We start from the raw sequence: 57,671 nt of genomic DNA, 5'->3' as shown, positions 1-57,671 counted from the left end.
GTGGCCGGGCTGGTGGTGAACAAGCGTTCTCCGGCCGATGCCGGGGCGTTTCTCGCCGAACGCCATGCCCAGGAGGAGCGCTATCTGGATCAGCTGCGCCAGGCGCTGCCCGAACTGCCCATCGAGCAGTTGCCGCTGCTCGCCGAGGACATCCAGGGCGAAGCCGCGCTGGACGCTTTCGCGCGGCGGCTGGGCACTGCAAGACAAATCACGTAAAAGACTTGGCGAGCCAGCGCTCGCCTTGCGTTGGATAATCCCGCGGGACAGCCCAGGAACCCAAGCATGATTGCCAAGCTGCGCATCATCCTGACCTTTGCCCTGGCCGTGGCCTTCGCCACGGCAATCGGCTCGATCACCCAGACCCAGTTCAACCTGGCGGCGCTGCAGACGCTCGGCGCCCAGATCAGCCTGCCGGTGCGGATGCGCGCCACCGGCAACGACCTGCTCGGCTTCTCGCCGGCCTATGCCGCCATCGTCGGTGTGACCCTGCTGTGCGCATTGCCGATCGCCGCGCTCGTCTCGCGCTTCCTGCCGGTCTGGCGCCTGCCGGTGTACTTCCTCGCCGGCGGCGTCGGCCTGCTCGTGGCGTTTCAGATCGCCGACGCCTTCGCCCCGATGCCGACCCTGATCGCCGCCACCCGCACGCCGTCCGGCACCGCCGCGATGATGCTCAGCGGTGCCTTCGGTGGCCTGCTGTTCGCGACCCTGCTGCGACCCCGACCATGAGAGTTTCCATGCCGATGTTCCGCTCGCGCCGCCTGGCCTCGCTGCTCTGCGCCACCGCCCTGCTCGCCGGCGGATCGGCCCACGCCGCCGACTACCGGATCGAAACCCTGACCGAGGGGCTGCAGTACCCCTGGTCCCTGGCCTTCCTGCCGGACGGCCAGATGCTGGTCACCGAGCGCGTCGGCCGGCTGCGGCTGATCGAGGCGGACGGCACCCTGCAGGCCGAACCGGTTCCCGGCGCGCCCAGCGGCTACCAGGATGTCCAGGCCGGGCTGATGGACGTCGCGCTGGACCCGGAATTCGACAGGACCTCCTGGGTCTACCTGACCTACGCCTATGGCCGCGAACAGGCCAACAACACCCGCCTGGCCCGCGGCACGCTGGTGGATGGTCGCCTGGAGGACGTGCAGACGCTGTTCAGCGCCCATCCGGCCAAGGCCGGCGGTTCCCACTTCGGCGGACGCATCGCCTTCCTGCCGGACAAGACGCTGGTCCTGACCCTGGGCGACGGTTTCGACTACCGCGAAGAAGCGCAGAACCTGGACAACCACCTGGGCAAGCTGGTGCGCCTGACCCGCGAAGGAACCGCCCCCGAGGACAACCCCTTCTACGGCCGCACCGGCATGGCCAACGAGGTCTACAGCTACGGGCACCGCAACGTCCAGGGCATCGCCTACGACCGCCAGAACCAGCGCCTGTACATCAACGAGCACGGCCCCCGCGGCGGCGACGAGATCAACCTGATCCAGGCCGGGCGCAACTATGGCTGGCCACTGGTGAGCTTCGGCGTCGACTACACCGGCGCCCAGATCACCCCCTACCAGAACCTGCCGGACACCGAACCGCCCCTGCTGCACTGGACGCCGTCCATCGCGCCGAGCGCCCTGGCGATCTACGACGGCACGCTGTTCCCCGAGTGGCAGGGCGACCTGTTCAGCGCCGCGCTGGCGGCCAAGCAGGTGCGCCGGGTACGCCTGGCCGACGGCGAGGTGGTGGAGCAGGAAGCGTTGTTCGAGGAACTCGGCGAGCGCATCCGCGACGTCCGCGTAGGCCCGGACGGCGCGCTCTACCTGCTCACCGACAGCGCCGAAGGCCGCCTGCTGAAGGTCACCCCCGCCGAGCAGCCCGAGAGCGAGTGAGGCCGGTCGTACCAAACCGGTGCGAACGGCTCTTTCCAGTGCAGCGATTATCCGTATAGTGCGTCGACGTTTTCGCCGATGCGCCGACCTTGCGGGGTCTGGCGTGGTCTGACGGAGACGGAACGATCCTTGCGTGACATTGACCGCAGCCCACCACCCCGGCGCTGCGTGATGCCGAACGTCCTACCCGGACCACCGGCCAGATGCCCTGGAGATACACGATGTCTACCGAACCCGTCACCCTCATGGTGGCTCGTCGCGTACGCGACGGCCGATACCACGACTTCCTCGCCTGGCTGCACGAAGGCGAACAGCTGGCCGCCGACTTTCCCGGCTACCTCGGCTCGGGCGTGCTGGCGCCGCCGCCCGGCGACGACGAATTCCAGATGGTGTTTCGCTTCAGCGACGAGCGGACCATGGACGCCTGGGAGCATTCGGCCTCCCGCCGCGCCTGGCTGCAACGCGGCGATGGCCTGTTCGCCCAACCCCACGAGCACCGCGCCCGCGGCCTCGACGCCTGGTTCGGCTCGGGCGACGTACGGCCGCCGCGCTGGAAGCAGAGCGTGGCGATCTGGCTGGCGTTCTTTCCCGTCTCGCTGCTGTTCAACCTGCTGTTCGGCGGTGCGCTGAGCGATCTGTCGCTGGTGGCGCGCATCCTGGTCACCACGCTGGCGCTGACCCCGCTGATGACCTACCTCTTCATCCCCCTGTCCACCCGCCTGCTCGCGCCCTGGCTGCAGGCGCAACCGAGACCCCGGGAGCGCAGCCATCCGGCGCCGCTCCGCTGATCGGCCAGGCGCCTGCGCGGCGAGAAAAACATTGCTGCCGTCCCGTTGGCGCCACTAAAGTGCCATCGCTGCGCCATACCCCTCACCCGCCCGGGTGACGCACGGTATTCAAGCGCAGTGATGGCCGGCCGATAGGAATCTCGCGCCCATATTCACTGGCATCAACGGTAGCCGCACTCCCGGATCGATCCACCACCGGATCGCGACGGCGGCGCCGCCCCGCTCGGACTTTCGATGACTCCCATACGCTTCTCGCCCCGCGCGCTGGGCCATGCCTGCGCGGCCGTGCTTCTGACAGGCGCGCCGTTGTCGATGGCCGCGCCCCAGCACCTGACTCTGCTCACCTGGGAGGACTACCTCAGCCCGGAGGTGATCGAGCGCTGGCATGCCAGGACCGGCGTCGCGATCGAGCAGATCTACTTCGACACCGGCGACAAGCGCGACGAGATCCTCGCCAGGCCCGACCACGACATCGACCTGGTGCTCACCGAGCGGGTCAGCTCCGAGCGCTTCGGCGCGCGCGGCGTGCTCGACCCCATCAGCGAGAAGAACCTCCCCAACCTCGACCACATCGGGGCGAGCTGGCGCGAACGATGCGGCCCCTACAGCGTTTCCTACCTGTGGGGCACCCTGGGGATCGCCTATCGCGCCGACCGCATCGCCGTCGCGCCCGACTCCTGGGCCGATCTGCTACGGCCGACGCTGGCCACGCCCCACGTGATCATGATCGCGGACCACGAAGACATCCTCGCAGCGCCCCTGATCTACCTGGGCCACTCCATCAACACCACCGACAACGACGCCCTCAAGGCGGCCTTCGAGATGCTCCGGGCGCAGGCACCGGCGGTGCTCAGCTACGAATACGCCATCACCTCGCTCAAGGCGCAGCGGTATCTGGAGCACGCCGACATGGCCCTGGCCTTCAGTGGCGACCAGCATGCGCTCAACGAGGTGGAAGGCGTCGAAGGCACGCCCTGGCAGTACGTCGTCCCGAAGGAAGGCACGCTGCTGTGGACCGACTGCTTCTCGGTCCCATCGCGCACGCCCAACAAGGAACTGGCCTACCGCTTCCTGGCCTTTCTCGGCGAGCCGGACATCGCGGCCCTCAATGCCGAGGCCCTGGGTGTCGCGACGCCCAACGACGCGGCGCTCCCGCTACTGCCCGCATCGGTGCGCGAGGACCGTTCCATCTATCCGCCCGCATCGGTGCTGCAACGCAGCCAGGTCTACGAAGCGCGTCCGCTGGAATCCACCCAGACACGCCGCCGTATCATCAGCGCCCTGATCAATGCCCATGACACTCGGTAAACGCGCCCTGCTGGTGATCTTCCCGGTCATCCTGATCGTCCAGCTGCTGGCGGCCAGTGCCGCCTACCTGACCCAGCGCGCCTCACTGGTGGGCCTGGAGCAGGCGCGCCTGGACCAGCAGCTGTCGGCGCTCAAGTCGGCGTTTTCCGACTACCAGGCGTTCAACCGCAGCATGCTGTACGCCATCAGCAACAGCGAATCCCTGCTGCTGTTCCTGCGCGAATCCGATACCGGCTACCGCAACGAGACCCTGGGGCTGCGCATCCAGCAGAGCATCCGCTCGCTGTCCAACACCACGCTGTCGTTCGTGTCGTTCGCCATCGTGCAGCCCGACGGCCAACCGGCCTACTACTTCGAAAGCAGCCTCTCGCCGTTCGCCACCCTCGACGCCGCCCAGCAGCGGGTGATCGCCGAGGCACGCCGGTCACCCGTCAACGGCGAGCTGATCTACCTGGACGAGGCACACGGCGGTCCGCTGGTCCTGCACACCGACTTCATCCTGCCGGCCTCCTCCAGCAGGCCCCTGCCGAGCCAGCGCCGGGAGGCCTTCGCCCTGCAGCTGGCGGTGCGCCCGGACCGTTTCGTGACCCTCAAGCAACGCCTCGAAGCGGAGTATGGCGCGGCCCTGGAGATCGCCAACCGCTTCGAGTCGCGCCGCGCCGAACTCAGCGCCGAGGTCGGGCTGACGCGCTCGCTGCAGGCGCGTCTGGTGCCCAGCCCCGACTACCTCGCCGAGCGCCTGCAACGGCTGCGCCTGGCCTTCCTGTTCGGCAGCGCGCTGGTGTGCCTGGCCTCGATCGGCCTGCTGCTGTGGCTGATCCGCCGCTACGTCACCGCGCCGATCTCTCGCCTGGACAGCCAGCTCACCGACCTGCTGCTGCACCGTCGAGACGGGCTCGACGAGCCGAGCGAAGGCGGCGAGATCGGCCGCCTGACCGTCAACATGAAGACCCTGCACGACCGCAACGCCGCGGCGCTGCAACGCATCCAGGAGATCTCCTGGACCGACACCCTCACGCGCATCAGCAACCGCGCCCACTTCGGCGTGCTCGCCACCGCGATGTTCGAGCAGTGCAGCCTCCACGGCGGGCAGCTGGCACTGCTGTTCATGGACCTGGACAACTTCAAGCAGGTCAACGACCAGCACGGCCACGAGGCCGGCGACGCCCTGCTCAAGGCCTTCGCCGCGCGGGTGGGCGATGTGCTGCGGCTGCACCAGCGCCAGCATCCGGGCACCGAAACCAGCTTCGCGCGGCTGTCGGGGGACGAGTTCGCCATCCTGCTCAAGGCGCCGGTCCAGGACGACGACACGCTGCCGGAGTTGACCGGTGCGCTGCTCGGCCTCTCGCGCGGCGGATTCAGGCTCGACGGGCGTACCTACCCGGTGAGCGTGAGCATCGGTACCGCGCGCTATCCGGAAGACGCCGGCTCGATCACCCAGTTGCTGACCCGTGCCGACACCGCCATGTACCAGGCCAAGGCCGAAGGCAAGAACGTCGCGGTGCCCTTCTCCGCCCAGCTGGAGCTGCGTGACGAGCGCATCCGCGCGATCGAGGAACAACTGCGCCAGCTCGACGGCGACCGTGAGCTGGCGCTGGCCTTCATGCCGGCGGTCGACGGCCAGGGGCGCGTGTCGGCCTGCGAGGCCCTTCTGCGCTGGCACTCGCCGGTGCTGGGCGTCGTGTCGCCCGCCGAGTTCATCCCGATCGCCGAGCGCGCCGGCCTGTTCGCCAAGATCGACGACTGGGTGGTGGACCGCGCCATGGGCAGCTACGCCGAGCTGGCCAGGCTGTTCGGCGAAGACGTGGTGCTGGCGATCAACGTGTCGTCGGCGCAGCTCAGCGACCGGCGCATCTGCGATTGCCTGATCGAGCGCGCCCGTCATCACGGCATCGCGCCGGAGCGCATCGAGATCGAACTGACCGAGACCTACGCCGCCGAGCTCAGCAGCTGCACCATGGACGTGGTGCTGGCGATTCGCGCCGCCGGCTTCCGGGTGGCCATCGACGACTTCGGCGTCGGCTACACCTCGATCCAGCAGATGCTCGAATACCCCGCCGACACCATCAAGCTGGACATGGCGATCGTCCGGCGTCTGGCCCAGCCGCAACTGCACGAAGGCCTGGCAGCGATCGTCGCCTTCTGCAAGGCCCAGGGCAAGCGGGTCACCGCCGAGGGCGTGGACAGCCTGTCCACACAGGCGGCGCTGCTCGGTGCCGGCTGCGACCTGCTGCAGGGCTACCTGATTTCACCGCCCCGGCCGCTGGACGAGCTGGCCGAATGGTCCGCACGCCCATACCGGGAGCGCCCCGCGGCGCAGCGCGCCGGGGGTTAGCGGGCGGGTCAGGCGTCGTCCTGCTCCTGCTCCCCGAGCCGCCGGTAGAGGGTGCGACGGCCGATGCCGAGCAGGGCCGCCGCGCGGCGCTTGTTGCCCTCCGCCAGGGCCAGGACATGGCGGATGTAGCGCATCTCCAGCTCCTCCAGGGTCGGCAGCAGGGGGCCGTCGATCAACTGCCCCAGCCGTTCCTCGGCGGCGCCCGAGGCCGCTTCTTCCTTGTAGCCGGCGATCCGCGCGGGCAGGTGTTCGAGTTCCAGGGTGCGGCCATGGCAGAAGGTCACCGCCCGCTCCATGGCGTTCTGCAGCTCGCGCACGTTGCCGGGAAACGGATAGCGCTGCAGCTGTTCGAGCGCCGCGCGGGACAGCCCGCGTACCGGCCGGCCGTCACGCGCGGCGAAATGCGCGACGAAGCCGGCGGCCAGCAGCTCGCGGTCGTCTTCGCGCTCGCGCAGCGGCGGCACCTGCAGCAGGAAGGTCTCCAGGCGGAAGAACAGGTCCTCGCGGAAGGATTCGCGCCCGGCCTCGGTTTCCAGCGCACGGTTGCTGGCGGCGATGATCCGCACGTCCACGCTGAGTTCGCGCTCGGCGCCCACCGGGCGGATGGTGCCTTCCTGCAGCACCCGCAACAGCTTGGCCTGCAGGGGCATGGGCATCTCGCCGATCTCGTCGAGGAACAGGGTGCCGCCGTCGGCCTGCTGGAACAGGCCCTTGTGGGCGCGGCTGGCACCGGTGAAGGCACCGGCGACATGGCCGAAGAACTCGCTTTCGAGCAGCTCGGCCGGCAGCCCCGCGCAGTTGATCGCCAGGAACGGCCGCTGCGCCCGGTCGCTTTCGGCATGGATGGCGCGCGCCACCAGCTCCTTGCCGGTGCCGCTCTCGCCGATCACCAGCACCGGCCCTGCGGCCCGCGCCAGCTGGCGGATCTGGTCGAACAGGCTGCGCATCACCCGGCTGCGCCCGAGCATGCCGTGGAAGCGGTCGTCGCTGAGCAGCTGCCGGAAGCGCCGCACCTCGCCGCGCAGCCGGCGCGTTTCCAGCGCACGCGCAACCGCAAGGCCCAGGTGGTCGAGATCCAGCGGCTTGGTGAGGAACTCGTCGGCGCCCTCCTTCAGCGCGGCCACCGCCTGCTGGATGCTGCCGAAGGCGGTCACCACCAGGAACGCCGGCGCCGCCTGCATCCCGCGCACCCGCCTGAGCAGGGCCATGCCGTCGGCACCGGGGAGGCGCAGGTCGCTGACCACCAGGTCCGGCTCCCAGCTTTCGAGCAACGGCAACGCCTGCTCGGCGCTGGCCACCGGGCGCACCTGCAGGCCACGGTCTTCCAGCTCCTCGACCAGCAGCTGGCGCAGGTCCTGGTCGTCCTCGACCACCAGCACCCGCTCGGGCGTCGTCTCATCCTTCTGCATCGTCAAGCTCCTCTGCGGCCAGCGCCAGGGTTATCCGAAAGGCCGCGCCGGGCAGCTGGCCGGTGACCAGTTCGATGCGCCCGCCGCTTTCGGCAACCACCCCATGGGCGACGGCCAGCCCCAGGCCACTGCCCTCGCCGACCGGCTTGGTGGTGAAAAAGGGTTCGAACAGGGTGCCGCGGTGCGCCTCGTCCACACCCGGCCCGTCGTCCTCGACCTGCAGCACCAGCTGCTCGCCGTCGCGCCACCAGCGCAGCAGGACCTGCCCGCCGGGGCTCGCCTGGGCGGCGTTGCGCAACAGGTTGGTCAGCGCCTGCTCGAAGCGCGGCGGATCGACCCGGCACTGCAGCGACTCGCCCGGCCCCTGCAGCGCCAGCGTCACCTGCAGCGCCGCCAGCTCGTCGGCGACCGCCGCGGCCGCCGAATGCACCAGCACCTCGGCCGGCATGCGCCGCAGCGGACGGCCGGCGGCGCGGCCGAAATCCAGCAGCTGCCGCACGATGTCGCTCAACCGCTGCACCTGGGCGCGTATCTGCAGCAGACCACGGCGCTGGGGCTCGCCCAGGCGCTCGTCGCGCAGGACGCGCTGCGCCTTGCCGTCGATCACGCTCAAGGGGCTGCCCAGCTCGTGCGCAACGCCGGCGGCCAGCCGGCCGACCGCCGCCAGCTGCTGGCTGCGTTGCAGCTGCGCTTCCAGCTCCAGCTCGCGGGTCTTCTGCTCGTCCATCCGCCGTTCGGCCTCGGCGATGCCGTCGAGCATGCCGTTCAGGGCCCGGCCGAGCACCACCAGCTCCGCAGGCCCGGCCGGCGGCACACGGTGGGAGCGCTCGCCACGCCCCACCCGGGCCATGCTCAGGGTCAGCTGCTGCAGGTGCCTGCCGATCGCCGCCCAGTGGCCGAGCAGGATCACCGCGACCACCACCCCGGCGAACAGGCCGGTCAGGCCCGCCGCCCCCAGGCGCAACCGGCGGATGTCGCGCTCGAAGTCGCCCCAGCGGCGGGTGACCTGGAGCATGCCGTTGATCTGCCCGCCGCTCTGCTCGAGCGGTACGAAATAGGAATAGACCTCGTGCCCGCGAATCCGCTGGTAGCTGCCGGTGCGCTTGCCGTCGGCCGTCAGCTCCTGGATGGCGGCCTCGTCCGTGTCGGGCTCCACCGCCCCGGCGGAAGCGACCAGCTTGCCGTCACGGTCGTAGACGTAGGCGCCGTATACGCGGCCGACGCCCAGCACCGACTCGAGCACCTGCTGCAGGCTGCCGTCGTGGTCGTTCTCCAGGCTCGCGGCCAGCGGCAGCCGCACCGCCCGAGCCACCAGTTCCACTTCCGCCTGGAGGCGTCGCTCGCTGTTGCGCTCGACCGTCCACAACAGCAGCGAGCTGAAGCCGATCATGATCGCCACCAGGGGCAGGACCACCTTGAGAACGAGGGCGCCGCGCAGGCCCGAAAGACCTTGCCAGATTGCTACATGTGCCATATTGGCACCATACGGCATTACCCGGACGGGGTCCACGGCGCTTGTCGCCTTGAACACAAACCCTTTAATTTCAATGAGTTAACTGAATAGAGCGAAACTGGCACGGCAGCTGCTTCGGTCCCGTCGTCACTTCACTAACCGAAGGAATCCAGATGACCATGCTCCCCACCCGTATCGCATCGGCCAGCCTGCTCGCCCTGTTCATGGCCGTGGGCGCCTCCCAGGTCTCGGCCCAGACCAGCGGCGCCCAGCCGCCGGCCGCCCAGCCAGCCCCCGCCATGCAGGCCGCCAACATCAGCGAGGACAAGCTGGAGAGCTTTGCCGACTCGCTCGGCGAGATCATGCAGATCCGCGAGGACTTCACCGCCCGCCTGGAAAAGACCGGTGACCCGGCCGAAGCCCAGCGGCTGCAGCAGGAGGCCAACGAGAAGATGATGGAGACCGTCGAGAGCAATGACCTGAGCGTCGACGAGTACAACGCCATCAACGCGGCCATCCAGAACGACCCGGAGCTGCGCAACCGCGTCATCGCGATGCTGCAGTAAAAGCGGCGGCGTATCACCGAAAGCCCCGGCGAACCTCGCCGGGGCTTTTTCGTGCGGGTCAGTCGGGCAGCTCGACGGTCACCTTGATCGCCGAATACCAGGCCGCCAGGTCGGCGATGTCCTCGTCGCTCAGTCCCTTGGCGATGATGCTCATCTGCGGATGCTGCCGCTCGCCGGCGCGGTAGGCGGTCAACTGGGTACGCAGGTAGAGCTCGGAGTTGCCAGCCAGGTTCGGCGCATCGGGCATCCTGCTCAACCCGTCCACGCCGTGGCAGGCGACGCATACGCGCGCCTTGCCCTTGCCGGCCGAGCGGTCGCCGGCCAGCACCTGGCCGCCGACGACCGTCAGCATCAGCACCAGCACCAGCACGCCGAGTCGGCGCAGCCCGCGACCTCCCGCCCCCGGAGCGGTGGAAGCGCCCATCAGTTCGGCGCCGAGTAGGAGATGCGGTAGATGGCGCCGGCGGTGTCGTCGCTGACCAGCAGTGAGCCATCCTTGAGCTGCGCCACATCGACGATGCGCCCGAAATACTCGCCCGTGTCCTCGTCCAGCCAGCCCTCGGCGAAGGGGATGGTCTCGCCGCTGGGCCCGCTGCCGTCGGCGGCGAACGGCGTGAACATCACCCGCGCGCCCGCGGGCACGGTGCGGTTCCAGCTGCCCCGCTGGGCGCTGAACAGCCCGCCCCGGTACTGCTCGGGAAACGCCTTGCCGGTGTAGAAGGTCAGGCCCATGTCGGCCGCATGGGCCACGGTTTCCACCACCGGCGGGGTCAGGCCCTCGGGCGGCGTTTCGTCGGCGTATTCGGTGGTGCGTGTCGAGCCGCCGCCGAACCAGGGCATGCCGAAGCGCATGCCGGCGCGTGGCGCGTGGTTGATTTCGCCGGGCGGGATGTCGTCGCCCATGCCGTCGACCTGGTTGTCGGTGAACCAGAGTTCCTTGCTCGTCGGGTGATAGGCGATGCCCACCGAGTTGCGCACGCCGGTGGCGTACACCTCGCGCTCGCTGCCGTCGCGCTCCATGCGCACGATGCCGCCGATGCCGTGCTGCTCGTAGAGTTCGCGCTTGTCCTTCGGCTGCACGTTGTGCGGCTGGCCGAGGGAGACGGTGAGCTTGTTGTCCGGCCCCACGGCACACACCCGCGCGCCGTGGTTGTAGCTTTCCTCCTCGCGCGGGATCAGCTCGCCGGTCGGCACCACGATGTCGGCCGCCACGTCCGGCCCCTCGTAGAAGAATTCGGCGGCGGGAAACACCAGCACGCGGTTGTGCTCGGCGACGAAGAGAAAGCCATCCGGACTGAAGCAGGGGCCGGGCTGGGTGAAGGTGATCGCCGGGGCGAAGCGCTTGACCTCATCGGCGGTGCGGTTCTTGGTGCGGTCGGTCACCGCCCACAGGTCGGTCTTGCGGGTACCGACGAAGACCACCCCGCTGGATGGCCCGACCGCCATGTGGCGGGCGCCGGGCACCACCGCATAGAGGTCGATGCGGAAGCCTTCGGGCAGGCGGACGCGCGCGAGATTGGCGCGGATCGCATCGGCGGTCGGCCCGGTCTGCGGCACGGTTTCCATGTCGAGCGATTGTCCGGTGGTCTTCATCGCACGCATGCGTTCGAGCGCTTCGTCGCTGGTGGGCTGCTGGGCGACGACGAGGCCGGCGGCCAACGCCAGCGCGGCGCCAAGAGACAGGGATACGGAGTTCATAGGGCACTCACCTCGGCGGGTGGCCACCTCGCGGATGGCCGTTTGTTGTTGTTGTTTTCGAAGCGCCTCCCGAGCGGCGGCCACGGGCGCCGTCAGCCCTCGGGTAATACGGGTTCGTATTGCTGAGCGTAGCGGCTGCCTGCCGCTTTGCCAGAAGCGGCCGTGCCGGCTGAGCGAACGGCGTTTACCGCGCCGGTGACATCGCGCCGGCGACCACGCCCTCGGCCTGCAGCTGCTCGAAGGCCGCGCGGGTGCGCAGCACCACGTCTTCGCCGGTCTGCCGGCTGTAGGCCATGTACAGGCCCGTCGTGGCGTCGAGGGTCAGGACGCGCTCGAGGCAGTCACCGGCGAGCCCGGCCTCCTCGCAGTACAGCTCCACCGCCTGTTCCGACAGCGGCACCAGGTCGACCTGGCCGTTGAGCAGGAGCCTGATGCTGTCCGCGCTGGAGGCGCTCACCACCAGCTTGGCGAACCCCCTGTCGTGCAGGTAGCGGTAGCGGACGTCTTCACGCGGCACGCCGATGCGGTAAGGCTTGGCCTGGGCCAGCTCGTCCACCTCGATATCGTCGCGCGCGGGCAGGCGGTACAGGTGGTAGTCGAGCCGCAGGATTTCCCCGACCCAGTGGAACAGCGCCTCGCGCTCGGCGGTGCGGGCGATCAGGTAGATCAGCACGTTGGGCTCGCGCAGCGCCCTGTCGTAGGCCCGCGCCCAGGGGTAGAGGCCGATGCGGTAGTCGTCCAGCCCGGCACGCGCGAGGGTCGCCTCGACCACGGCGGTCGCGGGGCCTGTCACCTTGCCCTGGCGCAGGTAGACGAAGGAGCCGTCTTCGGTGACCACCTGGATACGCTCGGCCCAGGCGCAGGGCGCCAGGCAGAGCAGCAACAGGACGAGAGGCAGGCGCTTCGGCGATCGGGTCATGAGGGTGGTCATCCTAGTCGGCGACCCGGTTGCGGCCCTGCGCCTTGGCCCGGTAGAGGGCCTCGTCGGCGCGGTGCAGCAAAAGGTCGAAACGGTCCATTGTTTCGGCATCGAACCCGGCCAGCCCGATGCTCAACGTCACATGCGGCGCCACCGGCGAGTCGCCATGGGGCAGCGCCCGCTCGGCCAGCCGCTGCTGGACGCGTTCGGCCGCCCGCCTGGCGCAGTCCTGATCGGAGCCCGGCAGGAGCACCACGAACTCCTCGCCCCCCAGGCGCGCGACCAGCTCGCCCGCGCGGCCGAAGGTGGACGACAGCGTTTCGGCCACGACCTGCAGGCAGCGATCGCCGGCGGCGTGGCCGTGGCTGTCGTTGTAGCGCTTGAAGTGATCGACGTCGCACATCAGCACCGTCAGGGGCTGGTTCAGCCGCTGGGCACGGCGAAACTCCACGTCCTTGAGTTCGTCGAACTGCCGCCGGTTGGCCAGCCCGGTCAGGGGGTCGCTGCGGCTGAGTTCCTCGAGCCGGGCATTGGCGGCGCTGAGCTCCGCGGTGCGCGCCTGCACCAGCTCGGCGAGGCGGTCGCGGTGCGCGGCGAGGTCCTGTTCGTCCTGGCGCTGGCGCTCCAGGTAGGTCGAGAGCTTGGTCTGCAACCGGTTGACGCCGGCCTCCAGCAGGCTCAGTTCGTCCTGGCGACGGGCCGAGCGCTCCAGCCGCAGATGCTTGCCGAGGTTCGCCGGCGAGAGCTGCGCCAGGTGCCGGGCGATGACCCGCACATGCAGGGTCACGGTCTGGTAGAACATCCACATGATCAGCCCGGCCAGCAGCAACGACTGGATCAGCTGGGTCACGACGATATCGATCAGCTGGCCGTAGAGCCGCTCCCAGAGAACGCTTTCGCTGCCCTCCAGGATGAGCTGCCCCACGACTTCCTGCGCCCCCGGATAAGGCTCGTAGACGAGCGTGCGCGAGAACGTCGGCGCCCGCTGCGTCGCCGGGCTCTGGCCGCGCGAACGCATCAGGATCTCGTTCGTGCGGCCGGCGCGCGGCAGTTGCAGCTCCACCCGGCCGACCGGCGCGGCCCTGGACACGCTGTCGAGCTGTTCCGACAGGGCCTCGCTGTCCATCTCCCAGATCGCCTTGGCCAGGGTCCGGCTGAACACCTGGTCGATCAGCGCGAGTTCCGACTCCATCGCATGCCGCTCGTTTTGCCAGGCGAACCAGCTGCGCACGCCCACGGCCACCAGGGTGAACAGCAGGCAGAACCCCAGCGTGGCGACCACCAGGCGGCGACCCAGCGACTGCTTGATCGGAGCTGCGGAGGTCACGACGCCGTCCAGCGGCGCGGGGCGTCCCATCTAGAGCCACCTGCGCGCGATGGCGTCGTAGCGGCCGTCGGCACGGACCCGCTCCAGGGCCTGGCGGACACGCTCGACCAGCTCGTCGGGTGTGTCGCGGCTGAACGCCAGGTTCAGGCCGTCGGCACCGCCCAGGTCGTCGATCGCCAGCTGGGCCACGGCGGTCTCGTCCGGGTTGCCGGTCGCCTGGCGCACCAGGTAGTGGGCGTTCAGCTCGTTGGAGATCCACAGATCGACGCGGCCGGCCTTGAGCTTCTCGTAGTTGTGCTCGTAGCGGTTGCTCGACTGCAGGTTGCGGCCGATGAGAAACCCCCTGGAAATCAGGTACTGCTCGCCGACGTCCTGCTTGACCGTGGCGATCTGATAGCCGCGCGCGTCCTCGAGGCTCTTGAGGTCGAACTGCCGACCCGGCAGGGAGAACAGGTACCAGTCGCTCGCGGCCAGGCTGCCGACCCATTTGAACAGCGCCTCGCGCCTGGGCGTGCGGGCGATCGAGTAGATCAGCACGTTGGGGGAATTGAGCGCGATGTCGTAGGCGCGCGCCCAGGGCATCGACTGGAAATGGCCTTCCAGACCCGCCTCCTCCAGCACCGCGCGGACCACCTCGGTGGACATGCCGGTGAGCTGGCCATCCACCGTCATGTTGTAGGGCGGCAGCTCCTCGGTGACCACCGTGATCGCCGGCTCGGCAAGCACCTCACAGCCCCACCCGAGCCACAACAGGACGGGCAGCAGCCACGCACGGCAGCGGGGCGGTATGTTCACAAGCGACTCCCTGGGCGGTCGGCCCGGACTACGGAGAAATCAGAAGGCATAGTGCCATCATTGTCAGATCGATCAAGTCAACGTTCTGTCGGCGGCGCGGGGAGGAACTTCAGCGCCCGGCGCGGCGGTGGCGTTTGCCGAAGCCCGCCAGCCGACAGGCGGTCATGTCCGCCGACCGCGAAGGCGGACGACCGGAGCGCTCCCGCCGGAACCTGCCGGGCCGGACGGCGTCCATGCTTCATGGACACGAACGACCAGACCCGCTTTCCCCCCGCCCCCTGGCACCTGACCGGCACCGCCTGCGTGTCGGCCTGGCGAGTGCCGACCCGGGACCTGCCTCCGGCGCCGAAAGGGCTGGACTACGCCACCCTGGGCGACGCCGCGCTGGTGCTGACGATCTGGGCGACCTATCTGCCGGGCGGCACGCTGGCCTACAACGAACTGGCCGTCGCGGCAGTGGTTCGCGGCCATGGCATGCTGGCACCCGCCGCCACCGTGACCCACATCTGGGTCGACGACGAGCGTTCGGTCGCCGGCGGACGCGAGCTGTGGTCCATTCCCAAGCAACCGGGCGACTTCGTCGGCGAGCCGCATGCCGACGCGAAGGGCTTCGCCGCCCGGCTGAGCACCGATGGCCAGCCGGTGGCCTCGGTCAGCTTCGCCCCGAACGTGAGCCTGCCGGGGCAGCCGAGCGCCAGCGGCTTCGTGATCCAGCAGAACGATTGCGGCCTGTTGCGCACCCGCTGCCGTGGTCGTGGGCGCCTGGTCACCGGCCGCGCCAGCTGGGACTTCGCCGCCGCCGGCCCGCTGGCCTTCCTGCACGGCAGAACGCCGATGTTCAGCCTGCGGGTGCGCGACCTGCAGGCCTCGTTCGGTATCTAGCCCCGCTTCAGAAATCTTCGCCCGGCTGACCGGAGCGCAACCAGCGGGCCAGGCCGCCCGGTCTCGGCGGCGGCAGCGCCAGACGGCGCCGCACGCCCCGTTCGGAGAGCACGCCCTCGGCCGCCAGCGCGCCGGCGCGCGTCGCGCTCTCCATGCAAAACGGCAACGCCGTGTCCACCCAGTCGCCGGCCAGCCACAGGCCCCGCTCCACCCGCGTCTGCGGTCGCGCCGTCTCGGTGCCGGGAAACGCGGCGGGGATGGCCATCGGAATGCGATGCACCGAGGCCGAGAGCAGCTGCGCGCGCTGCGCCCGGGGCGCGAACTCGGCGATCTCGCGGCGGGTGGCCTCGACGATGGCCTCGTCGGAAAGCGCCTCGACCCGCCCGCTCCAGATGATGTTGCTGGCGATCAGCGCGCCGCCCCGGGTCGTCGGACGGATGTTGCTCAGGTCGTAGAAGTCGGTATTGAACCCCTGCGGGCACCAGGGCCGTGCCCAGAACCGCGTGTCGGTGATCGGCCGGTCGAACCACAGGTAGCAGCTGATGTAAGGGCTGGGCTGGAACGACCGGGCCGTCCGCGCCAGCGCGTGGTCGGCCGGCAGCAACGGGGCGATGGCGGTCGGCGGCACCGCCAGCACCACGGCCGGCGTCTCGACGCCGGTGCCATCGGCCAGGCGAACGCCGGTCACCCGCCCCGGCCCGCGCAGCAGCCCCTCCACGCCGCAGCCGAGGCGCACCTCGCCGCCCCGGCGCCGGATGAACTCGATCGCCGGCCAGGCATAGAGGTCGCTGAGGCCGACCTTCGGCAGGCCGAAGGCGATGTCGTCGTGGCCGAGGGCCTGGCCCAGCAGGCGCATCAGCGAGGCGGCCGAGCAGCGCTCGACCGGCACCGCGAGAATGGCGATGGCCGCCGAGGCCCAGAACCAGTCGATGAAGAACTCGCTCACCCCGCAGCGCCTCAGGTGCTCACGGCCGCTGAGCGCGTCCAGCTTCATCAGCTCAGGTCCCGTGCTGCGCAGCGTCCGCCAGGCCAGCCGCGTGTTGCTGAGCAGGTCGGGCAGCGGCACGCTGGGCAGGACGCGCGGCAGGTTGCGCGCGAAATGCAGCGGCGCGGGCAGCCCGCCGACCTTGAAGTGCATCGAGCGGCCCCGGTCGAACACGGTCAGCAGCTCCTCGGTCTGCCACAGCACCTGGTCCGCCGTGCCCAGGCGTTCGAGCAGGGCGCGCATGTTGGCGTACTGGTTGAGCAGGATGTGCGGGCCGATGTCGACGCTGTCGCCCATCACCGGATCGCTCCAGCTGCGCGCCCGCCCGCCGGGCACCTCGGAGGACTCGACGACGGTGACCGCGAGCCCGGCGTCCGCCAGCCGCACCGCGCAGGACAAGCCGGCGATCCCGGCCCCGACGACCACCACGTCGGGCGTGGTCACAGGCAGGCCGACGCGCGTGCGACAGCCACCCGCCCACCGCTGCGATCGCCCGCCTTCCGGCAGGAGCGGCCGGGCAGGAACGGGGCATGGCGCGACAGGGGCAGCCGGATCGTGGACATGGGCGGCATCCGCGGTGGGGTTGAAGCTTCGACAGACCCCGCACCGGGGACGTTCAGCGGCCGGGCGATCCTGTCGCAGCCTTCGGCCAACACGCCGGGCCCGGGCGCAGGTACCATTCCGGTTGAAGCCCGACTGAAAAACGCGCCGCCCTGCGCCGGACGCGTCGCCGAACAAGGAAATACCCCATGACCGACACCACCCAGCAATTTGCCAGCGACAACTATGCGGGCATCTGCCCGGAAGCCTGGGCTGCCATGGCCGAAGCCAACCAGGGCCACCAGCGTGCCTACGGCGAGGACAGCTGGACGGCGCGGGCCGCCGATCACTTCCGCCGGCTGTTCGAAACCGACTGCGAGGTGTTCTTCGCCTTCAACGGCACGGCGGCCAACTCCCTGGCGCTGGCGGCCCTGTGCCAGAGCTACCACAGCGTCATCTGTGGCGACACCGCCCACGTCGAGACCGACGAATGCGGCGCGCCGGAATTCTTCTCCAACGGCTCCAAGCTGCTGCTGGCCCGCACCGAACAGGGCAAGCTGACCCCGGAGGCCATCCGCGAGATCGCCCTCAAGCGCCAGGACATCCACTTTCCCAAGCCGCGCGTGGTCAGCCTCACCCAGGCCACCGAAGTCGGCACCGTCTACCGTCCGGCCGAACTGCAGGCCATCAGCCAGACCTGCCGCGAACTCGGCCTGCACCTGCACATGGACGGCGCGCGCTTCGCCAACGCCTGCGAATCGCTCGGCTGCAGCCCGGCCGAGCTGACCTGGAAGGCCGGCGTCGACGTGCTCTGCTTCGGCGGCACCAAGAACGGCATGGCCGTCGGCGAGGCGATCCTGTTCTTCGACCGCAAACTGGCCGAGGACTTCGACTACCGCTGCAAGCAGGCCGGCCAGCTGGCGTCCAAGATGCGCTACCTCTCCGCGCCCTGGGTCGGCGTGCTGCAGAACGACGCCTGGCTGCGCCACGCCCGCAACGCCAACCAATGCGCCCGCCGCCTGGCCGAACTCGTGGCCGACGTGCCGGGCATCGAGCTGATGTTCCCGGTGGAGGCCAACGGCGTGTTCCTGCAACTGTCGGAGCAGGCCGCCGAAGCCCTGCGCGCCCGCGGCTGGCGCTTCTACACCTTCATCGGTGCCGGCGGCGCGCGCTTCATGTGCTCCTGGGACACCGAACTCGAGCGTGTCGAAGCGCTGGCACGCGACATCCGCGACGTGATGGGGGCCTGACGCAGCGCCAGCTCACAGGCCAGCCCTGAGCGTCGATCACCGCCGCGCGGGGAACGGTGCCGCCGCCGAGGGCTCGTCGGCCAGGGCCGGCGCGGACTGCGGTGGCAGCGAGGCGTAGTAGTCGGCCAGCGCCTGGATCTGCCCCGGAGTCAAGCGCCGGGCGGCGCTGTGCATCACCTGCGCGTATTCGCTGCCGCCACGCTGGCCGGCGGTGAACAGCTCCAGCTGCTGCTTGAGGTAGCGGGCGTACTGCCCGGCGATACGGGGGTACATCGGGTTGCGCGGGCCGGCCTTCGGGCCATGGCACTGCGCGCAGGACGGCACGCCGCGCTCCGGCACGCCGCGTTCGGCCAGTGCCTGGCCCTCGGCGAGCGTGGCCGGCGCGGGCGCGTCCGTTCGGGCGACGGCGGGCAGCCCGGCGTAGTGGCTCGCCAGGGCCTGCATCATCTCCGGTTCGAGCCCCGCGGCGATCGGCTGCATGATGCCGCTATGGCGCTGGCCCCTGGCGTAGGCCTGCAGCGTACCCAGCAGATAAGCCTCGCTCTGCCCGGCCAGGCGCGGGAAGGCGCCTTCGCCACGCCCCCCGCCGTCGGCGGCATGACAGCGGTTGCAGTTGGCCAATACAGGCTCCAGCGGGTCCTGCAGGGGGCGCAGGTGATCGGGCGTCACCGGCCTGGCGGTCTCGCCGGCGCGCTCGCCCAGCGCGAGTTGCCGGTAGCGCTCAGTCGACATCGTCGGCATCGCCTGGAGAAAGGCCACCAACGCCCAGACCTCGTCCTCGCGCTGGCGCGCCGGCCAGGCCGGCATGGCGGTGAACTTGACGCCGTTGCGCACGATCCAGAACAGCTCCCGCGCCTCCCAATGCGCGATCCGCGGCGCCAGCAAGGGCGGCTCGGGCGTCATCTGCCGGACGATCAGCGATTGCTGCTGCCCCGGCCCGCCATGACAGGCGACACAACCGGTGTGGTAATGCCCGGCGCCCTTGAGCACCAGCGCCGGATCGTCCAGCGGCGGCGCCTCGATGCCCATCGACTGGGTATGCACGGCGCGGCGCATCGCGTAGTGCAGGAGCCAGGCGGTGGCGGGCCAGTGCCCGGAGCTGGCGCTTATCGACACCAGGCCCAGGGAAACCAGGGCGAAACCGCCCAGCCCGGCGAGCGCGCCCAGCAGCGCGACGGTCGCGAGCACGGGCTTCCAGGCGCCGGTCAGCCAGCGGAGCCAGCGACGCAGCAGGCGCCTAGCCGAGGGAAACGGCATTGCGCTTGTCCTGCAGCAGGCCGGCGAGCAGATACAGCCCGCCGATCAGGTAAGAGGTGCCGCCGAACGCCAGCATGATGATGCCTCCCATTTGCTGGTCCTCGAGTGGGCTCAGGGTCGACAGCGCCGATCCGCTGTGTTCGAACAGCGGTCGGCTCGCCATCGTCAGCAAAACGCCCAGCAGCGTCATGTGCATCGAGGTCAGCAGCAGGCCGGCGATACCGGCCAGCGCGCGGCGGTTGCGGTCGCCGCCGAACGCCGCGAGCCACACCAGCAGGCCGACGAACAGGTAGCTGCCCTGCTCGAGCGACTGCGTCGCCTGCGAGGCGCGCGCCGCGTGGTGAAGGGCCGGGACGTGCCAGGCCCAGACCACGAACAGCTCGATCACCGAGGCCAGGATCGGCGAGAACAGCACGGGCATCCGGCTCGACGGGTCGAACCGGCTGCCGGCGATCCCGATCGCCAGCAAGGGCGCGGCGACCGCAACCACCATCACGTGCATCAGCATGTGCCCGACGAACAGCTGATCGGCCATGGCGGGCAGCGGGCCGAGCCACACCGCGACCAGCGTACCCAGGCCGAGCACCAGCGACAGCGGACGCCAGATCATGCGCAGCTCCTGATGAAGACGACGCACAGCGCCACGAAGATCGTCGCGACGAAGCTCAGCCCGCTGAGCAGCAGGGTCGAGAAGCCGAGGAAGCGGTGGCGATCGCCCGGCGTGTCGAAATCGTGCGGCGCCGTCGCATGGCCGAAGCTGTGCTGGCGCCAGCCGCGCCAGCCGGTCAGGGCGATGCCGACCAGGGCGAACAGGGTCAGCACGCCGATGGCGAGGCGGATATCGCCCAGTTCGCCGCCACGGCCCGCCACCTTGGCGCACCACACGGCGGTCGCCACATAGGACAGCACGAAGTGCACCGCCCAGATGGCCGGGCCGAAGGTGATCAGCCAGAGCGTATCGCGCTCCTGCGGCGGCGCTTCGGGCGCCTGCTGCTCGATCGGACGTGACGGCTCGCTCATGCGACCTCCGGGAAGCCGGCGATGACCGCGACGGTCACCGCGACGGTGATGAACATGAAATGCCAGTACAGCGCGACATTGCGGATGTCGATGTCGTACACGGCAGTCATCCGCCCGGCGGCACGGCGCGCCAGGCAGTAGAGCTGCATGATCAGGCCGACCGCCAGGTGCAGCAGGCACCAGAGCACCAGCACCCAGACCGTGGCGGGGTAGACGTTGCTGGTCGGGTCGAGGCCGCTGAAATGCGGGCCGGCCCAGAGCGACCAGGCACCGGCCAGGGTGCAGACCGCCGCCAGCCCTAGCGCCAGGTAGAAGCCCGCCGCCCGGTCACGGGCGTTGCAGCGCCGGGCCAGCAGCGTCAGGCCCCAGGACGCGACGATCAGCGCCAGCGCGAGCACCGGCCAGAACGCGCCTGGCCCCGCGGCGTCGGCAGGCGGGAAGTCGTCGTGCACCGTCCAGAAGAAGAAGTAGCCGAACACCAGGCTGGCGAAGGCGCTCATGTCGCCGATCATGGTGATGAAGGTCGCCCACCAGCCCACCGACTTGGCGCCCGAGGCATAGAGCGGCACCGTCACGTTCAGGCCGATGTCCTTGTGCGGCTTCTCCGGAATCAGCGCGGTGCCGGTCCACAGCCAGACGAGGATGGTGATCAGGGCCAGAGCGCCGCTGATCAGCGCGGCGACATACCAGCCGTAGGTGGAAAGGATGAACAGGCCACCGGTGAACACGGCCGCCCACAGGCTGAGGAACGTCGGACCCGGCACGCGCAGGCACTGGATCGGCTCGGCATCGATGATGCTGCTGATCAGGGTTTCGCGCTTGCCCTCCTCCGCATCCGGCAGATAGAAGCGCCCGGCATCGACGTCGCGGGTCAGGTTGGGCTGATCCCACAGCGGATAGCGACTCCTGACGATCGGGATCGAGCGCACGCCCCAGGACTTGCCGGGGATTTCGGCGAGCCATTCGAGGGTGCCGGCATCCCACGGATTACGCGTGCTGTCAGGCTGCCTGCCCTTGGGCCGCAGGACATCCCAGACCAGTACCGCGACGCCCGCGGCGAGGATGAAGGCGCCGACCGTGGAGACCATGTTGAGCACATCGAACCCCATCCCCGGCGCATAGGTGTAGACGCGCCGCGGCATGCCCAGCAGGCCGGTGAAATGCATCGGCAGGAAGGCGACGTTGAAGCCGATGAACATCAGCCAGAAGGCGATCCGCCCGAGGCGAGCGGACAGCGTCTTGTCGCGCACCAGCGGATAGAAGTAGTAGAGCGCGGCGATCACCGGGAACAGCATGCCGCCGATCAACACGTAGTGCAGGTGGGCCACGACGAAGTAGGTGTCGTGCGCCTGGAAGTCGAACGGCGCCAGCGCCACCATCACCCCGGTCAGGCCGCCGAGCACGAAGATCGCCAGCGCGCCGGCGATGAACAGCATCGGCACCGATTTGACGAAGCGCCCCGCCAGCGCCGTCGCGAGGAAGCAGAAGATCTGCACACCGGTGGGAATCGCCACGGCCTCGGACGCCGCCGAGAAGAATGCCAGCGAGATGCCCGGCATGCCGGTGGTGAACATGTGATGCACCCACAGGCCGAAGCTGATGAAGCCGGTGCCGACCGCCGCCAGCACGATGAAGCTGTAGCCGACGATGGGTCGCCGGGCGGCGGTGGGTACGATGGTCGCCACCAGCGCCACGGCCGGCAGGAAAATGATGTAGACCTCCGGATGGCCGAAGATCCAGAACAGGTGCTGCCACAGCAGCGGATCGCCGCCGCGGGTGTGGTCGAAGAACGGCCAGTCGAAGGCGCGCTCCAGTTCGAACAGCAGATCGCCGGCGATCAGCGGCGGGAAGGCGAACAGGATCATTCCGGCCACCACCAGGATGTACCACGAGTAGAGCGGAATCAGGTTGATCCGCATCCCCGGCGGCCGCGTCTTGAGCACCCCGACGATCAGCTCCACCGCCGCCGCCAGCGACGCGACCTCGATGAACGACAGCCCGAGCAGCCAGATGTCCACGCCGAGGCCGTCCTGGTAGGCAGTGGTCAGCGGCGGGTACATGAACCAGCCGCCCTCGGGCGCGACGCCGAAGAAGATCGAACCGCAGACGAACACCCCGCCGATGATGAAGCACCAGAAGCCGTAGGCCGACAGCCGTGGAAAGGGCAGGTCCCGCGCACCGAGCATCTGCGGGAGGATGAGGATGGAAAAGGCCTCGAAGATCGGTACACCGAACAGGAACATCATCACCGTGCCGTGCAGGGTGAAGACCTGGTTGTAGGTTGACGCGGACAGCAGGTCGTTGTCCGGCACCGCCAGCTGGGCGCGGATCAGCATCGCCAGCACGCCGGCGAAGAGGAAGAACAGAAAGGACACGCCGGTGTACCAGAGCCCGACCTCGGTATTGTTCACCGCCGACCAGTAGCGCCAGCCGGTGGGGGTCTTCCAGGCCGCGGCGAGGCGTTCGGCCTGCGCCCTGGCGCGAGCCTCGTCCTGCGGGTCGAGGTACTGCGAAGGCTCGCTCATTTCAGGCCACTCAGATAATGCGCCATGGCGCTCAGTTGCACCTCGGGCAGCATGCCAAAGGCCGGCATCCTCACGTCCGGCTTGATCGCGCCGGTGTGGCCGATCCAGCGCTGGAAGGCGTCGACATCGGCGGGCAGCGTGCCGGCGGCGAGGCTCAGGCGGCTGCCGACGTGGGTCAGGTCCGGCCCGAGGGTGCCGTCGGCCTCGGTACCGCGCACCTGATGACAGGCACCGCAACCGTTGGCGAGAAAGGCCCGCTGGCCCGCCTGCTGAAGCTCGGACGCCGGCACCCGCGCCGGCTCGGCCTGTGCGGCGAGCCACTGGTCGAATTCGTCTCGCGGCATCACCACCACCACCAGTTTCATCAGCGCATGGGAGGTCCCGCAGTATTCGGCGCAGACTCCGCCGAAGGTGCCGGTGCGCGTCGGCTCCAGCACCAGCTCGTTGGTGCGCCCGGGAATCATGTCGACCTTGCCGCCGAGCGACGGGACCCAGAACGAATGGATCACGTCCGGGCTGGTGAGGCTGAAGGCGACCCGCTCGCCGACCGGCAGGCGGATCTCGTTGGCCAGCTCGATCGCCTCCCCCGCCTCGCCCCGGTAACGCACCCGCCACCACCACTGCTCACCGGAGACCTCGATGCGCAGAGCCACGTCCTCGGACGGGCGCAGCTGCGACATCAGCATCAACCCGTAGATCAGCAGGCCGGTCAGCACCACCACCGGGAAGACGATGCCACCGCCGAGAATCAGCCAGCGGGCGCTGCGAATGCCGTGGGCTTCGGGGTGCGCCTGGGTGACGTACAGGGCGATGCCCATCACCGCCATCCAGATCGCCAGGGCGCCGCCGGTCATCCACCAGAACAGCGTGGCGATGCGTTGGGCCTCGGCACCGGCCGGGTTCAGCGCAGACTGCTGGCCATCGCAACCCGCCAGCGCCGCGAGCAGCAGCAACAGGCCGAGGTCACGCAGCCTGAGGCAGGCTCGGGCGAGGTCGCTCGTCAGAATGGGCCACATAGTCCGCCTCGCTGAAGGTCACGTTTTGTGACACCCCCGCGGCCAAAAAGGTTGATCGAACGCCGTGACAGGTGGTCGGGCGGACCCTCCCGGCGTTGCGCTTGTCGTACAGAAACACGCGCTGAACGGGAAACAACATGGGAATGGACAGGCACCCTCGTCGCTATCTGCTGGCCCTGGCCGGCGTGTATCTGCTGTTCTGGATCGTCCTGGCAATCGAGCCGGCGGACCGCCACGACTGGCTGCTGGAGAACCTGCTGGTCCTGGGCCTCGTGATCGCCCTGTTGTCGGCCCATAAGCACTACCTGCCCTCTCGCGCCGCCGCGACCCTGATCTTCCTGTACCTGTGCATCCACCAGCTCGGTGCGCACTACACCTACGCCAAGGTGCCCTACGACAGCTGGTGGCAGGCGTTGACCGGCCACAGCCTGGACCGGCAGATGGGCTGGGAACGCAATCAGTTCGACCGACTGGCGCACTTCAGCTACGGCCTGCTGCTGGCCTATCCGATTCGCGAAGTGCTGATCCGCCTGGGCCTGCGCCCGGGACTGTGGAGCCTGATACTGCCGGTCGATATCGTGCTGTCGACCTCCGCCATTTACGAACTGATCGAATGGGCCGGGGCGCAAATGCTCGGCGGCGGTCTCGGACGCACCTTCCTGGGCACCCAGGACGACCGCTGGGACCCGCAAAAGGACATGGCATTGGCCGCAGGCGGAGCCGTCATCGCCATGCTCGTCACGGCGTTCGCCACCCGGGCGTGGCGCTCGAAGCCGGGTTCGGGCTGACCCGCGACCGGCTCCCGGGGCGGGCCATGCCGGCATGCGCCCCGTCGCACATATCGCCACACTGGTCGCATTTTTCCGGCGGGACTGCCATTAGCATGGCCGCCCCGCACGCGGGCGGCAGCGTTTTGCCGGCCCATGACCGAACACTCCAGGAGGCATCATGAAAGGGATCTCATCCGTCACCCTCCTCGCAACCCTGCTGACGCTGAGCGCCTGCGCCAGCCGCCCCGCGCTGGACGAGCGCATCGTCGGCAGCTGGAATGGCCTGCGCGAGCAGAGCGGCAGCTGCCAGTTCCTCGCCTGGCGCTCCGACTTCCAGGCTGACGGCCGCTTCGCGATCACCTTCTTCCGCGACGCCGAGCGCACCCGCCCGATCCAGACCGAGCGCGGCCAGTGGCATGGGAGCAACGGCAGGAGCGTGCTGAAAACCGACGGAGTGCCCACCGCCGAGGTGTACGACTATTCGGTGATCGACGAGAACACCATCCACTACGTCAACACGGTCAAAGACCCCACCGCCGCCAGGAAGACTACGCCTTCACCGAGCATCGCGTCCGCTAGCCCCAGCCGCGCCGGCTTGCGCCGGGCATCCGATCCGGTGCGCATCGCCCGACATGAAACCTTCATGACCTTCGCATAGGGTCGGCGGAACCCTTGTCTGCAGCCGCCGGAGGTCTCGTGTCCGCACCCGAAGCCCAGTTGCACCATCGCCCGCGCCTGGCCGATCTGCGCCCGTTCGGCCATCCGACGGCCCTGGCGCCGATCGCCGAACTCGCGCCCCCTCGGACAACTCCGGCCGAAGCGCTGGCTGACCGGGAAGGCTACCGCGCAGATTTTCTTGGGGATTTCCAGGTCCCCTGGCCGAGCCTGGCCGAACCCTACCGGGACGACCTGCTGCCGATTCCCGGCAGCTCCCAGGACCGGCTCGATTACACGCACTTCTCCATCGCCATGTCCAAGCGCCGGCGCCTGGCGCTGTTCGTCGGGGTGAACATCGAGGGCGGCTCGCTGGTCGAGGTGATACGGAACCGGGATCGCTGGGCCTATGACGGGCGCATCCCCACGCAGGCGCAGATCGGCGAATTCCTCTACGCGGACAACCTGCTCGACCGCGGCCACCTGGTGCGGCGCCAGGACCCGAACTGGGGGCCGCTGGCCGAACAGGCCAATGCCGACACCTTCCACTTCACCAACTGCGCGCCCCAGATGGCCGGCTTCAATCAGAAGAACTGGCTGGACCTGGAAAACTACCTGCTCGACAACACCCGCCGCTGGCAGGCGCGCGCCACGGTCTTCAGCGGCCCCGTGTTCAGCGAGGACGACCGGCTCTACCGCGGCGTCCCGATACCCCGTGCGTTCTGGAAGGTGGTCGCCTTTCTCGGCGACGACGGCCGCCCCTCGGCCACCGCCTACATGATCGACCAGTCCGGCGAGCTCGACCGCCTCACCGCCCTGTTCGGCCGCTTCCGGACTTACCAGCGCAGCGTGCTGCAGATCGAACGCCTCACCGGCATCGACTTCGGCGCGCTGTCCGACTACGACGGCTTCTCCAACGAAGAACGCGCCACCGGCACGCGCATCGAGGCCGAGGTACGGGTGCTGGGCGACATCCGGGTGTGACGCCGACGCCCGCGGCTAGCGCGCCGTGAATCAGGTGGGTTGACGGCGCACCCGCACCGGCGGATCGGTTAGAGTCTGGCGAATCGTTCCATCACCAGGAGAACCCCATGCGCTCGCTGCTCACTGCGCTGTTGCTTGCATTGCCCCTGACCGTCACGTCGCTCGCCGCATCGGCGGCCGAATCGCCGGTCGGGCGTTGGCAGACCATCGATGACGAAACCGGCAAGCCCAAGTCGATCGTGACGATCGAAGAAGCCGCCGACGGCACGCTGACCGGCACGGTGGCCGAGATCCTGCAGTCGGACCACGGCCCCAACCCGGTCTGCACGGCCTGCTCCGGCGAACGCAAGGACCAGCCGATCACCGGCATGACCATCCTCTGGGGCCTGAAGCCGGCCGGCGACAACGTATGGAGCGGCGGCGAGATACTCGACCCGTCCAAGGGCAAGACCTACCGATCCAAGATCACCCTGCTCGATGGCGGCCAGAAACTCGAGATGCGCGGCTACATCGGCGTCGAAGCGCTGGGCCGCACGCAGACCTGGGTACGCGAGTGAGGGGCCGAGGAGACTTAACGCACGCACTGGCGTGACGAAAGTGTGCGGGCCTGCCTGGCCACCCGCCGCCATCGCGACTTCCAGGCCATGGCAGCGGCCCGCCCGCCTAGGCCGGCTGACGTTCAGGACGGGTTTGCAGCACCGTCTGAAGCTCATCGACCAACCTGTCCACCTGCTGCAGCCCCTCGTCGACGGAACGGGCCAGCACCTCTCCCCCGATCTCCTGGCCTTCGATCGCGATGCGGTGGAACCGGGTGATGCCGATGAATTCGAGCGCCGTGATCAGGTTCGGCTCCAGGTGATTCATGTGCGCCATGGGGCCGCCGGGCCCGAAGCCGACGCCGCCCCTGGCCGCGAGAATCACAGCGTGCCGGGGCCGGTCCGCCAGCCTGGGAACGTACGGGTCCGTCGGCCGGTTCTCGTCGACGTCCACCGTCCTTCCGGGGCGCACCACCTGGTCGATCCACGCCTTGAGCGCAGCAGGCATGCCGAAGTTGTATAGCGGCGCGCCGATCACCAGGACGTCGGCGGCGATCAGCTCGTCGACCAGCTGATCGCTCTCCGCCAACGCCTGCTCCATCCAGGGCAACCGTCGCTCTTGGGGCGTGAAGCTGGAGGCGATCCAGTCATGGTCGATGAACGCAGGCGGCTTCTGGCCGATGTCCCGGTAGGTAACGGCGTCCTGCGTGCGGGCGGATAGCCACCGGTCAACGAACCGCCGGGTGAGCCTGCGGCTGTGCGAGCCGTGTTCGTCGGTGCCGGCAAGACCAGGGCGGGCACTGGCGTCGATGTGCAGAATACGAAGCATGGCGTATCTCCTCAGTTCCAAGTTGAACTCATCTGAAATGACGACATACTCAGGCTAACGACCGCCATTGACAGCGGACAAACGATCTTTTCTTGCCACCACAGGTGAACTCAACTCAACCATGAAACGCCAGCTTCCTTCCCTCTCCGCCCTGCGCGCCTTCGAGGCCGCGGCGCGCCACGAAAGCGCCAAGCAGGCGGCGCAGGAGCTGTCCGTCACGGCTACCGCCATCAGCCACCAGATCAAGGGCCTGGAAACGGCGCTGGGCATCGCGCTCTTCGTGCGCAGGCCCCGGAAGCTGGAGCTGACGCCACAGGGACGGGAGCTGCAGCAGGTACTGGAGTCGGCATTCGACAGCATCGGCAATGTGGTCGAGCGCCTGAAGGCGGCGCCGGCCCGGCAGACGGCCACGCTGTCGACCACACCGGCGGTCGCCGTGCGCTGGCTGCTCTGTTGGGTTTGCCTGCTGCGCGAAAGCCATCCCGGAATCGACCTGCGCTTCCATGCCTCCCACGAGCCGGTCGCGCTGGACGGGGTGACCGCCGATCTGGCCATCCGCTACGGCGACGGTCTCTGGCCGGGGCTGGTCGCCGAGAAGCTGTTCGACAACACCTTCATCCCGACCTGCAGCCCGCTGCTGGGGCTGACCGACGTGGCGCAGCTACCGGCCCATCCGCTGATCCACTTCCGCAACAACGATGCCGTTTCGTCCCCGCTGGAATGGGCCACCTGGCAAAAACTGGCGAAGGTGCCTGGCCTGGACGTGACGGCCGGATTGGTGTTTTCCGACGAAACCCACGCCATCTCGGCGGCCGTCGGCGGACAGGGCGTTGCGCTGATGAGCCGCCAGCTGATCCAGGACGAGCTGGACCAGGGACGGCTGGTGCAACCCTTTGGCCCGACGATCGAGGGCAAGCCGTTCTACCTGGTCTATCCGCAAAGCCGGGCAAACGACCCTGTGATCCTGGCGATCCGAGACTGGGTGATGTCGATACCGGGCAGGGCTTGAACCCGGATCAAGGGCCCGCCACCCCGTGAAAGCGGTCGGGGACGCCTAGTCTTGACCGCGAATCAGCCGAACGACGACACACCACGCTGCTCAGGCCCCATCCGGCAACTCTGGCAGCCCTCCGGCACGCTCGAGCAAGGCGTCCAGCGAGCCGCGCACCTCGTCGAGCAGGCCCGGGACGTCCAGGTCGAGCAGGCGACCGTCGCGCTTGCGGACGATGCCATCGACGATCACCGTGTCGACATTGGCCGGCGTCGCCGAATAAACCACTAGCGCCGCGGGATCGGTATCGCCGGGCCGCGCCAGGTTGAGCGCATCGAGATCGAGCAGGATGACGTCGGCCCGCTTGCCTGGCGTGATCGAACCGATCTCGTCCTCCAGCCCGAGGGAACGGGCCGCTTCCAGCGTCGCCAGCTCGAGGATGCGACGCGGTTCGACCGCTGTTTCGGAGCGCAGCGCCCCGGACTCGGTCAGCGCCAGCAGGCGCATGTTGGCGAACAGGTCGGCGGTACCGGCCAGGGCCGGCCCGTCGATGCCCAGGCCGATGAGCCCGACCGCCTCGTAATCATTCAGTTGCGTGAGGCCATAGCCGACGCGCTGCTCGGTGATCGGCGTCAGCGACAGCGAGGCACCGGCCTGGCGGAACGCCTCGAGCTGTTCACGCGTCGCCCCGGTGGCGTGCACGATCTGCACATCCGGCCCCAGCAGGCCACTTGCCACCAGCGCCCCGTTGCGCGCCCCGCCGGAATGCACCGAGACCGGCAGCCCCAGTTGCCGCGCCGCCTCGATCTCCTGCCGGCCAACCGCCAGAACGCCCGCATCGTCCCCGCTGCCAACGCCGCGCCAGCCGAGGCCCAGCGAAACCCGCCCCTCGGGCCAGTCCGCCGCGACCTGGGCCAGGTGCTCGAGATCGATGGCATGATCGTCGGGCAGGTCGTCATGGGCGCCATACAGCAGCCGCGCGCGAATACCGCTGTCACGCAACGCCTCCAAGGACGCCTGCAGATGCTCCGGACCGCGCAGGTTGTGGAAGAACTCGACACTGGTGGTCACGCCCGCAGCCAGGCTTTCCAGAGCGCCGAAGGCGGTACCGATACGGATGTCCTCGGGCGTGTAGTGCCGCGCCAGGTGCTTCTTCAACAGGAAGTAGTCGGTCTGCGGCGTATTACGAAACTCCCCCCGCGCCGCGCTCAGCCAGAGATGGGTATGGGTGTCCACCAGACCGGGAAGCAGCAGCTTGCCACGCCCATCGATCCGCTGCGCCTCGGGGTCCGAGAGCCCCTCGCCGACCTCGACGATGCGGCCATCGCGTAGCAGCACATCCGCACGCGGCAGGTCCCCCAGCTGCGGATCGAGGCTCATCACCTGCGCCCCCTCGATCAGCAAGACACGCGGCTGTGCCTGCAAGTGGGAAAAGAACGCCAGCAGCACCGACAACAGGACACCGGACGCGAGAGAAGAGATGATTGAAAAGCGCATGGCGGGCTCCGCTTCAAGGGATTGCCTTCCAGTGAAGTGATGACCGGGGGGTGGGTCAAGGGAGAGGGGCGAAGAAGTCCTCTGGCTTATCTGGCATGGGACGGTGGAATAGTCACGTTCGAGGTGTCCGTAGAATCAGGAGCAGTACACGCAGCGAAAAAATGAATCTGTCCCGTTTTCCTCTCAATTACTTCTTTTCTGAAGACTTTTCCTCTCCTCCCCCTCACCTGCATACAAATCCGCCTTATTTAGGGAGACCTTGTCATACCGCGCTGCTGAGCGCGCCGGGCTCGACCGGCACAAAAAAGGGGACAGATTTATTTAATCGACCAACATGTTAGCGGGAAAATAAATCTGTCCCCTTTTCTGCCGCATCAACTGACCAAGCCCTGCTATGGCCTCACCCGGAGCCAGCAGCAGGCGAACATGGTTAGTCATCAAGCAGTAGGCATAGACCTTGACGCCAAAGGCCTCCTTCAGCTCACGCAGATCCGCCAGGTATCGCTGGTAATCTTCGTCGGCGGCGAACACGACCTGGCGGTTATGGCCTCGCTGGACGACATGGTGCGGGTAGTTCGGTATAACGAGACGGCCCATCCTAGGCATAACGACCTCCTTCCGTAGAGACCTTCAGCTTAGCCGATCAGGTGAAAAATAAATCTGTCCCCTTTTTTCCGTCCCCTTTTTCCGGGCGGAACGACGCAAGGACCCGCTGGCCTTAGAAAAAAGGGGGCAGATTATTTAATCGACCGCCATGTTAGCGGGAAATAGATCTGTCCCCTTTTTCTTTCCCGCGTTTCTTGAACTTAAGTCGCCGGCATCGCCTTAACATCATAATCGCCCTGAGTAACAATTTCAGCATCCGCCTTAACAAGCTCAAAAGCACAGCACCCTTTATTTAGACGGATGTTTATCTCATGCGCCTCATCCACGAGAGAGCTAATAAACTCCACCCGGATTGCGTAGTCTCCGTCAGGCAATTCGAGAGGAATAGTATCCGAAATACTACCTATTTCGATATTGCCCCCCTTAACGGTGAACGGAACTTTTATCGCCCGAACCACTTCAGAAGTTAATTCTGGCTCTCCTTCGCCGATGAAGATATTAACTTTATGATAGCCTTCCTCAACCAGCGCTCTAAAAGAAACACTTCCGACTCGCCAAGCAAATCCTTGCGTGTAGCTCCGATCACTCCAATCGTTATAAGGCTGATCGAGCGAACTTTGGAATACGCAAAATTGCGCGTACGATAAATAAAAACCCTCTACAAACTTAACCATCAGTCCACCACCTTAATCCTGACCTTATCTCCTTCGGACAATCCTCTGCAAGCATTTCCTATGCACGCGCCAGCTGCCATGTTATCTCTCGGACTGATGGGCCTAACACTCGCCCCAAGCCCGCCTTCCTTAAACATTGCTGGAGGGTACTCGTCCAACTGCTTCCCAGGGACCTTCTGCAGGCCACCAATAGACTCCTTTCTATTGTCTGGAGCACCTGGCCTATCGATCGTTAATACATCAGGGTGACCGGCTTTTTGCGCATCTGATATATGATCTGCCGCCTCCCCGTACTTCCCACGGGATATGATTACGTCTTTCGGGCCGATTCCAAGCTTTCCATCAATCTTGGTGACCAAATTCCCGCCGAGCTTACTCAGCGCAATATCCGCAGCCTGCGTTAACGCAAAGTCACCAAGACCATACCAAAGGCTCGTGTCCCCAATATGCGAATCTGGGCGGAACGACGCAAGGACCCTCTGGCCTTCAGTCGATTGATAATCCGCAAACGCACGGGCCAGCCCATCGTTAAATTGGTCAACCCCCCCCGCAACGCCTAATACAGCACCCGCGCAGCCCAAACCGAGAGTCACCCCACAAGAGCCCACTCCGCCAAGCCCTGAGAATACCGCGCCCCCAGCTCCGCCAACCACGCTGCCCCAAGCGCCCGCGTAGTACAGCTCTTCGCCATTCTTAGAGATTGCGTCAGCTAGTTTCTCACTAGAGGAATAGTTGAACAGTCCAGTCTGCTTGAGCGCTGCTTGAAACTCAGGGTAAAGAGCACCCTCGGCCTCAAGCGCGGCAAGCTGGGCATACCGTTGGTCGCTTACTGGCACCCCTTGGCTACAACGGACCAACGCACATGCAGCCGCGTCCCAGGCGCCAGCCCGCTCGGGGTCACCCAAAGCTAGCTCCTGGAGAAAGGCAGCCTCGTCGCTGTGCAGTTGCCGGTTATATTTGTCAGCTTGCGCAGCGATCATTGCCCCTTTGTCGAGGTCTTTGCCCGTTAACCCTGCGGCTACCACGCCTACAGACTGGGCAATCGCTTCACGAATTTCGTCGTTTTGCGCTATTGATTCAGAAAGTAAGCCTGAAAGCGCTTGGTTTGCGCCTGCAGCCAAGGCACCGCTTGCAAAGCCCTGCCCCATTGAGGAAGACAGCAGGCCGCCCATGGTCGCATGCATAGCTGTGCGCCCGAGCCCACCCTCTTTCCATAGATCAATAGCGGCAGCGTCTCCAGACGTAACGGCGACTTTGAGTTGTTCTGAAGCGTAATCACCGACGTACTTGAACGCAGCTGCGGAGACAATATTCGCAGCGTTGCTAAGCGCCGCTGAAGCGAGGTTATCCTTATAACTCCCGCCATAGATGGCCGTCTTTAGAGTAGCGTCCACGACCGTCTTGGTTGCAACTTGACTGACGTTTGCCCAGTTCAGGCCAAGCGCTGTGGGCTGATAGCCAAACTGCGCGCCTATGCCCGCAGTCGCCGCGCTAAACACATAGCTTTTCATAGCATCGGACGAACTAACGTCTTTCAAAACGCTCCCTAAATTGCCTTTATTGCTGATAGCGCTGTTTATAGCGGCGGTGCTAAACGTAGCTGCAACTGCAGAAGTTGTCGCTCCGCCCAAAGCAAGACCCGCCGGGCCCATGGCGACGGCCATGGCAATTGCCAATACCATTTGCGCCCCAGCCCCCAACCCCGAATGGCTGTACTTGAAGGAGTCGTGCACCTCCTTCACACGCTGCCAATCCACATCCCCGCGCTGCTCCATCTCCTTCAGCCAGGCGAGCTCCGGGTCTGCCTTGACCATCGCATCGATGGTCTGGCTCACGGTCTGCTGATTCACGTCCTTGATATCGATCTGCAGACCGTCCACCGCCTTGATAACGGTCTCGCCCTTGGCGATCAGTACGCTCTGCTGCAGGGTTTCGTCCGTAGTGCCTTTGCCCTTGGCTGATGTCCAGGCGAGGCTGTTGCTGCTCTTCTCGTGGCTTTCTTGATGTAGGTCCTTCACGCCTTCGAAAACGATGGCGCCGCCTGCGTCGAGCACCAGATCATTGCCGCTTTCCAGGCGGGCTTTCTGATAGAGCTGATCGCCTTCGCTGACGAGTGTCAGGTCGCCACCGGTGGTAATGGTGCTGCCGACGTTTCGCACGTCGGTGACCTCATCGCGTCTAGTCTTCTTGCTACCGAAGGAGCCCTTCTTCTTCATGTCGTACAGCGAGTAGTCGCTGTCCTGGGCGGCGAGCACGTCCAAGTGCCCGCCAGCATAGAGGTAGGCTTCGTTGCCTGCCTCGATCTTGCTGGCGACAAGCGTGGTGTCGGCGCCAGAGATAGAGATGAAGTCGCCGCCGGCACTGATCTCCGAGCCGATCTGGGTAACCGTATCGCGCTCGGTAGTGACTTTTTTACCGCCGCTCTTGCGGTAGGAGTCGGCGTGGTACTCATCAGCCGCCGAGGCGATTATGAGGTTTTCGTTCGCTTGCAGGACGACGTCGCCGCCGGCCTGGACCTTGCTGCCGATGATTGCCATGTCGCGCTCGGCCTGCATCAGGAGATCGCCGCCCACCTGAATGTCCGAGCCATGTTGAGTAATGCTCTGTTCGCTGCTGCGCGACTTGCGCTCGCGAATGGAATACGAGTCCTCCTCGCTCTGGCTGGCAACGACCAGATCACGTCCGGCATTGATGGAGGCATTCCCACCAGCAGAGAGTTTGCCGCCGATATTCAGCAGGTCCTGCCCTGCCGAGAGGCTCAGGCTATTACCCGCCTCGATGCTGGCGGCGCTGTCGATGAAGTCCTGGCGATAGCCGTAGTGGTTGCTGTTCTGCACCAGGTGGGTCGAGACGGTGCGCTCGTTGACGATATCGCCAGTCAGCGCAACAGCGATGACGTCCCGCCCAGCAATGATGCCGCCGGCCGCGTTCCGGATGCTCTCGGTCGCCAGCAGTTGCAGCCGGTCGTTGGCCCGCATCAGCCCACTGTTGGCGATATTTTCCGCGCTGATGTCGAGGTTCTGACTGGCACGCAGGGTGCCCTGGTTGGTCAGCTCCCCACCGGAGATGAGCGCAACATCGCGGCCCTGGATCAGCGCGCCGTTCGGTGCCAGGCGGCCTTCGGCCTGGGCCAGATATAGCACCGGGACGAGTACCGTCTCGCCCATGACCTCGTGCTCCTCCATCCAGACGATGTCATGGGTAAGCGCAGCGACCTGCTCGGCGGTAAGCGAGACACCGAGTGCAAGGCCCAAGGCGTCCTTGCTGGCGATGGCGTTGTCCATCAAGTAGCGGAACATTGCTTCGTCGCTGGTCAATCCGGCCAGGTAACGCTGGCCAGTGCGGGCGACGATGGCTTCGCGGATCAGGCGTTGCTCGTAGAGGCCATCACCGAGGCGCTTCTGCGCCACATCGGTGTCGTAGCCGAGCAGGCCAAGCAGGTAGTCCGAACTCATGAACTGCTTGAGGTCGGTGAGTGCGGGGTTGGTCTCGATGAGGTACTTGTGGCCAATGGTGGCTGGGCGGGTGGTGCCTGGCACACCCTGGACCTGGGCCAATTGCTGTTCACCGGGCAAGGGGTCGGTCATTGCACCGCCATTAGCGGCCTCGCCACTCTGGTTGTTCAAACGGAACAGACCGTTCTCACCGTGGGGTAGGCTGAAACCCGGTAAGTCCAGCGGATTGACCGCTTTTTGCTGGAGGTCTGGTGGCAGTTGGGGGTTGAGTTGGACGGTTTGGGTGGCTGCACTTACAACTGCAGTTTCGCCCCCCCGCGCACTGCCTGTAGAGGGCCGGTATCCATGGCGTATATCGCTGTTTTCAAGAGTTTGGCTTGCAGTAATGGACACATTACCGCCTGCCTGAACGACTGCGGTTCGTATCTCGCCGCCAGGGCTGACAACTTCGGTATCTCCGGACAGCGCGTAAACCGTAAATTCTCTTGGAAGCTGCGCAGTTGCCGCAGCCTCACGACTGTATTGCGAAGCTGGAATACTGTTCCCATAGTCAACACTTACATCAACGTACTGCTTGGTAACAGAATCCCTCCATGCAGTATATCTCCAACAGGTACCATCGAAGCATTCGTAATCGGTTTCAGGCAGAGCCAGCCGCACCTCACCACTCCGAGTTCTATAAATAACCCCGGGAAATTCAGCACTATAAACCCTGTTGTAAGGAATCAGCTGACCTGTTACGAAACGATATACAGTTCCATCAGTAACCGGACCACTATGAAATACACGAACCCGCTCTATCGTTCCACTGATAGCCCCTACATTGGAGAAACTGCCGGCCACAATCTCGATATCCCCAGCAGCACTGATGGTGCTTGCCTCGTTTAGAACGACATCTCCAGCCAACTTCAGATTGTTACCTGAAACAATCCATCCAGCAGGAGACTCATCTCCAAATCCACCTTCATAGATATCACGCACGATATAATCGACGGTGTACGTACTCCCACTACAATCATGGCAGTAAACACCCATCGAACTTGATACCAAAGTTCGGCTGATCCCGAATTGCTCTCTACGATTACGAATCGTCACTGCTTGTAGTGCGATATCCTGAACGCTTTCCAGAGTCGCCGAGACGTTATCGATAAGATTCGCGCTCAACCCATCGAGTCCGGCAATCGACAACCTGCCCAAGCTGTAAACATCACCATAAAAGTTGGTGAATTCAGTTGTGTTGAACTGCAGGTCCCCTCCGCTGAAAATCAAACCGCGTTCGTTTCGTATCGATCCTGCTTTGAGCCGCACCTGCTCCGCCCCACCCAAGGTCCCATAGTTGTTCAGCGTCGCGCTGCGCAGGGTGAAGTCGCCGGTAGAGGTCAGGCGGCCACGGTTGGTGGCCTGACCGGCGATGTCGATCGTCGTGATGGCGCCGCCGGCGATGCGCCCGGCGGAAGCGAGATCCAGGGCGGCGGCCGTGAGGGCGAGGTCGCCCAGACTGGTCAGCTGGCCGCTGCCACTGTAGTCGCCGGTCAGGTTCAGGCTGAGGCCGCCGTCGCTGGCGATCAGGCCGTCATTGATCCAGGTGCCGCCGGTACCGGTGAATGCGCCGGTGGCCAGCAGTTGGCCGCTGGCGGTCTGGGTGAAAGTTCCGACGTCCAGGTTGAGCCGATTGGCCTGGATGAGACCGCTGTGGGTCCAGTTGGCGGCCTGGATGTCGAGCAGGCCGTTGGTGATCAGGTTGCCGCCGCCCTGCGCGGCGAGGTGGCTCGCCAGGCCAAAGGTACCGGTGCCGACATGACGAAGGGTGCCGCCGTCATTGAGGAAGCCTTCGACACTCAGGTAGAGGTCGCCGTTCGCCGTTTCGATCAGGCCGCGCCGGTTGTCCAGGGCGCCCCCCGTCGTGCTGATCCGGGTGCTGCCCGTTTGCCCAAGCGCGCGCAGCGTGCCACCCTCGTTGGTGAGGCTGGCGGCCTGCAGGTTCAGGACGCTGGCGCTTTCGATCAGGCCCGAGGCGTTGTTCAGGGCACCGTGCAAACTGAAGTCGATCTGCCGGGCGCCGACCTGACCGGCGCTGTTATCGAACGCATCGGCCTCGAGGTGCAAGGCGTCGCGCGCATAGAGGCCGCCGCCCCTGTTGAGCAGGTCGCCAGTGACGATGCGGGTATCGCCGCCGATCGCCGAGAGATGCCCCTGGTCGTTGTCGAGGCTTCCCGCCTGGATATCGACCGCCTGCCCCTGGGCGACACCGCCCGCGTTTCCGAACAGGCCACCCGTGACGACGCTCAGCCAGCCAGCCAGGCTGTTCAGCACGCCCCCGTCGCCGTTGTCCAGGCTGGAGGCATGGAGGTCGACGTTCCCCTGCTGGCTGATGATGGTGCCGCCGCGGTTGTCCAGGGCTCCGGCCGTGGCGACCGTGACAGCGCCATGACCTTGCAGCGCGCCCTGCCGGTTATCGAGGCTGTCGGCCTCCACGCTCACTGCGCCGGCCTGGCTGAAGATGAGGCCGTCGGCACTGTTGTCCAGAGTGTCGGCCAACCGCAGCGACAGGCTATCGCGGGCACCCAGGGTGCCACCGGCACTGGCGAGGCTCGTAGCGAACAGGTCGAGCAGCCCCTGGCTGGCGATCTGGCCACCCTGGTTGTCGATCTCGCTGGCGACGAGCAGCAGGTCGCGGCCGCTGGCCAGGCGCCCGCCGCCGTTGAGCAACGAAGCGCCGAAAAGAAGGTCGAGCGTACCAGCCGCTGTAAGCCGCCCTTGGCGGTTGTCCAGCGAATCGGCACGCAGGCGCACGTTGTCCGCGCCGCCAAGCTGACCACCCGCATTGCGTATGGCTCCCGCCTCGATGGCAAGCGTACCTGCGGCGCTGAGCAGCCCGCCGTCACTGTTGTCCAGCGTGGTGTCGAGCCGCGCGACGATGTCGCCTTCACTGGAGATGATGCCGTTGTGCCGGTTGTCCAGGCCTGCTGCACGCAGCGTCTGGTTACCTTTGCTGACCAGCGCACCCTCTGCGCTGTTATCCAGGTGACCGCTGAGGTCCACGGCGAGAGAGCCGTCTCGGCTGGACAGGGTTCCGCTCTGACTGTTGTCGAGGTTGCCACCGGTGACCGTCACACCCTGCCAGCCGGAAACCAGACCGCCGCGGTTATCGAGTTGGCCAGCGTCGGACTTCAGGGTGCCCGACGCGATCAGTCGACCGCCCTGGCTGTTGTCGATACGGCCCGCAGTCACGTTCAACGCGGAGATGGTCGAAACTTCGCCGCCGCGATTGTCGAACGTGCCGACAGCATCCAGGCTCACCGGGCCCTTGCCGTGGATCAGACCGCCACGGTTATCCAGCGCACCACCGTTGAGCTGCAGGCTTACCGCCGCTTCGCCGATCAGCCGCCCGCCCACCTGGGCCATTTCGCCGAGATCGGCAGTCAGATCGCCGCGGGCCGAGACCTCGCCACCGTTGCTGGAATCCAGACGGCCTGCCTTGAGGTCCAGCGCACCGTCGCTGACAAGGAGGCCTTCGTCGCGGTTGTCGACCTGGCCAGTCACCTGGGCCGACACCTTGCTGCCACTGACCAGGCCGCCCCGGTTGTCCAGCGAATCGGTCACCAGACTCGCCTGCCCCTGTGCCACGACACGCCCCTGTTCGCGGTTGTCCAACGTTGCGGCGGTGATCGCCAGATCGCCGAGGGCAATGATGTCTCCGCCGCGGTTATCCAGGTCGATACCACCCACGTCGGCGTTGCCACGGCTCTGCACCAGGCCGGCACGGTTGTCCAGTTGAGCGGCCGAGACGCTGACTTGCTGGCTACCGAGCACGCGGCCTTGCTGGTTGTTCAGGGTGCCGGCATCGATACGGGCCGTGGCGGCGCTCAGCGTTCCGCCCTGATTATCCAGCGTCCGGGCATTGGCCTCGAGCACGCGGCCGGCGACCAGAGTGCCGCTGTTGCGGATGTTCTGCGCATCGAGGGTCATGTCCGCACTGGCGTTGCGGCTGTTGTCCGGATTGACGCCGGCTTCGACGATGCCCTCGTTGATCAGCGCCTGCGCCTGCAACGTCACGCTGCCACCCGCAGCGAGGCTCTGGCTGTTGGCCAGGCTGTCGCGGGCCGTGATCCGGGCGGCGCCACCAGCGTAGGTGTCGGCGTTGAGCTCGACCTGCTGCGCGGCGATCTGCAGCGCATTGCTCGCCGCGGTTCGGCCCAGGCTCAGTTTGCCATTGGCATCGATCCGAATATCCCCGGCACTGGCCGCCATGTCGCCGGCCAGCTTCACACCCACGCCCGCCTCGGTGCCGACCAGGCGAATCGCACCGGCATACATGCCGCCGAGCGCGGAGCTGTCGATGGCCAGCATCGGCTTGTCGCCGGCATCCGGCGCCTTGGCGGTGGCGCTCAGATCGTCTGCCTTGACCTCGTTGCGCCCGGTGATGACGTTCAGTGCGTTGGCGTGCAGTTCGGCGTTGATCCTGGCGCTGCGGGTGATGAGGTCGAACTGGTCGACGTTGCTCGCATTCAGCCCCTGCCCTTCGATGGTGATGCTGCCGCCTTCGACGTCGAAGCGATCGAGCCGGCCTCCTTCGATCACCGGCGTGCCGGTGCTCAGCGTCGCACGAGGCGTGTTGATGAAGCCGCAGCCGTCGCAGGTGATGCCGTGGGGGTTGGCGACGATCACATGGGCGGATTTGCCGGCCACTTCCGTGTAGCCCTGCAGGCGGCTCGCGTTGCTGCCGGTGACCTCGTTGAGAATCATGCCGGCCGCGCGGCCATTGAGGTTCGGGTTGCCGAGGATGATGCCGCCCAGCTGAGTCGCCTGGGTGCGGTCGGTGGCGTTGTTGAGGATCAGCCCCTGCTGGCCGACGTTGTAGTCGGTGAACCGGTTGTGCGACAGCCCGTTGCCGTTGGGCGCGGCGATGTTCACCACCGGCACGCCGTTGCGCGCCTCACCCACCGTCACCCCACTTCCGGAGGCGGCTGTCAGCTCGGCCGCGGTGCTGACGATGGGGTTGAGGAACATCACGCCTGCCAGTACCGCGGCGATGTTCTGGAAGAGGGGGCTGCGCACGTCCATGTGAGACTCCGGCTTGGCTAGATCAAGAATTCGAGGAAGCGTTACTGCTCAAGGCCCGCCGCAGGTGGCGGGACGTATCAGAAAAACAGGTCGACGCGGAAATACACCGGCCGCTCGCGCTCGGTGATCACATCGGGGCGCTCGAGTGAGTGCGCGAAGGTCAGCGAGGTCGCCACATGCGCACCACGGGCGCTCAACTCCAGTGCGTGGCCCGAGAGCCGACCATGGCGGTCCGGATTGTGGCGCCCGCCGTGGATCACCCCGACGTCATAGGCATAGGCCAGACCGTATTCCTGGAGGAACGGGCGCAGCGGCGCCCAGCCGATCGCACGGCGCCAACGCACCTGGTTGCGCCAGTAGCCACCGGTATCGCCGGAGAGCGACTGCTCCTTGAAGCCGCGCACCGAGGCGAGGCCGCCGACGCTGATGCGCTGGGGGCTGTAGAGCACGTCTTCGCTCTTCTGGCCGTTGAGCAGGGTGTCGACGGTGAAGGACTCGCCACCCAGCTGGAACGGCAGCATGGCACTGAGGGTGAGGGTGTACTTGTGATAGCCGGCGTCGGGCTCGCCGGGGTACGGATCGCCCCGGCGCTGCGCATCGAAGGCACCGATGCCGTGCAGCCAGCCAACGTCCAGGTTGACGAAGGCGCTACCGATCCGGCGGCCATGGTTGAAGCCCAGTTGCATTTCGGAGAGGCGCTGGCTGGAAACGTCCAGCAGGCTGTTCTCGATGTAGTTGCGGGTACGCAGATGGGCCAGGCCGACGTTGACTGCGGTCTTGCTCAGGCTGTCGCGGTGCAGGACGCGCTCGGCGCCCAGCTGGTGGCTCTTGCTCTCGCCATCGAGTTCGAAGACGAAACCGCCTCCGTCGCTCTGGGTACGGTAGTAGCTCTGGTTGTAGCCATAGCTGAAGGTCCACCAGCCATAAGGAAGGGTGTAGAACAGCCCCTGGTTGGCCGAATGACGATGCTGGTCGCTGACCGCATCGCCACCAGCGCGCAGGCTCAGCTGGTCGGCCAGGCCCAGCGGGCTGTCCCAGTCCAGACCGAGCCCCCACTGCTGTTCGCCGGTGCTTTTCTCGCCATTGTTGTGACGGTTGAAGCTCACCCGCCAGGGCTTGAGTGGCTCGCCCTGCAACTGTACACGGCTGCCGCCTACCTCATCCCCGGGCAGCAGCTCGAGTTGCGCCGGACGGGACGGCAAACGGTTGAGCTGGTCGACCAGTTGCTCCAGCTCACGCAGGTTGACGATCTGGCCGGTGCGGCCGGGAAAGGCCATGGCCAGTTCGCGATCACTGGCGATGGCCGATGAATCGAGCCCTTCCAGGGCGCCTTCGACAACCAGCACCTCCAGCTCGCCATCGGACATGTCCTGCTGCGGCAGGTAGGCGCGGGAGGTGACGTGGCCCTGGTCGATGTAGAACTGGGTGACGGCCTTGAGCAGGGCGTTGAGCTGGTTCGCACCCAGGCACTGGCCGCTGAACGGAGCCAGCACCGACGCCTGTTGCGCGTCGGAGAGACGGGTGGCGCCCTGGAGGCGGATGGTGCGGATCTCGAAGCAGCGCTCATCCTCGACCGGCTGCGTCGGCTCCAGCTGCAGTTCGCGGCCCGGCAACTGCTGCAATTCCTCGAGACGCCGACGCTGCTCTTCGAGCAGACGCTCCTGGCGGTCGCGGATGAGGTCACGCTCACCGGGCGACGGCAACGTGCCGGGAGCGACCTGGCCGGAGACGGCCTCGGACAACGAAAACAGCACCGCAGCGAACATCAGCTTGCGCATCGCAACCAGTCCTTGGTTTGGTATTCGGGAAAGCGCGCAATGATGGCGTTATGCCGCGACAGCGGCAACGGCCGAGCATCGCCTTAGCCACCCTGCAGCGCCAAGCGAATCACATTTTTCGAAATTGGCTCGGGTGCCTGGGGAACTATTGGGAGAGAGCGCTTTTGGGATCGCTGTAGGCGCTTTATGGACAAGTAGACTCGCATGCCGGCCCATTCACTGTGGGAGCGAATTTGCACAAACCCGGCCGTTGCGGGCCCGATCGCTCTGGGAGTGAACTCATATCAGGCACCTTCTTTGGTAGGAATGAAATCGCATGGCGAGCCCAACCACTGAGGGAGCGGTGATCGTCTAGATACCACGCCCTTTCCTTGCTGGGTAAAGGACGGGCCGGACGCCCGTGACCTACCACCTCAACAAGACCGGACCCCGTTCCTCTCGCTTGCTGAGCTTTGCGCCTCACCTCATGTCAGTGACAGCATTTCTCCAGACACAAAAAAGCCGACCCCAGGGTCGGCTTTCTCATTCACCCGTCGATCAGACCTTGGCGCGCTCGTAGCGCTTGCGGTCGTTCTCGTTGAGCAGCTTCTTGCGCAGGCGGATGGACTTGGGGGTCACTTCCACCAGCTCGTCGTCGGCGATGAATTCCAGCGCCTGCTCCAGGGTGAAGCGGATCGGCGGAACCAGGGCGATGACTTCGTCCTTGCCCGAAGCGCGCATGTTGTCGAGCTTCTTGCCTTTGGTGGGGTTGATCACCAGGTCGTTGTCGCGGCTGTTGATGCCGGCCAGCTGGCCTTCGTAGATCTCGTCGCCAGGGCCGAGGAACAGCTTGCCGCGGCTCTGCAGGGTTTCCAGCGAGTAGGTCAGCGCGGTACCGGTGGCCATCGAGACCAGCACGCCGTTCTGGCGGTTGGTCACTTCGCCGGCCTTGATCGGGCCGTAGTGGCTGAAGGTCGAGGTCAGGATGCCGGTGCCCGAGGTCAGGGTCAGAAAGTTGTTGCGGAAGCCGATCAGGCCGCGCGCCGGGATGGTGTACTCCAGGCGCACGCGGCCCTTGCCGTCGGGGATCATGTTGGACAGATCGCCCTTGCGCAGGCCCATCTGCTCCATCACCGAGCCCTGATGCTGCTCTTCGATGTCGATGGTGACGTTCTCGTACGGCTCCTGTTTCTCGCCGGCCTCGTTCTCGATGATGACCACTTCCGGACGGCCCACGGCCAGTTCGAAGCCTTCGCGGCGCATGGTCTCTATCAGTACGGACAGGTGCAGTTCACCGCGGCCCGACACCTTGAACTTCTCCGGGGAATCGCCCTGCTCGACGCGCAGCGCGACGTTGTGCAGCAGCTCCTTCTCCAGACGGTCCTTGATGTTGCGGCTGGTGACGAACTTGCCTTCCTTGCCGGCGAACGGCGAGTCGTTGACCTGGAAGGTCATGCTCACGGTCGGCTGGTCGACGGTCAGCGGTGGCAGTGCTTCGACGGCCTGCGGGTCGCACAGGGTGTCGGAGATGAACAACTCGTCCATGCCGCTGACGCAGACGATGTCGCCCGCCTCGGCTTCGGCCACTTCCACGCGCTGCAGGCCGTGGTGACCCATGATCTTGAGGATGCGGCCGTTACGCTTGTTGCCCTTGGCGTCGACGGCGACCACCGGGGTGTTGGATTTGATCTTGCCGCGGGCGATGCGGCCGATGCCGATCACGCCGAGGAAGCTGTTGTAGTCCAGCTGGGAGATCTGCATCTGGAACGGGCCGTTGGAGTCGACGACCGGTGCCGGGACGTGGTCGATGATCGCCTGGAACAGGGCGTCCATGTTGTCGTCCATCTTCTCGTGGTCCATGCCGGCGATGCCGTTCAGGGCGCTGGCGTAGACGATCGGGAAGTCGAGCTGCTCGTCGGTGGCGCCGAGGTTGTCGAACAGGTCGAAGATCTGGTCGATGACCCAGTCAGGGCGCGCGCCGGGACGGTCGATCTTGTTCACCACCACGATCGGACGCAGGCCGGCCTTGAAGGCCTTCTGGGTCACGAAGCGGGTCTGCGGCATGGGGCCGTCCTGGGCGTCGACCACCAGCAGCACGGAGTCGACCATGCTCATCACGCGCTCCACCTCGCCACCGAAGTCGGCGTGGCCGGGGGTGTCGACGATGTTGATGCTGTAGTCCTTCCACTTCAGCGCGGTGTTCTTGGCCAGGATGGTGATGCCACGTTCCTTTTCCTGGTCGTTGGAGTCCATCACGCGCTCGCTTTCGGCTTCCTTGCGGTCAAGGGTGCCGGACAGCTTGAGCAGCTTGTCGACGAGGGTGGTCTTGCCATGGTCGACGTGGGCGATGATGGCGATGTTGCGTAGATTCTCGATCACTGTGTGTTTCCTAAATGAAAGCTGGAAGCTTGAAGCTGAAAGCTAGAAGTAAAGACAGAAATATAAAGGCCAGCATCGGGGGGCTGCTTGCGGCGGATGATGACGCAATTGGCAGGACGATTGCTCATGGCTTCCCGCTTCCCGCTTCAGGCTTCGAGCTCGCAGGTCGATAGACCCGCACGTTCTGATGCCCTTCGCTCACCAGGTGATGAGCATGCAGGCGGCTCATGACACCTTTATCGCAGTACAGCAGGTACTGGCGGTTTTCATCCAGCTCCTTGAAGCGGCTGTTGAGCGCGTAGAAAGGCACCGGTTGTACTTCGATGCCCGGCAGCTGGAGGGGTTCGTCCTCGGTGCTGTCGGGGTGACGAATGTCGAGGATCACCTGCCCGGGCAGCGCTTCGCGCACTTCCTCGATCGGCAGGTCCTTGCCCAGTTCGTCGATCACCCGGTCGATGGACACCTGGCGGGCGTTGTCCAGCGCATGCTGGAGAATCGCCATGTCGAACTGCTTTTCTTCGTATTCGATGCGGGCCCGCTTGGCGCGGGTGGTCGGATTGACCGAGATGACCCCGCAGTACTCGGGCATGTGGCGGGCGAATTCGGCCGTGCCGATGGCGGTCGCGGTGTCGATGATGTCCTGCTTGTGGCTGGCGACCAGCGGACGCAGCACCAGCATGTCGGTCGCCGAGTCGATCACCGAGAGGTTGGGCAGCGTCTGGCTGGAGACCTGGGAAATCGCCTCGCCGGTGACCAGCGCGTCGATCTGCAGGCGCTCGGCGACCTGCGTCGCGGCGCGCAGCATCATGCGCTTGAGGACCACGCCCATCTGGCTGTTGTCGACCTTCTCGAGAATCTCGCCGACCACTTCCTCGAACGGCACGCTGATGAACAGCACACGGTGGGAGCTGCCGAACTTCTTCCACAGATAGTGGGCGACTTCCATCACGCCCAGCTCATGGGCGCGCCCGCCCAGGTTGAAGAAGCAGAAATGGGTCAGCAGGCCGCGGCTCATCATCTGATAGGCCGCCACGGTCGAGTCGAAACCGCCGGACATCAGTACCAGGGTCTGCTCCAGCGCGCCCAGCGGATAGCCGCCGACGCTGTCGTGCTGGCGATGAACGACGAACAGGCGCTGGTCGCGAATCTCCATGCGCACCTGCACCTCGGGCTCCTTGAGCGAGATGCCCGCGGCCCCGCACTGCTGGCGCAGCTGGCTGCCGACGTGGCGCTCGACGTCCATCGAGCTGAAGGGGTGCTTGCCGGCGCGCTTGCAGCGCACCGCGAAGATCTTGCCGGGCAGACGGTCGGCGTAATACGCCTTGCACTTCTCGACGATGTCGTCGAGGTCGCCCAGCGGATATTCGTGCACTTCCAGGAAATGGCCGATGCCCGGCGTGCAGCGCAGCCGCTCGATCATCTCGCGCAGCGTCCTGGGCTCGGTGACAGCGGTTTCCACCTCGAGGTTGTCCCACTCGCCGTCCACCGAGAGCGCGGGATCGAGATCACGCAGCACGGCACGGATGTTCTTCGCCAGCTGGCGAATGAACCGCTTGCGCACGGGCCGGCTCTTGATGGTGATTTCGGGGAAAACCTTGACGATCAGCTTCATGGGGAAACAGAAGGCGTCTGCACGACGAAAAAAGAGGGGGGCGGAGTATAGCGGAAAGTGATCAACCTTTAATCAACTTTCATCAGCGGGTCAGCAACGCACCATTTAAGAACAAAAATGCAGAATTACGCACTAATACAGTGCATATGCGGAGCCTTTATGGGGCTGCCTGCCGCGTTCCAGCCCGTTTTAGCGGGCTCGGACCCAACCTTGGGCACTGGCATGCAATTTGCTCCCTTGTGAGGCAGGTTGCCTTGGCGGAACATCCCGCCGGCTTCATCCTGATTCGGAAGCTCTGCCATGCTTCCACCACTTGGAGAAAACCATGTCGAAGTCGCTTCAACTGATCAAAGATTACGATGTGAAGTGGATTGATCTGCGCTTCACGGACACCAAAGGCAAGCAGCAGCACGTGACCATGCCGGCTCGCGACGCCGACGACGATTTCTTCGAGCACGGCAAGATGTTCGACGGTTCCTCCATCGCTGGCTGGAAGGGCATCGAAGCCTCCGACATGATCCTGATGCCGGACGACAGCACCGCGGTGCTGGACCCGTTCACCGAAGAGCCGACCCTGATCCTGGTCTGCGACATCATCGAGCCTTCGACCATGCAGGGCTACGAGCGCGACCCGCGCGGCATCGCCAAGCGCGCCGAGGAATTCCTCAAGTCGACCGGCATCGGCGACACCGTATTCGTCGGCCCGGAGCCGGAGTTCTTCATCTTCGACGAAGTGAAGTTCAAGTCCGACATCTCCGGCTCGATGTTCAAGATCTTCTCCGAGCAGGCTTCCTGGAACACCGATGCCGACATCGACGGCGGCAACAAGGGCCACCGTCCGGGCGTCAAGGGCGGCTACTTCCCGGTACCGCCGGTCGATCACGACCACGAAATCCGTACCGCCATGTGCAACGCCCTGGAAGAAATGGGCCTGGTCGTGGAAGTTCACCACCATGAAGTGGCGACTGCCGGCCAGAACGAAATCGGCGTGAAGTTCAACACGCTGGTGGCCAAGGCCGACGAAGTCCAGACCCTCAAGTACTGCGTGCACAACGTCGCCGACGCCTACGGCAAGACCGTGACCTTCATGCCCAAGCCGCTTTATGGCGACAACGGCTCGGGCATGCACGTGCACATCTCGATCTCCAAGGACGGCAAGAACACCTTCGCCGGTGAAGGCTATGCCGGCCTGTCCGATACCGCCCTGTACTTCATCGGCGGCATCATCAAGCACGGCAAGGCGCTGAACGGCTTCACCAACCCGTCGACCAACTCCTACAAGCGTCTGGTCCCGGGCTTCGAAGCACCGGTGATGCTGGCCTACTCGGCCCGTAACCGTTCCGCCTCGATCCGCATCCCGTACGTGTCGAGCCCGAAGGCCCGCCGCATCGAGGCGCGTTTCCCGGATCCGGCTGCCAACCCCTACCTGGCCTTCGCTGCCCTGCTGATGGCCGGCCTGGACGGTATCCAGAACAAGATCCACCCCGGCGATGCCGCCGACAAGAACCTGTACGACCTGCCGCCGGAAGAAGCGGCCAACATCCCGCAGGTTTGCGGCAGCCTGAAGGAAGCCCTGGAATCCCTGGACGCCGACCGCGCGTTCCTGACCAAGGGCGGCGTGTTCACCGACGAGTTCATCGACGCCTACATCGAGCTGAAGGCGGCCGAGGAAATCAAGGTCCGCACCTTCGTACACCCGCTCGAATACGACCTGTACTACAGCGTCTGATCCCGGCGGCACACGCGTGACGAGAGGCCTCCTTCGGGAGGCCTCTTTCGTTTGCGCCGGACAACGGGCACGGGCTCACACCGCCATGTCGTTGCGCTTGCCAGCGAACGGTGCCGGTGCAATCTTAGCCACTCACCTCGACGGGAGACCGGACATGCGCGCCCTGCTCGCCAGCCTGATGCTGCTCGCGGCCCTGCCAGCCGCGGCACAGATCTACAAATACACGGATGCCAACGGCAACACGGTCTTCACCAACCAGCCGCCGGACGGCGTGAGCGCGGAGTCGGTCGAGCTGCCGCCCACCAATACCGTCGACATCAAGACCCCCGCCCCGCCGCCACCGCTGCCATCGGACAGCGAGAGGGCCAAGGCCGCCGCGCCCTACTCGCAGCTGGCGCTGGTCGGCATTCCGGACGAGGAAGCGCTGCGCGCCAACAACGGCACCTTCAGCGTCGGCGTATCGCTCGAGCCCGCACTTCGCCCGGGCCACAGCCTGCGCCTGCTGCTCGACGGGCAACCCTACGGACAACCGAGCAACGTGCCGATGCTGCAGCTGGTCAACGTCGATCGCGGTGAGCACAGCCTGGCCGTCGAGGTGCTGGCTGACGGCCGTTCGATCCAGCAGAGCGCGCCGGAGACCTTCACCATCCAGCGGGTCAACACCAGCAGCCCGGCGCTGCGCCCGAAACCGACACCGCCCGCGCCTCCCAAGAAAGGGCCGTGACTCCCATGCGTCGTCTGCTTCTGTGCCTGATGCTGTTCAGCCCGTTGGCCCTGGCCCAGGTCTATACCTACATCGACCAGGACGGCAATCGGGTCTTCACCGACCAGCCGACCAAGGGGGCAAAGGTCATCGAACTGACGCCGCCCAACGCCATGCCGGCACCGCAGACGCGCCGCCTCTCGCCGCCACCCCAGGCGGCCGACAAAAAGCCCGAACCGGCGCTGCCCTATGGGCTGCTGCGGATTCTGGTGCCCAGCCCGGACGCGACGATCAACAACAACGCCGGCGACCTGATCGTGACCGCCACCAGCGATCCCGCCCTGCAGGAAGGCCATGCCTACCGCCTGATCCTCGACGGGCAGGTCAGCGGATCGCCCGGCCGCAGCCCGGTTTTCGCCCTTAGCAACATCGATCGCGGCACCCACCACATCTCGGTCGAGATCATCGACCAGGGCGGACGCATCCTGGAAAAGACGCCCAACCAGCCCTTCCACATGAGGCGCGTCTCGCTGGCCCAGAAGCGCATAGTCAATCCTTGCAAGAAGGATGATTACGGCGTGCGACCCGAATGTCCGATCAAGGACAAGCCCAAGGACAAAGGCGGCATGAGCATCCTGCCCTTTTTCTGATCGTCGCCCGCACTTTATTGGTGCAACTGCTTGCTTTCCCGCCTTTCAAACACCATTTTGGTTCAGCGCGCGCTTTGAGGGGCGCCGCGCTACGCAGGCCTGCGCCGCTATGGCGCGCTTTGGTTTGCTTCTTGCATTTCATGCTCATCCACCGAATGCAGACAAGCCATGATCAACGACGCCCTACAGAGCCTGCTGCTGGAGAATCTCACCACGGCGACGCTGCTGCTCAACTCCAAGCTGCGCCTGGAGTACATGAACCCGGCCGCCGAGATGCTGCTGGCGGTGAGCGGACAGCGTAGCCACGGTCAGTTCATCAGCGAGCTGTTCACCGAGTCGCCCGAAGCCCTGGCCGCGCTGCGCCAGGCCGTGCAGGAGGCCCACCCGTTCACCAAGCGCGAGGCGGTGCTGAGTTCGGGAAACGGCAACAGCCTGACCGTGGACTATGCGGTGACGCCGATTCTCGGCCGCCGGGAAACCATGCTGCTGCTCGAAGTGCATCCCCGCGACCGACTGCTGCGCATCACCAAGGAAGAAGCCCAGCTGTCCAAGCAGGAAACCACCAAGATGCTGGTGCGCGGCCTGGCCCACGAGATCAAGAACCCGCTGGGTGGCATCCGGGGCGCCGCGCAACTGCTCGCCCGAGAGCTGCCCGACGAACAATTGCGCGACTACACCGAAGTGATCATCGAAGAGGCCGACCGCCTGCGTAACCTGGTCGACCGCATGCTCGGTTCGAACAAACTGCCGTCGCTGTCGATGACCAACATCCACGAAGTGCTCGAGCGCGTCGCCAACCTGATCGAAGCCGAGTGCCAGGGTGGCCTCATTTTGGTGCGCGACTACGACCCGAGCATTCCCGAAGTCCTGATGGATCGCGAGCAGATGATCCAGGCGGTGCTCAACATCGTGCGCAACGCCATGCAGGCGCTGGCCAGCCAGAGCGACCTGGGGCTCGGCCGCATCACGCTGCGCACCCGCACCCTGCGCCAGTTCACCATCGGCCATATCCGCCACCGGCTGGTGACCCGCATCGAGATCCAGGACAACGGGCCGGGCATCCCGGCCGAGCTGCAGAACACCCTCTTCTATCCGATGGTCAGTGGCCGCCCCGACGGCACCGGGCTCGGCCTGGCCATAACCCAGAACATCATCAGTCAGCACCAGGGTCTGATCGAGTGTGAGAGCCATCCCGGCCATACCACCTTCTCGGTCTTCCTGCCGCTCGAACAAGGAGCCCTCGCCCCATGAGCCGAAGCGAAACCGTCTGGATCGTAGATGACGACCGCTCCATCCGCTGGGTACTGGAGAAAGCCTTGCAGCAGGAGGGCATGACCACCCAGAGCTTCGACAGCGCCGACGGCGTGCTCGGCCGCCTGGCGCGCCAGCAGCCGGACGTGATCATTTCCGACATCCGCATGCCGGGCGCCAGCGGCCTCGACCTGCTGGCGCAGATCCGCGAGCACTACCCGCGCCTGCCCGTGATCATCATGACGGCCCATTCGGACCTCGACAGCGCGGTGGCTTCCTACCAGGGCGGCGCTTTCGAATACCTGCCCAAGCCGTTCGACGTCGACGAGGCGGTCTCGCTGGTCAAGCGCGCCAACCAGCACGCCCAGGAACAGCAGGGCCTCCAGGCGCCCGCCGACCTGCACCGCACCCCCGAGATCATCGGCGAGGCGCCGGCGATGCAGGAGGTGTTCCGCGCCATCGGACGCCTGTCGCATTCCAACATCACGGTGCTGATCAACGGCGAATCGGGCACCGGCAAGGAGCTGGTCGCCCACGCCCTGCATCGTCACAGCCCGCGCGCCGCATCGCCCTTCATCGCCCTGAACATGGCCGCGATCCCGAAGGACCTGATGGAGTCGGAGCTGTTCGGCCACGAGAAAGGCGCCTTCACCGGCGCCGCCAACCAGCGCCGCGGCCGTTTCGAACAGGCCGACGGTGGCACCCTGTTCCTCGACGAGATCGGCGACATGCCGGCCGACACCCAGACCCGCCTGCTGCGCGTGCTGGCCGACGGGGAGTTCTACCGGGTCGGCGGGCACACGCCGGTGAAGGTCGACGTGCGCATCATCGCCGCCACCCACCAGAACCTCGAAGGGCTGGTGCAGGCGGGCAAGTTCCGCGAAGACCTGTTCCATCGTCTGAACGTCATCCGCATCCACATCCCGCGCCTGGCGGACCGCCGCGAGGACATCCCGGCGCTGGCCCGGCACTTCCTCGCCAGCGCCGCCCAGGAGCTGTCGGTCGAACCCAAGCTGCTCAAGCCGCAGACCGAAGACTACATGCGCCACCTGCCCTGGCCGGGCAACGTCCGCCAGCTGGAAAACACCTGCCGCTGGATCACCGTGATGGCCTCCGGCCGCGAAGTGCACGTCGACGACCTGCCGCCGGAACTGCTCAGTCAGCCGGCCGACGCGCAGCCGGCGAACAACTGGGAGCAGGCGTTGCGCCACTGGGCCGATCAGGCCCTGGCGCGCGGCCAGTCCAACCTGCTCGACGAGGCGGTGCCGGCCTTCGAGCGGATCATGATCGAGACCGCCCTCAAGCACACCGCCGGGCGGCGGCGCGACGCGGCGATCCTGCTCGGCTGGGGGCGCAACACCCTGACCCGCAAGATCAAGGAACTGGGCATGCGCATCGACGGGGCCGACGACGAGGAAGGCGACGACGCCTGACCACCCTGCGAAAAAGCCCGGCATCCGCCGGGCTTTTCGTTTCCGCCGTCATTGCGGCGCGAGGGAAACCCTCAGGCCCCAGCGCCCCTTCTCCTCGCCTTCGTCCAGGGTCGCGCGCAACGGGCGGGTGGCGACGAAGTGCAGCAGCAGGCCGCGCTCGGTGTTCTGCAGCCGCCAGCTGACGATGCCCGCCGCGCCGTCCAGCCGGCCATTGCTCGCCTCCCCCTTCGACTCGAAGAGCATGGCGAAGGCGCCCTCCAGATGCTGCTCCTGACGCGGCGGCTCGCGGCTGAACCAGAGCTGCACCCCCTCGCCGAAGGGTTCGACCGCCAGCAGCTCCACCGGCCCGGGCGCCGTGAGCCGACCGATCATCACCCCCACCAGCAGGCCGATCAGGGCCAGCGAGGCCAGGAAGCGACGCCACAGACGCGGCCGCGGGTCCTCCGGCGCAGTAGAATGACGGTCGTCTTCCCTATCGGTGCCCTGCATGTTCCACGTGATCCTCTTCCAGCCGGAGATTCCGCCCAATACCGGCAACATTATCAGGCTCTGCGCCAACACCGGGTGCGGCCTGCACCTGATCGAGCCGCTGGGCTTCGAACTGGACGACAAGCGCCTGCGCCGCGCCGGGCTGGATTATCACGAATATGCGCCCCTGCAGCGTCATCCGGATCTGGACAGCTGCCTGGCGCTGCTCGGCCTGCCCCGCCCCGGCAGCGTCCCATCGGAGGACGGCCCCCGGTTGTTCGCCTTCACCACCAAGGGCTCGCAGCCCTTCCACGAGGTGAGCTTCCGGCGCGGCGATGCCTTCCTGTTCGGCCCGGAGAGCCGGGGCCTGCCGCCCGAGATCCGCGACGCCTTTCCCGAGTCGCAGCGCCTGCGGCTGCCGATGCAACCGGACAGCCGCAGCCTGAACCTGTCCAACACCGTGGCGGTGGCGGTCTACGAAGGCTGGCGGCAGCTCGGTTTCCCCACCCGCTGACAGCTGCTTTTGTATCAGGCCTTTGCCCGGCCGCCCCGCTCGGCGAATCGTCTGAACGATCGACAGAAGGCCACGTCGTAACAAGGAAACCCATCGCGCGCCGAGCGCCAGAACAGGGGAACGACGTGAGCAAGCCGAACTTCAAGCCCTACACAGCACCCGCGGGCGGATGGGGCTCCGCCTATTCCGTGGCCAATATCCTGATCCGGCAGAAGGTCTCGCCGAAGAACGCCTCGCTGCTGCTCAAGCAGAACAAGGCGGTCGAAGGGTTCGCCTGCGTCAGCTGCGCCTGGGCCAAACCGCATCCGGCCAAACCGCTGGAGTTCTGCGAGAACGGCGCCAAGGCCACGGCCTGGGAGAACACCAGCCAGCGTTGCGGGCCGGAGTTCTTTGCCGCGCACCCGGTCACCGAGCTGCTCAACTGGGCCGACTTCGACCTCGAGCGCCAGGGCCGGCTGACCCATCCCATGCGCTACGACGCGGCCAGCGACCGCTATCAGCCGGTCAGCTGGGACCAGGCATTCGAGGAAATCGGTCGCGAACTCAAGGCGATGGCCGATCCGGACGAGGTGGTCTTCTACATGTCCGGTCGCGCGTCGCTGGAGACGGCCTACATGTTCGGGGTCCTGGCGCGTATGTATGGCACCAACAACCTGCCCGACAGCTCGAACATGTGCCACGAAAGCACCTCGGTGGCGCTGCCCGAAAGCATCGGCGTGCCGGTGGCGACCGTCACCCTGCACGACATGAAAAAAATGGACGGCATGCTGTTCTTCGGCCAGAACACCGGCACCTCCAGCCCGCGCATGCTCCACCAGTTGCAGGAGGCGCGCGAGCGCGGCGCACCGATCATCACCTTCAACCCGATCCGCGAACGCGGCCTGGAGCGTTTCGCCAATCCGCAGTCACCGGCCGAGATGGTCACGCCGAAGGAGACGGTGATCAGCACCCAGTATCACCAGCTGCAGATCGGGGGCGACATCGCCGCCATCGCGGGCATGTGCAAGGCGCTGTTCGACCTGGACGACCAGGCGATCGCCGCCGGCACGCCACGGGTACTCGACGTCGCCTTCATCGAACAGCACACCCACGGTTTCGAGGACTTCGAACGCACCGTGCGCGGCTACGACTGGCCGCAGCTCGAGCGTCGTTCGGGGCTGAGCCGCGGCGCGATGGAGTCCGCCGCACGCAGCTACGCGTCCTGCGAACGGGTGATCGCGGCCTACGGCATGGGCCTGACCCAGCACCGCTACGGCGTGCAGACCATCCAGATGCTAGTCAACCTGTTGCTGCTGCGCGGCAACATGGGCAAGGAAGGCGCCGGCATCCTGCCCGTGCGCGGCCACTCCAATGTCCAGGGCCAGCGCACCGTGGGCATCACCGAGAAGGCGGCGAAGGTGCCGGCGGATAACCTGCGTCGCCAGTTCGGCTTCGAGCCGCCGAGCGACGACGGCGTCAACACCGTCGAGGCCTGCGAAGGCATCCTGGCGGGCCGGATCAAGGGCTTCGTCGCGATGGGCGGCAACTTCGTACGGGCCATTCCCGACACGCTGCAGATGGAACCGGCCTGGCGCCGGATGCGCCTGTCGGTACAGGTGGCGACCAAGCTCAATCGCACCCACCTGATCACCAGCGAAGTGAGCTACATCCTGCCGTGCCTGGGTCGCACGGAGATCGACCGGCAGGCCAGCGGCGAGCAGTACAACACCACCGAGGACAGCACCGGCTGCATCCGCGCCTGGCGCGGCGTGGCCACGCCAGCCCACGACGGGCTGCTCTCCGAACCCGCGATCGTGGCGCGCCTGGCCAAGGCGGCCGTGGCGCCGAATCCGAAGCTCGACTGGGATGCCTGGGTCGCCGATTACAACCTGATCCGCGATGCCATCGCCGAGAGCTATCCGGACATCTTCCACGACTTCAACGTACGGATGATGGAGCCGGGCGGTTTCCACCGGCCGCTCGGGGTCAGCAAACGCGAGTGGGCCACCGAGACCGGCAAGGCGAACTTCATCAACCCGCCGTCGCTTTGCGAAGACCCCGACACCGAAAAAGGCGGCCATGAACGGCGCGACGTGCTGCAACTGATGACGCTGCGCAGCAACGACCAGTTCAACACCACCGTCTACGGCTACAACGACCGCTTCCGCGGCATCAACGGCACCCGCGCGGTGATCATGATGAACCGCAACGACATCGGCCGGCTGGGGCTTGCCGAAGGCGACAAGGTCGAGGCGATCACGGTCACCGACGACGGCGTGCACCGTGTCGTCGCGCCCCTGCGGGTGACGCCTTACGACATTCCCGAAGGCTGCTGCGCCGGCTACTACCCCGAGTGCAACGCGCTGCTGCCGGTCTGGCACCATGCCGAACGCAGCAAGGTACCGGCGGCCAAGTCGATACCGGTCAGGCTGCGCAAGATGCTGCACCTGAACGACCGTACCAGCGTACCCATCGAACCGCTGCCGCCGGCCGGGGCAGCCTGAGCCGCGGGCCGCGACGACCGCCCCGGTCGTCGCACCCGGTCAGTCCCGAGGGGCGTAGGCGAACACGTCGGCGCGCATCTGGTGCGCGTCCATGCCGGCTTCGACCAGCGCATCGAGCGTGCCGTAGACCATCGCCGGCGAGCCGCTGGCGTAGACGTGCAGCGCTCGCAGGTCGGGGAAATCCTCGCGGATCGCTTCGTGCAACAGGCCGCAGCGCCCTTCCCAGCCGCAGACATCGCTGACCACCTGGTGCAGGGTCAGGTTGGGCGTCTGCAGCCACTGCTCCCAGCTGGCGATGCGATAGAAATCGTCCGGCTGGCGCGCCCCCCAGTACAGGTGCACCGGGTGGGCGAAACCGGCGGCGCGGCAGTACTCGACCAGGCTGTGCATCTGCGCCATGCCGGTGCCGGCCGCGATCAGCACCAGCGGCCCGTCGGGCAGTTCGGCCAGGTGGGTGTCGCCGAACGGCATCTTCACCCGCACGCTGCCCTGGGTGCGCAGGTGCTCGATCAACCCGACGTTGGTCTCGTCGCGTGCGAGAATGTGCAACTCGAGTTCGCGGCCCGATTGCGGCGCCGAGGCCAGGGAAAACGCGGTGAACTCACCGTCCTGGCGTTGCAGCAGCAGGTATTGCCCGGCGTGATAGCGCGGCGCCTTGCCGGCCGGCGCCAACAGCCGCACGCGAAACACGTCGCCGCCGACCGCCTCGCAACCGAGCACCTGGCAGGTCAGCTCGCGCACCGGCAGCTCGCCGGGCGCCAGCACGCCGTCCCAGTGCAGCACGCAGTCTTCCAGCGGCACGGCCTGGCAGGTCAGCAACTCGCCCTGCTCGATCGCCTCGAATCCCTGCTGGACGCGCCCCTCCACCAGCAGTGCAGCGCACACCAGGCAATTGCCGTTGCGACAGCTGTGTGGGCTTTCGTAGCCCAGGCGCCTGGCCGCGTCGAGGATGCGCTCGCCGGGCAGGGTCTCAAGCACGGCGCCGGAAGGTTGCAGCGTCACTCTCATCGAAAAGTCGTTCCCATGCAGCAAGTGGAGCGTCACCGCGCGCGGCGACGCTATCAGTCAGTCGATTCCCAGCTGGGACCAGAGTTCGTCGACCCGGCGCTTGACCGCCTCGTCCTGGACGATGGCGCGGCCCCATTCGCGCGAGGTTTCGCCCGGCCACTTGTGGGTCGCGTCGAGCCCCATCTTGCTGCCCAGGCCGGAGATCGGCGAGGCGAAGTCGAGGTAGTCGATCGGCGTGTTGTCGATCATCACCGTGTCGCGCTTGGGGTCCATGCGCGTGGTGATGGCCCAGATCACGTCGTTCCAGTCCCGCGCGTTGATATCGTCGTCGGTGACGATGACGAACTTGGTGTACATGAACTGGCGCAGGAAGCTCCAGACGCCCAGCATCACCCGCTTGGCGTGGCCGGGGTACTGCTTCTTCATGGTCACCACCGCCATGCGGTAGGAGCAGCCCTCGGGCGGCAGGTAGAAGTCGGTGATTTCCGGGAACTGCTTCTGCAGGATCGGCACGAACACCTCGTTCAGCGCCACGCCGAGAATCGCCGGCTCATCCGGCGGACGGCCGGTGTAGGTGCTGTGGTAGATCGCATCGCGGCGCCGGGTGATGCGCTCGACGGTGAAGACCGGGAAGCGGTCGACCTCGTTGTAGTAGCCGGTGTGGTCGCCGTAAGGCCCCTCGTCAGCCATCTCGCCCGGGTAGATGTGCCCTTCCAGGACGATCTCGGCGCTGGCCGGCACCTGCAGGTCGCTGCCCCGGCACTTGACCAGTTCGGTCTTGTGCCCGCGCAGCAGGCCGGCGAAGGCGTATTCGGACAGCGAGTCGGGGACCGGCGTGACCGCACCGAGTATGGTGGCCGGATCGGCGCCCAGGGCGACGGCGACCGGATAGGGCTTGCCCGGAAACTTCTCGCACCAGTCGCGAAAGTCCAGCGCGCCGCCGCGGTGGCTGAGCCAGCGCATGATCACCTTGTTGCGCCCGATCACCTGCTGACGATAGATGCCGAGGTTCTGCCGCTCCTTGTGCGGCCCCCGGGTGACCGTCAGGCCCCAGGTTATCAGCGGCCCGGCGTCGCCCGGCCAGCAGGTCTGCACCGGCAACTGGCCCAGATCGACGTCCTCCCCTTCGATCACCACCTCCTGGCAGGGCGCATCCTTGAGCACCTTGGGCGCCATGGACAGGACCTTCCTGAACATCGGCAGCTTGGACCAGGCGTCCTTCAGGCCCTTCGGCGGGTCCGGCTCCTTGAGGAAGGCCAGCAGCTTGCCGATCTCCCGCAACTGCGACACCTCATCGGCGCCCATGCCGAGCGCCACGCGCCCCGGCGTCCCGAACAGGTTGCCGAGCACCGGCATGTCGAAGCCCACCGGCTTCTCGAACAGCAGCGCCGGCCCCTGCTTGCGCAGCGTGCGGTCGCAGATTTCGGTCATTTCGAGAACGGGCGAGATGGGGGTCTGGATGCGCTTGAGGTCGCCGCGCTCTTCCAGACCGCGGATAAAGTCGCGCAGATCGCGATACTGCATGCATGTGCCTCGCAGGGGCGTGCGGGTCGGGGCGCAAAGTTTAGCCTTGAAGGCGTGCGATCCAAAACCTGCGGATAAACGAAGGCCGGGTTTCCCCGGCCTCGTGTGACAACGGCTCGCGCGTTACTTGCGCTTCATCGACATGAAGAACTCGTCGTTGGT

45 protein-coding genes and 1 pseudogene (2 of these 46 running past the window's edge) are annotated in these 57,671 nt (G+C 66.3%); 21 read left to right on the top strand and 25 right to left on the bottom strand.

Annotated features, from left to right (window positions below):
* The 6 genes from DN824_RS09405 to DN824_RS09380 form a co-directional block, all read left to right on the top strand.
* Positions 1 to 216, top strand: the end of a protein-coding gene (locus DN824_RS09405; protein WP_138408100.1) for an ArsA family ATPase. Its footprint begins 792 nt before the window's first position; only the last 216 of its 1,008 coding nucleotides appear in the window; its start codon lies beyond the left edge, outside the window; it ends in the stop codon at positions 214 to 216.
* Between the two features lie 66 nt (positions 217 to 282).
* Positions 283 to 726 carry a hypothetical protein gene (locus tag DN824_RS09400; protein WP_138408099.1) on the top strand — a complete coding sequence of 148 codons (444 nt, stop codon included), beginning with the start codon at positions 283 to 285 and terminating at the stop codon, positions 724 to 726.
* Positions 727 to 734: 8 nt separating this feature from the next.
* Positions 735 to 1,865 carry a PQQ-dependent sugar dehydrogenase gene (locus tag DN824_RS09395; protein ID WP_241666683.1) on the top strand — a complete coding sequence of 377 codons (1,131 nt, stop codon included), beginning with the start codon at positions 735 to 737 and terminating at the stop codon, positions 1,863 to 1,865.
* A 221-nt stretch (positions 1,866 to 2,086) separates the two neighbouring features.
* The gene (locus DN824_RS09390; protein ID WP_138408097.1) at positions 2,087 to 2,653 is read left to right on the top strand and encodes an antibiotic biosynthesis monooxygenase; all 567 of its coding nucleotides are present in this window, start codon (positions 2,087 to 2,089) and stop codon (positions 2,651 to 2,653) included.
* Positions 2,654 to 2,887: 234 nt separating this feature from the next.
* Positions 2,888 to 3,961, top strand: a complete 1,074-nt coding sequence (locus DN824_RS09385; protein ID WP_138408096.1) for a polyamine ABC transporter substrate-binding protein — start codon at positions 2,888 to 2,890, stop codon at positions 3,959 to 3,961.
* Entirely contained in the window at positions 3,948 to 6,296 is a 2,349-nt protein-coding gene (locus DN824_RS09380; RefSeq protein ID WP_138408094.1) for a putative bifunctional diguanylate cyclase/phosphodiesterase, read from the top strand. Before DN824_RS09385 ends, DN824_RS09380 begins: the two co-directional genes overlap by 14 nt.
* A gap of 8 nt (positions 6,297 to 6,304) precedes the next feature.
* Here DN824_RS09380 and DN824_RS09375 read toward each other — a convergent pair whose 3' ends face one another.
* Positions 6,305 to 7,705 (bottom strand): sigma-54-dependent transcriptional regulator, encoded by a 1,401-nt coding sequence (locus tag DN824_RS09375; protein WP_138408093.1) that lies wholly within the window; start codon positions 7,703 to 7,705, stop codon positions 6,305 to 6,307.
* On the bottom strand, positions 7,692 to 9,179 hold the full coding sequence (locus tag DN824_RS09370; RefSeq protein WP_138408091.1) for an ATP-binding protein: 1,488 nt from the start codon (positions 9,177 to 9,179) through the stop codon (positions 7,692 to 7,694). Before DN824_RS09370 ends, DN824_RS09375 begins: the two co-directional genes overlap by 14 nt.
* 152 nt (positions 9,180 to 9,331) lie before the next feature.
* On the opposite strand from DN824_RS09370, the gene DN824_RS09365 reads away from it, so the two are divergent.
* The gene (locus DN824_RS09365; RefSeq protein ID WP_138408089.1) at positions 9,332 to 9,724 is read left to right on the top strand and encodes a DUF4168 domain-containing protein; all 393 of its coding nucleotides are present in this window, start codon (positions 9,332 to 9,334) and stop codon (positions 9,722 to 9,724) included.
* A gap of 58 nt (positions 9,725 to 9,782) precedes the next feature.
* Here DN824_RS09365 and DN824_RS09360 read toward each other — a convergent pair whose 3' ends face one another.
* The 5 genes from DN824_RS09360 to DN824_RS09340 form a co-directional block, all read right to left on the bottom strand.
* Positions 9,783 to 10,148, bottom strand: coding sequence for a c-type cytochrome (locus DN824_RS09360; RefSeq protein ID WP_241666682.1), 366 nt, complete (start codon positions 10,146 to 10,148; stop codon positions 9,783 to 9,785).
* Entirely contained in the window at positions 10,148 to 11,422 is a 1,275-nt protein-coding gene (locus tag DN824_RS09355; protein ID WP_138408087.1) for a PQQ-dependent sugar dehydrogenase, read from the bottom strand. Before DN824_RS09355 ends, DN824_RS09360 begins: the two co-directional genes overlap by 1 nt.
* Positions 11,423 to 11,606: 184 nt before the next feature.
* On the bottom strand, positions 11,607 to 12,341 hold the full coding sequence (locus DN824_RS09350) for a substrate-binding periplasmic protein (RefSeq protein WP_138408086.1): 735 nt from the start codon (positions 12,339 to 12,341) through the stop codon (positions 11,607 to 11,609).
* A 13-nt stretch (positions 12,342 to 12,354) separates the two neighbouring features.
* Positions 12,355 to 13,698 (bottom strand): GGDEF domain-containing protein, encoded by a 1,344-nt coding sequence (locus DN824_RS09345; protein WP_138408085.1) that lies wholly within the window; start codon positions 13,696 to 13,698, stop codon positions 12,355 to 12,357.
* Positions 13,699 to 14,433 (bottom strand): substrate-binding periplasmic protein, encoded by a 735-nt coding sequence (locus DN824_RS09340; protein WP_414718410.1) that lies wholly within the window; start codon positions 14,431 to 14,433, stop codon positions 13,699 to 13,701.
* A 270-nt stretch (positions 14,434 to 14,703) separates the two neighbouring features.
* Between DN824_RS09340 and DN824_RS09335 the strand changes: the two genes are divergently transcribed.
* Positions 14,704 to 15,345 (top strand): acetoacetate decarboxylase family protein, encoded by a 642-nt coding sequence (locus DN824_RS09335; RefSeq protein ID WP_138408083.1) that lies wholly within the window; start codon positions 14,704 to 14,706, stop codon positions 15,343 to 15,345.
* Positions 15,346 to 15,352: 7 nt separating this feature from the next.
* Here the strand turns inward: DN824_RS09335 and DN824_RS09330 are convergent, their stop codons facing one another.
* Positions 15,353 to 16,774 (bottom strand): hydroxysqualene dehydroxylase, encoded by a 1,422-nt coding sequence (locus tag DN824_RS09330; RefSeq protein ID WP_158295375.1) that lies wholly within the window; start codon positions 16,772 to 16,774, stop codon positions 15,353 to 15,355.
* A 305-nt stretch (positions 16,775 to 17,079) separates the two neighbouring features.
* Between DN824_RS09330 and DN824_RS09325 the strand changes: the two genes are divergently transcribed.
* Positions 17,080 to 18,120 carry a threonine aldolase family protein gene (locus DN824_RS09325; protein ID WP_138408081.1) on the top strand — a complete coding sequence of 347 codons (1,041 nt, stop codon included), beginning with the start codon at positions 17,080 to 17,082 and terminating at the stop codon, positions 18,118 to 18,120.
* Positions 18,121 to 18,156: 36 nt separating this feature from the next.
* Here the strand turns inward: DN824_RS09325 and DN824_RS09320 are convergent, their stop codons facing one another.
* The 5 genes from DN824_RS09320 to coxB are packed head-to-tail and all read right to left on the bottom strand — an operon-like array spanning position 18,157 to position 23,938.
* On the bottom strand, positions 18,157 to 19,377 hold the full coding sequence (locus DN824_RS09320) for a c-type cytochrome (RefSeq protein ID WP_138408080.1): 1,221 nt from the start codon (positions 19,375 to 19,377) through the stop codon (positions 18,157 to 18,159).
* Positions 19,358 to 19,987 carry a cytochrome c oxidase assembly protein gene (locus DN824_RS09315; RefSeq protein ID WP_138408079.1) on the bottom strand — a complete coding sequence of 210 codons (630 nt, stop codon included), beginning with the start codon at positions 19,985 to 19,987 and terminating at the stop codon, positions 19,358 to 19,360. Before DN824_RS09315 ends, DN824_RS09320 begins: the two co-directional genes overlap by 20 nt.
* On the bottom strand, positions 19,984 to 20,397 hold the full coding sequence (locus DN824_RS09310) for a hypothetical protein (RefSeq protein ID WP_138408078.1): 414 nt from the start codon (positions 20,395 to 20,397) through the stop codon (positions 19,984 to 19,986). The genes DN824_RS09315 and DN824_RS09310 overlap by 4 nt, the downstream gene beginning before the upstream one ends.
* Positions 20,394 to 22,922 carry a cytochrome c oxidase subunit I gene (gene ctaD / locus DN824_RS09305; protein WP_138408076.1) on the bottom strand — a complete coding sequence of 843 codons (2,529 nt, stop codon included), beginning with the start codon at positions 22,920 to 22,922 and terminating at the stop codon, positions 20,394 to 20,396. Before ctaD ends, DN824_RS09310 begins: the two co-directional genes overlap by 4 nt.
* Positions 22,919 to 23,938, bottom strand: coding sequence for a cytochrome c oxidase subunit II (gene coxB, locus DN824_RS09300; protein WP_138408074.1), 1,020 nt, complete (start codon positions 23,936 to 23,938; stop codon positions 22,919 to 22,921). Before coxB ends, ctaD begins: the two co-directional genes overlap by 4 nt.
* Positions 23,939 to 24,075: 137 nt before the next feature.
* Here coxB and DN824_RS09295 point away from each other — a divergent pair, with 137 nt between their 5' ends.
* The 4 genes from DN824_RS09295 (at position 24,076) to DN824_RS09280 (ending at position 26,903) form a co-directional block, all read left to right on the top strand.
* Positions 24,076 to 24,726, top strand: coding sequence for a DUF2238 domain-containing protein (locus DN824_RS09295; RefSeq protein WP_138408073.1), 651 nt, complete (start codon positions 24,076 to 24,078; stop codon positions 24,724 to 24,726).
* Between the two features lie 160 nt (positions 24,727 to 24,886).
* Positions 24,887 to 25,366 carry a hypothetical protein gene (locus tag DN824_RS09290; RefSeq protein WP_349751433.1) on the top strand — a complete coding sequence of 160 codons (480 nt, stop codon included), beginning with the start codon at positions 24,887 to 24,889 and terminating at the stop codon, positions 25,364 to 25,366.
* 38 nt (positions 25,367 to 25,404) lie between these two features.
* Positions 25,405 to 26,346 (top strand): DNA/RNA non-specific endonuclease, encoded by a 942-nt coding sequence (locus DN824_RS09285; RefSeq protein ID WP_138408072.1) that lies wholly within the window; start codon positions 25,405 to 25,407, stop codon positions 26,344 to 26,346.
* 107 nt (positions 26,347 to 26,453) lie between these two features.
* On the top strand, positions 26,454 to 26,903 hold the full coding sequence (locus DN824_RS09280) for a DUF2147 domain-containing protein (RefSeq protein WP_138408071.1): 450 nt from the start codon (positions 26,454 to 26,456) through the stop codon (positions 26,901 to 26,903).
* A 106-nt stretch (positions 26,904 to 27,009) separates the two neighbouring features.
* Here DN824_RS09280 and DN824_RS09275 read toward each other — a convergent pair whose 3' ends face one another.
* Entirely contained in the window at positions 27,010 to 27,711 is a 702-nt protein-coding gene (locus DN824_RS09275; RefSeq protein WP_138408070.1) for an FMN-dependent NADH-azoreductase, read from the bottom strand.
* Between the two features lie 121 nt (positions 27,712 to 27,832).
* On the opposite strand from DN824_RS09275, the gene DN824_RS09270 reads away from it, so the two are divergent.
* Complete coding sequence (locus DN824_RS09270; protein WP_174236488.1) at positions 27,833 to 28,720, top strand: LysR substrate-binding domain-containing protein; 888 nt, start codon at positions 27,833 to 27,835, stop codon at positions 28,718 to 28,720.
* Positions 28,721 to 28,810: 90 nt separating this feature from the next.
* Here DN824_RS09270 and DN824_RS09265 read toward each other — a convergent pair whose 3' ends face one another.
* The 7 genes and pseudogenes from DN824_RS09265 to thiI form a co-directional block, all read right to left on the bottom strand.
* A complete protein-coding gene (locus DN824_RS09265; protein WP_206666161.1) occupies positions 28,811 to 30,199 on the bottom strand; it encodes an amidohydrolase family protein in 1,389 nt (462 codons plus the stop codon).
* A gap of 369 nt (positions 30,200 to 30,568) precedes the next feature.
* Positions 30,569 to 30,805, bottom strand: a pseudogene (locus DN824_RS09260) (transposase); the annotation flags it as partial.
* A gap of 200 nt (positions 30,806 to 31,005) precedes the next feature.
* Positions 31,006 to 31,479, bottom strand: a complete 474-nt coding sequence (gene comJ / locus DN824_RS09255; RefSeq protein ID WP_138408069.1) for a competence protein ComJ — start codon at positions 31,477 to 31,479, stop codon at positions 31,006 to 31,008.
* The gene (locus DN824_RS09250; RefSeq protein WP_138408068.1) at positions 31,479 to 39,998 is read right to left on the bottom strand and encodes a two-partner secretion domain-containing protein; all 8,520 of its coding nucleotides are present in this window, start codon (positions 39,996 to 39,998) and stop codon (positions 31,479 to 31,481) included. Before DN824_RS09250 ends, comJ begins: the two co-directional genes overlap by 1 nt.
* Positions 39,999 to 40,075: 77 nt before the next feature.
* Positions 40,076 to 41,776, bottom strand: a complete 1,701-nt coding sequence (locus tag DN824_RS09245) for a ShlB/FhaC/HecB family hemolysin secretion/activation protein (protein WP_414718409.1) — start codon at positions 41,774 to 41,776, stop codon at positions 40,076 to 40,078.
* Positions 41,777 to 42,313: 537 nt separating this feature from the next.
* Positions 42,314 to 44,134, bottom strand: a complete 1,821-nt coding sequence (gene typA, locus DN824_RS09240; protein WP_138408067.1) for a translational GTPase TypA — start codon at positions 44,132 to 44,134, stop codon at positions 42,314 to 42,316.
* A gap of 124 nt (positions 44,135 to 44,258) precedes the next feature.
* Positions 44,259 to 45,746: a tRNA uracil 4-sulfurtransferase ThiI gene (gene thiI / locus DN824_RS09235; protein WP_138408066.1), complete on the bottom strand. Its 1,488-nt coding sequence runs from the start codon at positions 45,744 to 45,746 to the stop codon at positions 44,259 to 44,261.
* A gap of 325 nt (positions 45,747 to 46,071) precedes the next feature.
* On the opposite strand from thiI, the gene glnA reads away from it, so the two are divergent.
* From glnA to ntrC, 5 genes are all read left to right on the top strand, one after another.
* The gene (gene glnA / locus DN824_RS09230; RefSeq protein WP_138408065.1) at positions 46,072 to 47,475 is read left to right on the top strand and encodes a glutamate--ammonia ligase; all 1,404 of its coding nucleotides are present in this window, start codon (positions 46,072 to 46,074) and stop codon (positions 47,473 to 47,475) included.
* A 154-nt stretch (positions 47,476 to 47,629) separates the two neighbouring features.
* Positions 47,630 to 48,199, top strand: a complete 570-nt coding sequence (locus DN824_RS09225) for a DUF4124 domain-containing protein (RefSeq protein ID WP_138408064.1) — start codon at positions 47,630 to 47,632, stop codon at positions 48,197 to 48,199.
* Positions 48,200 to 48,204: 5 nt separating this feature from the next.
* Positions 48,205 to 48,828 (top strand): DUF4124 domain-containing protein, encoded by a 624-nt coding sequence (locus tag DN824_RS09220; RefSeq protein WP_138408063.1) that lies wholly within the window; start codon positions 48,205 to 48,207, stop codon positions 48,826 to 48,828.
* Between the two features lie 168 nt (positions 48,829 to 48,996).
* The gene (glnL, locus tag DN824_RS09215; protein ID WP_138408062.1) at positions 48,997 to 50,079 is read left to right on the top strand and encodes a nitrogen regulation protein NR(II); all 1,083 of its coding nucleotides are present in this window, start codon (positions 48,997 to 48,999) and stop codon (positions 50,077 to 50,079) included.
* Positions 50,076 to 51,512, top strand: coding sequence for a nitrogen regulation protein NR(I) (gene ntrC, locus DN824_RS09210; RefSeq protein ID WP_138408061.1), 1,437 nt, complete (start codon positions 50,076 to 50,078; stop codon positions 51,510 to 51,512). The genes glnL and ntrC overlap by 4 nt, the downstream gene beginning before the upstream one ends.
* A gap of 48 nt (positions 51,513 to 51,560) precedes the next feature.
* On the opposite strand, the gene DN824_RS09205 is transcribed toward ntrC, so the two are convergent.
* Positions 51,561 to 52,001, bottom strand: a complete 441-nt coding sequence (locus DN824_RS09205; RefSeq protein WP_138408060.1) for a hypothetical protein — start codon at positions 51,999 to 52,001, stop codon at positions 51,561 to 51,563.
* Here DN824_RS09205 and DN824_RS09200 point away from each other — a divergent pair.
* Both DN824_RS09200 and DN824_RS09195 read left to right on the top strand, forming a co-directional pair.
* The gene (locus tag DN824_RS09200) at positions 52,000 to 52,494 is read left to right on the top strand and encodes a tRNA (cytidine(34)-2'-O)-methyltransferase (protein ID WP_138408059.1); all 495 of its coding nucleotides are present in this window, start codon (positions 52,000 to 52,002) and stop codon (positions 52,492 to 52,494) included. The two genes, DN824_RS09205 and DN824_RS09200, sit on opposite strands and share 2 nt — an antisense overlap.
* A gap of 125 nt (positions 52,495 to 52,619) precedes the next feature.
* Positions 52,620 to 54,977, top strand: coding sequence for an FdhF/YdeP family oxidoreductase (locus tag DN824_RS09195; protein WP_138408058.1), 2,358 nt, complete (start codon positions 52,620 to 52,622; stop codon positions 54,975 to 54,977).
* A gap of 39 nt (positions 54,978 to 55,016) precedes the next feature.
* On the opposite strand, the gene DN824_RS09190 is transcribed toward DN824_RS09195, so the two are convergent.
* From DN824_RS09190 to rho, 3 genes are all read right to left on the bottom strand, one after another.
* Positions 55,017 to 55,985 (bottom strand): CDP-6-deoxy-delta-3,4-glucoseen reductase, encoded by a 969-nt coding sequence (locus DN824_RS09190; protein ID WP_138408057.1) that lies wholly within the window; start codon positions 55,983 to 55,985, stop codon positions 55,017 to 55,019.
* Positions 55,986 to 56,042: 57 nt separating this feature from the next.
* Positions 56,043 to 57,509: a 4-hydroxy-3-polyprenylbenzoate decarboxylase gene (gene ubiD / locus DN824_RS09185; RefSeq protein ID WP_138408056.1), complete on the bottom strand. Its 1,467-nt coding sequence runs from the start codon at positions 57,507 to 57,509 to the stop codon at positions 56,043 to 56,045.
* Between the two features lie 123 nt (positions 57,510 to 57,632).
* Positions 57,633 to 57,671, bottom strand: the final stretch of a protein-coding gene (gene rho, locus DN824_RS09180; RefSeq protein ID WP_138408055.1) for a transcription termination factor Rho. It continues 1,221 nt past the right edge of the window; only the last 39 of its 1,260 coding nucleotides appear in the window; its start codon lies beyond the right edge, outside the window; its stop codon occupies positions 57,633 to 57,635.

Source organism: Stutzerimonas nosocomialis, assembly GCF_005876855.1.
In the GTDB taxonomy this organism is placed as follows: domain Bacteria; phylum Pseudomonadota; class Gammaproteobacteria; order Pseudomonadales; family Pseudomonadaceae; genus Stutzerimonas; species Stutzerimonas nosocomialis.
This window is presented reverse-complemented; position numbering and strand designations above follow the sequence as displayed.

Bases quoted from the DNA above. Each gene is read 5' to 3' on its own strand.
- DN824_RS09325 (WP_138408081.1), top strand. From the start codon at position 17,080: ATGACCGACACCACCCAGCAATTTGCCAGCGACAACTATGCGGGCATC.
- DN824_RS09220 (WP_138408063.1), top strand. From the start codon at position 48,205: ATGCGTCGTCTGCTTCTGTGCCTGATGCTGTTCAGCCCGTTGGCCCTG.
- DN824_RS09190 (WP_138408057.1), bottom strand. From the start codon at position 55,985: ATGAGAGTGACGCTGCAACCTTCCGGCGCCGTGCTTGAGACCCTGCCC.
- DN824_RS09265 (WP_206666161.1), bottom strand. From the start codon at position 30,199: ATGCGCTTTTCAATCATCTCTTCTCTCGCGTCCGGTGTCCTGTTGTCG.
- DN824_RS09245 (WP_414718409.1), bottom strand. From the start codon at position 41,776: ATGCGCAAGCTGATGTTCGCTGCGGTGCTGTTTTCGTTGTCCGAGGCC.
- DN824_RS09345 (WP_138408085.1), bottom strand. From the start codon at position 13,698: ATGGGACGCCCCGCGCCGCTGGACGGCGTCGTGACCTCCGCAGCTCCG.
- DN824_RS09270 (WP_174236488.1), top strand. From the start codon at position 27,833: ATGAAACGCCAGCTTCCTTCCCTCTCCGCCCTGCGCGCCTTCGAGGCC.
- DN824_RS09390 (WP_138408097.1), top strand. From the start codon at position 2,087: ATGTCTACCGAACCCGTCACCCTCATGGTGGCTCGTCGCGTACGCGAC.
- DN824_RS09320 (WP_138408080.1), bottom strand. From the start codon at position 19,377: ATGCCGTTTCCCTCGGCTAGGCGCCTGCTGCGTCGCTGGCTCCGCTGG.
- DN824_RS09385 (WP_138408096.1), top strand. From the start codon at position 2,888: ATGACTCCCATACGCTTCTCGCCCCGCGCGCTGGGCCATGCCTGCGCG.
- ubiD (WP_138408056.1), bottom strand. From the start codon at position 57,509: ATGCAGTATCGCGATCTGCGCGACTTTATCCGCGGTCTGGAAGAGCGC.
- DN824_RS09295 (WP_138408073.1), top strand. From the start codon at position 24,076: ATGGGAATGGACAGGCACCCTCGTCGCTATCTGCTGGCCCTGGCCGGC.
- DN824_RS09350 (WP_138408086.1), bottom strand. From the start codon at position 12,341: ATGACCCGATCGCCGAAGCGCCTGCCTCTCGTCCTGTTGCTGCTCTGC.
- DN824_RS09365 (WP_138408089.1), top strand. From the start codon at position 9,332: ATGACCATGCTCCCCACCCGTATCGCATCGGCCAGCCTGCTCGCCCTG.
- DN824_RS09380 (WP_138408094.1), top strand. From the start codon at position 3,948: ATGACACTCGGTAAACGCGCCCTGCTGGTGATCTTCCCGGTCATCCTG.
- DN824_RS09375 (WP_138408093.1), bottom strand. From the start codon at position 7,705: ATGCAGAAGGATGAGACGACGCCCGAGCGGGTGCTGGTGGTCGAGGAC.
- ntrC (WP_138408061.1), top strand. From the start codon at position 50,076: ATGAGCCGAAGCGAAACCGTCTGGATCGTAGATGACGACCGCTCCATC.
- DN824_RS09290 (WP_349751433.1), top strand. From the start codon at position 24,887: ATGAAAGGGATCTCATCCGTCACCCTCCTCGCAACCCTGCTGACGCTG.
- comJ (WP_138408069.1), bottom strand. From the start codon at position 31,479: ATGGTTAAGTTTGTAGAGGGTTTTTATTTATCGTACGCGCAATTTTGC.
- DN824_RS09205 (WP_138408060.1), bottom strand. From the start codon at position 52,001: ATGCAGGGCACCGATAGGGAAGACGACCGTCATTCTACTGCGCCGGAG.
- DN824_RS09315 (WP_138408079.1), bottom strand. From the start codon at position 19,987: ATGATCTGGCGTCCGCTGTCGCTGGTGCTCGGCCTGGGTACGCTGGTC.
- DN824_RS09225 (WP_138408064.1), top strand. From the start codon at position 47,630: ATGCGCGCCCTGCTCGCCAGCCTGATGCTGCTCGCGGCCCTGCCAGCC.
- glnL (WP_138408062.1), top strand. From the start codon at position 48,997: ATGATCAACGACGCCCTACAGAGCCTGCTGCTGGAGAATCTCACCACG.
- DN824_RS09395 (WP_241666683.1), top strand. From the start codon at position 735: ATGCCGATGTTCCGCTCGCGCCGCCTGGCCTCGCTGCTCTGCGCCACC.
- DN824_RS09370 (WP_138408091.1), bottom strand. From the start codon at position 9,179: ATGGCACATGTAGCAATCTGGCAAGGTCTTTCGGGCCTGCGCGGCGCC.
- DN824_RS09275 (WP_138408070.1), bottom strand. From the start codon at position 27,711: ATGCTTCGTATTCTGCACATCGACGCCAGTGCCCGCCCTGGTCTTGCC.
- DN824_RS09200 (WP_138408059.1), top strand. From the start codon at position 52,000: ATGTTCCACGTGATCCTCTTCCAGCCGGAGATTCCGCCCAATACCGGC.
- DN824_RS09400 (WP_138408099.1), top strand. From the start codon at position 283: ATGATTGCCAAGCTGCGCATCATCCTGACCTTTGCCCTGGCCGTGGCC.
- DN824_RS09310 (WP_138408078.1), bottom strand. From the start codon at position 20,397: ATGAGCGAGCCGTCACGTCCGATCGAGCAGCAGGCGCCCGAAGCGCCG.
- thiI (WP_138408066.1), bottom strand. From the start codon at position 45,746: ATGAAGCTGATCGTCAAGGTTTTCCCCGAAATCACCATCAAGAGCCGG.
- ctaD (WP_138408076.1), bottom strand. From the start codon at position 22,922: ATGAGCGAGCCTTCGCAGTACCTCGACCCGCAGGACGAGGCTCGCGCC.
- DN824_RS09360 (WP_241666682.1), bottom strand. From the start codon at position 10,148: ATGGGCGCTTCCACCGCTCCGGGGGCGGGAGGTCGCGGGCTGCGCCGA.
- DN824_RS09355 (WP_138408087.1), bottom strand. From the start codon at position 11,422: ATGAACTCCGTATCCCTGTCTCTTGGCGCCGCGCTGGCGTTGGCCGCC.
- DN824_RS09280 (WP_138408071.1), top strand. From the start codon at position 26,454: ATGCGCTCGCTGCTCACTGCGCTGTTGCTTGCATTGCCCCTGACCGTC.
- DN824_RS09335 (WP_138408083.1), top strand. From the start codon at position 14,704: ATGGACACGAACGACCAGACCCGCTTTCCCCCCGCCCCCTGGCACCTG.
- coxB (WP_138408074.1), bottom strand. From the start codon at position 23,938: ATGTGGCCCATTCTGACGAGCGACCTCGCCCGAGCCTGCCTCAGGCTG.
- DN824_RS09250 (WP_138408068.1), bottom strand. From the start codon at position 39,998: ATGGACGTGCGCAGCCCCCTCTTCCAGAACATCGCCGCGGTACTGGCA.
- glnA (WP_138408065.1), top strand. From the start codon at position 46,072: ATGTCGAAGTCGCTTCAACTGATCAAAGATTACGATGTGAAGTGGATT.